The sequence below is a fragment of the Rhodococcus sp. I2R genome, from assembly GCF_020889545.1.
Lineage (GTDB): Bacteria > Actinomycetota > Actinomycetes > Mycobacteriales > Mycobacteriaceae > Rhodococcoides.
Map to the genome: position 1 here is coordinate 1 of NZ_JAHUTG010000033.1, position 43,657 is coordinate 43,657.

A 43,657-nucleotide genomic window follows, 5' to 3' on the forward strand; every position below is an offset into this window, starting at 1 on the left:
GCCGAAGGCAAAACCAAACGCGACATCATTCGCTGCCTCAAACGAGCCGTCGCCCGCGAAATGTTCCAACTCCTCACCCACAAAACCACCGCTTGACACTCATAGGAGCATCACATGCGACGACGTCGCCTTCTCCAACTCCTCGAGCGCGTTCTCGAGGTGCGTCAGGATTCGCTGCAGGTGCGGGACGCTGCGGCGGCAACCGATGAGACCGAAATTGAGTGAGTCACCGTTGCTTGCGACGGTGATGTTGAGGGCCATGCCGTCGGCCACGATGGACGCGGGATAGATGCCGTCGAGTTTGCCACCGTTCCAGTACAGGTCTTCCTTCCTGCCGGGGACGTTGGAGATGATGACGTTGAACGGCGGCGGGGTGTTGGCCACGAAGCCGGGCACGGGCGCAAAGAGCAGGGGCAACAATGCGACAGCTCCGAAGGCCAGCGATTCGAGAGTGTTGAACTCTCGCATCATCTCCTTGCCCCGCGAAGACGAGTCGGTGATGCGCTGCAGCCGGGCCAGGGGGTCGGCCTCGTCCGTGCCCAGGTTGCACAGGATCGCCGAGACGGAGTTGCCCGACTCCTTGTCCTCCCCCGGCTTGCGGAGAGAGACCGGAACCATCGCGACGAGCGGGGCGTCGGGAAGCGCTTCCTGATCGATGAGGTAGCTGCGGAGGGCACCGGCGCACATGGCGAGCACGATGTCGTTCAGTTTGACGTCATATGTCTTCGCTACCGCGGACATCCGGCTGATGGACCAGCTTTCGGCCGCGAACCGCCGCGCACCCCCGATGGGCACGTTGAACATCGTCCGAGGGGCCCGCAGCGGCAACTGCGCGCCCTCGTGGCGTAGCGCGCGCACGCTCAGTCGCGTCACGGCAGGCACGAAGTCCACGACGTCACCGGCCAGTTTACGACCGAACGACAACCCGCCGGTGATCTTCGCCAGCGTCGACGATGCCTCCGGACGTTTCTTGTCATGAAAAAGTGACGGATCCCAGGTGGCGACGCCGTTTCGATCGTCGGGATCGGTGGTGAAGGTGTTCAGCATGAGCTTGAGCGCGGAAACGCCGTCGACGAGCGAGTGATGCACCTTGGTGTAGACGGCGATGCGCCCGTCGGCGAGACCCTCGATGATCTGCAGCTCCCACATCGGCCGGTATCGGTCGAGTGGGGTGCCATGGTTGAGCGAAATGAACTGGAACAGTTCACGAATGCGTCCGGGTGCGGGCAGTACGACCCGGCGCACGTGGTACTCGAAGTCGATCTCGGGTTCACGGGACCAGGCGAGGCTGCCCATGACATTGACAGGTCGTCCCGGTCGTTTCCGGAACAGCTCGTGCACGTTCTCCGAGGTGAACTTCTTGTGGATCAGCTCCGCGAACTCGTGCGGATCGCCCGGCGGCACGAATAATTGCAGGCCGCCGACATGCATTGGGTGCTCTCTGGATTCGGCGATCAAGAACATGGATTCGGTAACGGGCATGAGCGCCATGAGCGATAAACTTTCTGCCTGGATTTGATCACAGTGTGACATCGAAGTGACATCGAACACGACCATACGTTCAAGCAACCCGAATCACGGGCTAATGTCCAGGTACTAGGAGTTCCAAGTACCAGGATTGGAGGCGAGGGCGATGAATCCCGTGCTTACCGCACTGAAGCGTCCGCAGCCAGCGCCGAGAAGCGTCTCGACCAGGCTCGACATGGCCGGAAGCAGCCTGCAGTCTCGCGCGCTGGCAACGTATCTACAGTTCACGGTCCGCCCGTTTCTGTCGGTATGGGCCAAAGCCCCCAATCTTCCCTGGCCGATGAGTGTCGTCGACTACGCCGGAATGCTCATGCCACCGCTCAAAGGCACCGATACCCGCAGTGTGATGCTGGCGGAATGCGAGGCCGAGTGGATTCGCGCGGAAGGCGTCGGCAACGAACGCGTCGTGCTCTACCTGCACGGCGGCGCTTTCGTCTGCTGCGGCCTCAACACCCACCGACGGTTGACATCGCGGGTCTCCCAGAGCGTCGACGCACCGGTCCTCTCGGTCGACTACCGGATGATGCCACGCAATCCCATCTCTCATGCGGTGGAAGACGGTGTCGACGGCTACCGGTTCCTCCTCGACTCGGGTTACCGCCCCGATCAGATCTTCATCGCCGGTGACTCGGCGGGCGGATACCTCTCGTTCATGGTGGCGCTGACGCTGCGAGATCTCGGCCTGCCCACGCCGGCCGGCATCTTCACCATGTCACCGCTGACCGATATGGACCCGACAGGCAAGATCGAGCACGCGAACGCGTCGAAGTGCGCGGTGTTCCCTTCCGGTGCCGTGCCCGCGCTGACGGTGCTCGCCGACCGCGTCGAGGCGCGAATCGTCGTCGACGGCCATCGGGGACCGCGGGTTTCGCCCGTCGACGCCGACCTCACCGGCCTTCCGCCCGTGCTCATCCAGGCCGGGTCCACCGAAATCGTCCTCGCCGACGCCGAACTGATGATCGAACGTCTCGAAGCGGCCGGGGTTCACTGCGAATTGCAGGTATGGGAAGACCAGGTCCACGTGTTCCAAGCCGCGGATTTTGTTCCCGAATCACATCGCGCACTACGGGAAATCGGTGCTTTCGTGCGTAGTCACAGCGCGTTACCGAACGTAACAGGCACTGCCTGAGATACCTTGACGAACATGGCTGTTACAGGAAACAAAGAGGTCGTCATCGAAGCCGACCCCGCCGCAGTTCTCGACGTTCTCTCCGATGTGGAAGCGCTGCCGTCATGGTCGCCCGTTCACAAAAAGGTCGAAATCGTCGACCGAACCGAGGACGGAAAACCGTACCGGGTGAAGATGGCTGTGTCGATCCTCGGCATCAACGACGATCAGGTCGTCGAATACACATGGTCCGATACCAAGGTCACCTGGGACCTCGTGGAAAGCTCGCAGCAGAAGGCCCAGCACGGCGAGTACACGCTGACCGCAACGGACAAGGGCACACACGTCGACTTCTCGTTGACCGTCGACCCGAAGATCCCGGTGCCCGGATTCCTCGTCAAGAGGGGGACCAAGACCATCCTCGAAGCCGCCACCGAGGGGCTACGTCAACAGGTCGTCGGCTGACCGGTCATTCCGCAGGCTCCACTCGGGGTTCTGCTCATTCCGCAGGCTCCACTCGTGCCGCGAGGACGGCCTCGTAGAGCTCGCGCTTGCTGACACCGCCGACAGCCAGCTGGGCACAGGCGTCCTTCAACCGCATGCCCGACGCCACCAGCTCCTCGACGTCGTCGACGAGATCCTCCGGTTCCGAGGCGACGGGCTGCGCCCCGGCGAGAACGACGGTGATCTCTCCGCGGACGCCGCCGGTGGCCCACGCGGCCAGTTCGCCGAGGGTTCCCCGCTTGACCTCCTCGTAGGTCTTGGTGAGCTCTCGGCACACTGCCGCCCTGCGGTCGCCGCCGAGCACCGTCACCGCGTCGTCGAGGCTGGCTGCGAGACGGTGCGGGGCCTCGAAGAAGACGCAGGCACGCGGCTCGGTCTTCAAGGATTCGAAGAATGTCATTCGCTGCCCCTGCTTGCGCGGCGGGAAGCCGTCGAAGCAGAACCGCTCCACCGGCAGACCGGACAGTGCCAGCGCAGTGGTCACCGCGGATGGACCGGGCAGGCACGTGACGGGGAGGTCGTGCTCGACGCAGGCTGCGACCAGCCGGTAGCCGGGATCGCTCACCGACGGCATCCCGGCGTCGGTGACGAGTAGGACGGTCTTGCCCTCGCGTACGGCGTCGACCAGGCCGGGTAGGCGCGCAGTCTCCACCTGGTCGTAGAAGCTGACGACCTTTCCCGTGATCACCACCCCGAGTCCCGACGCGAGATGCTTGGTGCGCCGGGTGTCTTCGGCGGCGACGACGTCGGCCGTGGCCAGTGCGTCGCGCAGGCGTTGGGACGCATCACCCACGTCGCCCATGGGTGTAGCGGCAAGGATCAGCATGCTCCCATCGTCTCTCACTCGGCGCCGACGCCTACGATCGGCATGTGGCCATGTTGACCGAGCGGTTTGTAGTCAGTCCCGGTCCCACGTCCCCAGCAGCCGATTACTACCGGGACCACGACCGACTCCGGGGTTGGATCGTCACCCTCGTCATCACGGTGATCGCTGCGGTCACTCGATTCGCGATGCTGCGATACCCGACGGACGCCGGTACACCCGTCTTCGACGAGAAGCATTACGCGCCGCAGGGCTGGCAGGTGCTGACCGGCGGTGGCGTCGAGGACAACCCGGGCTACGGGCTCGTGGTGCATCCGCCCGTCGGCAAGCAGTTGATCGCCGTCGGCGAGGCCCTGTTCGGCTACAACGGTTGGGGTTGGCGCTTCTCCTCTGCGTTGGCCGGAACGTTGCTGGTGCTCATCGTCGTGCGCATCGTACGGCGGCTGGCACGATCTACCCTGGTCGGCGCAATCGCGGGCATTCTGCTGATCGTCGACGGCGTTTCGTTCGTGTCCTCGCGGATCGGGATGCTCGATATCTTCCTGGCCTTCTTCGTCACCGCGGCTCTGGGCTGTCTGGTCGTCGACCGCGACGAGATGCGTCGGCGCTATGCGACGGTGCGCAGCGAGGGCCGCATGGCGGCGAGCCGCTTCGGGCCCCGAATGGGTGTGCGTTGGTGGCGCTTCGGCGCAGGTGTCCTATTGGGTCTCGCGTGCGGGACCAAATGGTCCGGCCTGTATTTCATCGCGTTCTTCGGGCTGCTGTCGGTGGCGTTCGATGTCGCGGCGCGCCGATCGAGCGGCGTCGAGCGCCCGTGGATCGGCACCGCGGTCCGCGACCTCGGTCCAGCGCTGTACGCGCTAGTTGTCATTCCGGTGATCGTCTACCTGAGCACGTACACAGGCTGGTTCGCGAGCGAGACCGGAGTGGATCGACACGCCGTCGGCAACGAGATCGGCACCGGTGGGCCGTTCTCCTTCGTGCCGGCCGCGCTGCGGTCGCTGTGGTACTACAGCGGCAATGTGCTGACGTTCCACTCGAGCCTGACCAACTCGGCCGGCAACGTCCATCCGTGGGAGTCCAAGCCGTGGACGTGGCCGATGGGGCTGCGTCCGATGCTGTACTACTTCGCCGATGGCGGAACAGTCGAGGGCTGCTCGGCGAACACGTGTGTGAAGGCGATCATGCTGATCGGCACGCCCGCGATGTGGTGGCTCGCGGTGCCGATGCTGCTGTGGTCACTGTGGATGGTGTTGGTTCGCCGCGACTGGCGATTCGCGGTGGTCCTCACCGGCTACGGCGCCGGCTTGCTGCCCTGGTTCCTCACCCTCGACCGGCAGATGTACTACTTCTATGCCGTGACGTTGGCGCCGTTCATGGTGATGGGTTTCGCGCTCGTTCTCGGCCAGATCATCGGCCGCGCGCAGGCGTCCGCCGAACGACGCGGCACCGGGCTCATGCTGGTGAGTCTCTACCTGGCACTCGTGATCGCGAATTTCGTGTATCTGTGGCCGATTCTGACGGCGATGCCGATCACGCCCGAGCTGTGGCAGCAGCAGCTGTGGCTCCCGAGTTGGCGGTAGGCGCTTCGCGCATGTGCGTGAAAATACATAGAGGGCTATGTATTTCCACGCACATGCGCCGAAGGCGTCTACATGCCGAAACTGGTCTTGCCGCCGAGGGCATTGTCGAGGCTGATGCGTCCGGCGCCGACGGCAGCCAGCACGAGCGCACCGACGCCGAGCGCGACTACCAACTCGTATCCGCCTTCGCCGACGAAGACTCCGTTTTCGTAGTGCACGAAGACGAATGCTCCGAGCATGTTGAGGAACAACAGAATCCCCACGATCGGGGTGAAAATGCCCAGGAGGAGGGCAGCTCCGCCGACCAGTTCGACGAAGGTCGCGAAGTACGCGGAGATCTCGGGGAGCGGTACCCCCATCCCCTCGAATCCGGCCTTGGTGGCATCGAGGCCGTTGGTGTCGAATTTCTGCCAACCGTGCGCGATGAATACGACGCCGAGGCCGATGCGGGCAACGAGCGTTGCGATGTCTCGGAAAATGGACGAGTTCATGTCAGATCCTTCGGGCGCGACGATGAGAACTCGCCAACCCTGACACGCCTGAGTTGAAGCGTCAACTCACCCTCGTATGGCCCTGCTCACGAAGTCGAGAATCTTGTCGTCGTCGAGGCCGAGCGCGCGGAGTTCGGCAACATACGCGGTCGCGGCTCGACCCGCGCTGTCCTCCGTCGGATCACCGCCCGAGGAGATGAACGTCCCGAGCCGTCCACGAGCCTCGATGACGCCCTGTGCCTCCAACTCCCGATACGCCTTGGCCACCGTGTGCGGCGCTATGCCCAACTCCTCGGCCAGCCCGCGAACGGTGGGGATCTTGGTCTCGGCGATGAGCGCACCCGTGCGAACCTGCTCGAGAATGCCCGCACGCAGTTGCTCGTACAGGGGTGTCTTCGACGACGGGTCGACGTGTACTCGCATGATTCGAATCTAGACCGCTTCGATTGCATCCTCGATGCGCGTCTCACCGGACGTGAGCATCAAGGTCTTTCCTGCCGTGGACGGAGACTGCAGCAGAGCCGCGATGACGGCTGCAACGTCGGCGCGCGGCACCGTGCCACGCTCGAGCGGCGGCGCCGACAGTGCGATGTGCCCCGTGGGATCGTCGTCGGTGAGTCCGCCGGGCCGAAGGATCGTCCACTCGAGGTGGCTGCGGCGTTTCAGGTCCTCCTCGGCTGCAGTTTTCGCCTCGATGTAGGCCTTCCAGGTGTCACCGGCATCATCGGGTACGGGTTCACCGGCACCGAACGAGCTGATCTGCACGAACCGCTTCACTCCGGCCTTCTCGGCAGCGTCCGCGAGAAGCACCGCGGCACCGCGGTCGACGGTGTCCTTGCGTTCGATGCCACCCGACGGACCCGCGCCAGCTGCGAACACGGCGGCATCGGCGTCGTGCATGAGCGCAGCAACGTCGTCCACCGAGGCCGTTTCCATATCGATCACCTCGGGCAGAGCGCCCAGCGCGGTGACGGCAGAGATGTGGTCGGGATTGCGTATCAGCGCCACCGCACGATCACCCCGCGCAGTGAGCACCTCGATGAGGTGCTGCGCGATCTTTCCGTGTCCTCCGGCAATTACTACTCGACGATCAGTCATGTCGATCGCCTACCCAGCGGGCATCGTCGACAAACTCGCCGCGCCAGGGCGCGTCAAGGCACCAGTGAATCTCGCGATACCGGACACGACATGCACCTCGGACCGCCGCGGCCTGATCCGAGTTCGGAACCACTGATCCGCAGCACCTCGATTCCCGACGCCTCGAGCCGGGCGTTGGTCTCGACGTTGCGCTCGTAGGCGACGACGACGCCGGGCGCCAGCGCTAGCGTGTTGTTTCCGTCGTCCCACTGCTCCCGTTCGGCGGTAACATGGTCGAGGCCGGTGTCGATGACCCGGAGTTTGCCGATACCCATCGCGTCGGCGGCGGCGGTGAGGAACGGATCGGCTCCGCGGATGGACACACCGTCGTCCTCGCTGCGAATCGTGAACGCGGACAATGTGTGTTGGATCGCCGGGTACATCACGACGGCGTCGACGTCGACCATCGTGCAGACCGTGTCGAGGTGCATCGATGCTCGCTCCTGCGCGATCGGAACCACGAGTACGGTGTGGGCGAGTTTGTCCTCGAACAGGCTGCGCGCCAGGGCCTCCGCGCCGGCCGGTGTGGTCCGCTCCCCGACCCCGACCGCAACGACTCCTGGCGAAAGCAGCAACACGTCGCCACCTTCGACCGGAGCCGTCCTCGACTCGTATGCGCGTCGCACTCCCAGAAACCTGGGGTGAAAGGCGTAGATGAGGTCGGTGAGCGTGGTTTCCCGCAGCCGAGCGGGAAGCGCCAGCGATGTGATCGCGACACGGTTTCCGATCCAGAACGACGAGTCGCGGGTGAAGAGCAGGTTCGGCAGCGGGTCGATGACGAAGTCTGCGCCGTGGTGCATTCGGCGTACCAGCGACGCGCCACTGAGTTCGGGTTCCCCGCTTTCGGCGGCGAGAAGCTCGTCGAACGTCATTCCTGCCATCAGAATCGAGGACAATGCGTCGGCAGGCACGCCGCGCAGGTGGGTCGTGAGATCGCGGGCGAGTGCCCGGCCCAGGCGACGCTCGTTGACGGCCGCCGAGATCCCCTGCATGCGAGCGGCCCCGCTCACCGTCATCGCTTCGGTGAGCAGATCGCCGAGCAGCAACACCTCGACACCGCGGCCACGCAGCAACTCGGCGAAGGTGTCGTGCTCCTCCTGCGCCCTGTCCACCCACGGCACACCGTCGAAGAGAAGTTGGTCGTTGTTGCGCGGCGTCAGACGCCGAAGCTCGTCGCCGGGGCGGTGCAACATCACCGTGCGAAGTGTGCCGACCTCCGAGTCAGCGCCGAGTTCTGCAGTCATCCCGATACGGTAACGCCCCGACCGGTCGTACTGCAGGGTCGAGGGCGATCACTCGGCGACGAACATCGGCCTGCCTGCCACCGGGTCGGTGATGATCCGAGCGCGGACCCCGAAGACGTGCTCGAGCAGGTGCGCTGTGACGACTTCTGCTGGATGGCCGTCGGCGACGATCGCGCCATCACGCAGAGCCACGATCCGATCACTGTAGCGGGCAGCCTGATTGAGGTCGTGGAGCACCATCACCACCGTCTTCCCGTGCGTCCGAACCAGGTCGACGACCAATTCCAGCAAATCGATCTGATGACGGACATCGAGATAAGTCGTCGGCTCGTCCAGCAGCAGGATCTCTGTCTCCTGCGCCAATGCCATTGCAATCCAAGCGCGTTGACGCTCGCCACCCGAGAGTGAATCGAGTTTTCTCTCCGCGAAGGTTTCGATTCCGGTCAGCGACATCGCTCGCTGCATCGCCTCGTCGTCGCACCGCCGCAGCATCGACAGGGCTCCGAGCCGAGGATAACGACCCTGCTCGACGAGTTCGCGTACCCGCAGTCCCGGCGGTGCGACGGCGGTCTGAGGGAGGATCGCGAGGCGACGAGCTATGTCGATCGACGATCGCTCACCGAGGGGGGGGTGCCGTCGAGCCGGACAACCCCGCAGCGGGGCCGCAGAACCCTGGCCAGCGCCATCAGCAGCGTCGACTTACCGGACCCGTTGGGTCCGACCAACGCGGTGACGGTTCCTCTTTCGACTGCGAAGTCGAGGTGTTCGGAGATCACCCGGTTGCGGTAGCCGAGCGACAGGTCGACGGTGTCGAGAATCGGTACAGCAATGCCCTCGGTCATCGTGCTTCCTTCCTGATCAACCAGATGAGATAGGGCGCACCGAGGAGAGCCGTCACCGCGCCCACGGGAAGTCCGGACACATTCGGACCGCTGCCCGGGAGATCGAGGGACACGCTGAACGCGAGCAGGTCGGCCGCCGACAGCAAAACGCTGCCCCCGATCATGCTGACGGGAATGAGGTCGCGATGGTCGCCGCCGACCACGGCCCGCGCAGCATGAGGTGCCATCAACCCGACGAACGCGACGGCACCGGCCGCGGTGATCGCCGTCGCCGCCGCAAGCACCGCAATGCCGAGCAGCAGCAGGCGCGTCCGATCGGGACGAATGCCCAGACCGGTCGCCGCGGTGTCGCCGAGCACGAGCACATTCGCGCGCGATGCGCAGAGCAGCCCCGCCGGGATCAGGATAATTACCCAGGGCCACAATTGATTCCAGTCAGCCTGGGTCCTGGCGTTGAGCGAGCCGATCAGCCATCTCAACACCACACCCATCGGCTGGGCATCGACGACGAGGAGCAGTGAGGTCACCGCGGCGAGAACGGCGCCGATGAGAATGCCCGCGACGGCAAGTGATCGACGCCCCAGTGCATACAGCGCGATTCCGGCGACGGCGGCACCGAGCAGAGCCGCGATATGCGCGCCGTATTGCCCGGAGAAGAGCAGGATCGACACCACTACGCCCAATGCGGCACCGGAGCCCACGCCCGTCGTGGACGGTTCGGCCAATGGGTTTCGCATGACCGCCTGCAGGAGCACCCCGGACAGTGCCAGCAACGCGCCTGCTGCAAGTCCGACGAGTACGCGCGGCAACCTGTACTTCCAGACGATGATCTCGTGCACCCGTATCTCGGAGGTGCCGGTCAGTACTCGTATCGCATCCGACGCCCCCAGCTCGCTGCGGCCCGAGACGATATGCGAGACGATCAACCCGGTGATGCACGCGAGGCCGAGCAGCACGATGAACCGCACCTTCACCGGGCATGGTCCTGCCTGCGTAGCGCGAGCAGCAGAGCGGGGACACCGATCAACGTGGTGGTGATTCCCACTGGAATCTCGATCGGGTAGAGCGCGATTCGAGACACCAGGTCCGCGCTGGCAAGGAGCAGCGCGCCGAGGATCGGCGTCAGCACGAACACCCGTCGCGAACTCGCCGTGCGCAGTATCCAGCGGGCGAGGTGCGGGGCCAGCAGCGCAACGTACGCGACCGGTCCGCAAACCGATGCCACCGCTGCCGTGAGTACGGCCGCGCACACCAGGGCCATCACCCGGGTGGGGACCACGGAGATGCCGAGACCTGCAGCGACGTCGTCGCCGAGTGCGAGTGCAGCAACTCGATGCCGCAGGATCAATGCGACCGGGATGAACACGATCAGCCACGGCGTCACGACGCCCAGATGTGGCCAGCCTCGCTCGCTGAGGCTGCCGAGGAGGTAGCGGAATAGCAGCGGGAGATTTCCTTCGGTGCCGAGGCTGACGAGAGCGATGACCATTCCGGAGGCGAGTGCGCTGACGGCTGCACCGAGCAGCACCACCCGGGTGGGATCACTGGTGGGCCCGACGGCTGTGATCACCGCGGTGCCTGCCACGGCAGCACCGAACAGGGCGAGGTACGGGAGGGCTGCGAGGGGCGCCGGGATGGCGAGCACTGCCACGGCCGTCAGCGCGACGGCTGCGCCTGCGGAAACACCGAGGATCTCCGGTCCTGCAATTCTGTTTCGCAGCACATCCTGCATCAACGCGCCGGCCAGTCCGAGCGCGGCGCCACCGAGAAGACCGAGCAACGCTCGCGGCAGCCGCACCACCGCGACGTGGGTGTGCAGGGGATTCGATGCGTCCAGGAGGGCTTGCACCGCATGTGCCGGGCCGATGGCCGGGTCGCCGAGGCACAGCGCGAGCGCAACGAGCCCAATGGCGGCGCAGATACCCAGGGCGAGCAGACCCCTATCGCTAATGGTTATCATTTCGCATCACATCATTCTGCAAGGGAGATTCCATGCGCAAGTTGCTCGCTTCACCCCGACCTAGAGCGCTGGGCTTACTCGCCGTCGCGGCGTGTGTCCTGACAGCCTGCGGTGGTGGCGGGTCCGAACCCGACGCCGCCGCTACCACCGCCGATTCGGCGATCACCGTCACCGACGATCTCGGATCCGTAGTCACATTGGATGCGCCCGCGGAGAGGATTGCGTGCCTGACACTCATCTGTGTCGATGCCCTGAAAGAGGTCGGCATCACCCCCGTTGCATATCGGGAGGATCTCGCCCTCGATCCCCGCTACGCCGGTCCTGATGCGGAGATGCGCAAGATCACCGGCGGCTTCGGGGAGGAGAACGTGGAGGACATAGCTCTGTCGGAGCCTGATCTGGTCATTGGCCTCGGTGGAGTGCAGGACGGCCTACGAGGTGCCGTGGAGGAGGTCGCCCCGATGTACCTGGTCAACCCCGCCACCTGGCAGGACTCGGTCGAGTTCTTGCGTACCGTCGGCGAATTGACGGCCAGGCAAGCCGAGGCGAATGCCGCCGCCGAGGCCTTCACCGCAGAGGTCGAGGCAGCCGCGGAGCGACGAAGCGAGGTGACGACACTGTCGATGTACGGCGAACCGGGCAGCCTCGGGGTCGACTCCGTCGCCACTCCGGTCGGATCGCTGCTCGCGGAGGTCAGCAACTACCCGTGGCAGGCCGGAACCGACGCATTCGCCACGGTCTCAGTGGAGCAAATCGCTGCTGTCGATCCGGATGTAGTTTTTGCTCAGGCATTTTCGTCAGGATCCGACAGTGAGCCGTTGTCGGATCGACTGGCCTCCAATCCGCTCTGGGCCGGCATTTCGGCGGCGCAGAACGATCGAGTGGTCGAGGTGGATGCGGGCGTGTGGGCAACGGGTCGCGGAACGGTCTCGTTGCGGATGGTCCTCGAGACGGTGATGGCGGAACTCGACTGGAACTGACTCCCTTATTGAAAATGATTGTCATGTGTCGTAGGGTTGCGTTGCTCGACTCGTTCGAGCAACACGAATCGGTTGCGCAGCAACCGGTTTCCCAACAGGAGAAGGAGCACCATGAACGACAACGATCTGTTCCGTTCGATTCAGGCACCCGTGTCACTCGCGACGCACTCCGCTGGCCACAGCAACGCCCTGGTGGAGAACCCCTTCGAGGACACCGAGAGCACCGAGGACTGATCCTGTCGGAGGCCTGCGCACGTGGTGCGCAGGCCTCCGTCCAGGGCGACATCATGCATCTCGCACCCAGAACCGAACTCTACGAATCCGATTCGAGCTTCGTACTCCGTACCGCCGACGACGAACACTTCGCACTGTCACTCGGCTGTGACGAGTTCGACGAGCTCGCAGCGGCATTGTCGAGCAACACGCCGCCGGAGTCCGACAGGCCTCGCGCCGCGCTGTCTGCCTTGATCGCCGCGGGGCATGTGTCGGTGGATGATTCGGTGGAGGCCATCTCGGTGGAAGGCAGCGGCCGATTGGCCTCGGCGCTGACCGGTCTCCTGATGCGCACCGGCTCTTCGCTACTGCCACCGGGAGAGTCCACCCGATCCATAGCCGTGAGTGATGACGAGGCCGAGACACTCACGCCTGGCGGGCACATCTCGTGCTTCCGCGACGGGAACCTGTCCGTCATCGTTCCCGACGGTGTGCAGTTGACCGATGTCCGAGCACGTCGCGCCGCATCGAGCCTGCATCGACGCCGCATCGAAGACGGCTACGCCCCGGTCCCCCATGGCCGACGGTTGTCCTCACCTGTCCATCCGATGTCCGTTGCGTCCGCTGAGTTCGTCGCTGCACAGGTGATGGTCGAGGTGTTCTTCCCGACGACGGCGCCGCATCGAGTGACGGCAATCGACTTGCGCACCCTGCGCCTGTCCTGCCATCCCGTTCTACCGATGCCGGAACCGCCGCGGTGACGCCGCAGGGGTGCACTGTCGGTGGGCTCCGCACCTTCGTGCATCGATCGAGGCGTCCACGGGCGGTGTTGTTCATTCGCACCCCCTACAACAGTGAAACCCATCTCGCCGAAGCCTCACACTGGGCGCAACTCGGTTTCACCACCGTCGTGCAGGACGTTCGCGGCCGATACGGTAGCTCCGGAGCATTTCGTCCATATGATCTGGAGGGTGCCGACGGCATGGCCTCGATCGAGTGGATGACGCAGCAGCCGTGGTGGCCGGATGCGCCGAGGTTGGTACTGTACGGCGCCTCGTACGGAGCTCACTGCGCCGTCGAGACTGCCGCGGCGGCAGAGCGATCCGGATTCGAGCAACTGATCGGCGTATCGGTCGTCGTCCCGGCTCTGGGAATGGGAGAGACTGCCAGAAACAAGGACGGGGCCTTCTATCTGGCTTCTCGGCACGGTTGGTGGGCCCAGCACGGTGACAGTGCCGTGTCGCAGCAGGAGTCGCGCGCGTCCGATGTGCTTCTGACACTTCCTGTCTCGGAGATCGGCGCAAAATCCGATCCGCCGATCACCTCGTGGCACTCTGTTTTGTCTGCCCTCAGGTCGGATGAAGAGCGATCGCGCACAGTGGCGCGAATGACGATTCCGCTGCTGGCACAGGGCGGGACCGCGGACTGGTTCGCGCAGGATACCGTCGACCTCTTCTCGTGGTGGGGCGGACCGTCGGCTCTGGCGCTTGGACCATGGGACCACGGAATGCGTGGATCCGGTCGCGGCGAGCGCATGAGCTGTTGGCTCGACGACGTACTGGAGCGCCATCCATGGACCGGCGCTCGGTTGTACGGCGCGTCCGATGGCCCCGCACATCACCTGGACGCGTGGCCGACGGCGGTGGAGAAAACAACCATGCCGGGCGGCAGCTTCGACGCAGATCCGCTGCAGCCCTTCCCTTCCTGCGATCTCGGGGCCGATGTCGGCTTCCTGCTGGGGCGTTCGGATTGCCTGGTACGGGCGGTGCCGTCGCGAGCGGGCATCGCTGTCGGATCCCCCATGGTCAGAGTGGACACCGCCGAGAGCAACCGGCATTGGGGGGCAATGCTCGTCGTCCACCGACGGGACGGCCGGGCTGAGCAGCTGGCGCAGGGCATGTCGCTGGACAACACAGTCCATCTCGGCCCGATATCCACACGCATTCACTATGGAGAGGAACTGTCGGTGATCGTCTCGGCCCACTCGTTCCCGCGTCATGCACGTGATCTACAGACCGGCGAGGACCATCTGCACGGCCGTCGCACGCAGGCCGTCCGTCGCACGGTGCGCGGCATCGTCGTGGAGATGCCCGCATGAGCGCCCCTGTTCTGACTGCCGAGGACCTCGTCGATCCGTTGACCGGGGTGATTCGAGCTCTGCATCCGGTGGAACGTGTCGACGGCATGCCGCGTCGGTACGTGGGCCTGACCGCAGAAATCGCCGACACCCGTGCTCACGGTAACTGGCCGTGCGATCTGGTCTCGCTCGGCACCACCTTCGCAGACGAGGACGGTGCGCGAATCGCAGCGATAGGCGAGGCAGTGGAACGGTACTGCGGAAACCATGTTCGAGAAGGACTTCGGTACGCCACGGCCGCGGAACTCCGGGCGACGAACGTGCGCCATTGGGGTCCGGACCATCTCGGGTTCTTCGCGCCATGGCAGCTGCAGTCCGAGGGCTTCCCCTTCGAACAGTTCACCGAGGACACACCGATCGCCTGGGTGGACGGTGTCGGCGCCGACAGGTCTCGCGTGGCGATTCCGGCGTCGTACGTGTACCTCAACTGGCGCACCGGAAGTCGAAAGCGTGATCCGTGGATTCACCATCTCAACTACGCGGGTATCGCGACCGGCCAGGGACTCGGCGATGCGGCGGCGCGCGGACTGCTCGAACTCGTCGAACGTGATTCACTGTCGCTGTGGTGGCATCTCAATCTGCCCGCGCGAGGCATCGATCCGGCGTCGGTCCCCGGTCTCATCGACGATCTGGGCGATTCACGACTGCAGTGTCACCTTCTCGAACTCCCGTCGTACTTCGGGGTTCCGGTGGTAGCAGCAGTGATACACGACCCCGAACTCGGGATTGTCGCAGGAGGGTTCTCCGCGAAACTCGACCCCGTAGCGACTGCGCGCAAAGCGGTTCTCGAAGCGATCCACAGCTGGGTCTTCACCCGGGGACTGCTCGACGCCGACGGATGGGTGTTCGGGTCGATGCGCGCCGGCGTGCTGTCCTCGGGTCTGTATCTCGAGCATCGTGCCGATCGCACCTATCTCGACGCCGCTGGTCCGCGAAGCGAACATGTCCGAGATCTGGGTGCTCAGGCGCAGGTGTGGCTGGATCCACGAGTTCAGGCGTCGTTGCTGCCACGGTTCACCGACCCGTCCGAGGTGGTGCCGATCGACGCTCTCCCGCAGGGCACCTCCGAGGGTCTGCGGGCTGCTCTCTTCGCTGCCGGCCACGAGGTCGTCGTCTGCGATATCACCACCCCCGACGTTGCACTGACGCCGCTGCGGGTGGCGCGTGTGTGCGCCTCGGGTCTGATTCCCAACGCCCCGGCAGCTTTTCCATACTTCGGGTTGCCGCGGTGGCGGGAGATCGCCCGACGGTATGCGCCCAACTGCGACCCGGCGGATCCGAGCACCTTGTTGCTGACACCACCACCGAGCCTGTGACGCCGTTTCGTCGCTTCGTTCTGGCACGCGCAATCGCCTGGATCGGCAACGCGATGTCCATCGTCGCGGTGCCGATGCTCGTCTACCAGCTCACCGGTTCACCGCTGTTGTCCGGTGTCGCGTTCGCGGTGGAAGCCCTGCCCTATCTGCTGTTCGGGCTGCTGGCCGGCGCCTTCGCCGACAGGGTCGATCGAAAACGGGTGCTGTTGGCGACTCAGCTTGCCAGCGCATGCGCGCTGGCAAGTATCCCGGCGGCACACCTGTTCGGATCGGTGACGATTGCCCACCTCCTGCTCGTCTCGTTCAGCACTTCGACACTGTTCGTGTTCTTCGACGCAGCCTCCTTCGGCGTCGTACCTGCGCTTGTCGGCCGAGATTCCATCGCCGACGCGACAGGCACCCTGGTGAGTGTCGGCACTGTCATCGGGATAGCCGGCCCGCTTCTCGGCGGAGTCGCTGCGACGACGTTGGGTCCGCCTGGTGCGATCGCAATCGACGCGTTGTGTTTTCTCATCGCAGCCATCGTGACTGCGACGGTCACCCTGCCGGCTGGAGCTGCGGCTTCGATGGCCGGCTCGACGCTTCGCACGTCGATCGTCGAGGGCCTCGACTTCATCTGGCGTCATCGCGTGGTTCGTGCGCTGACCACCGTCGGCATCGGGGTGAGCCTGGCCAACGGCGTGGTGGTGGGGCTGATGGTGGTCGTCGGCGTCCGGAAACTCGGACTGAACGAGGGCGACGCGCGACTCGGCTCACTCTATGCGGCGACGGCGCTGGGAGCGTTTCTGATCAGCCTTGTCAGCGCACGCATTCAGCGGGCGGTCGGCACCGGTGTCATCACCTGCGCAGGATTGCTCGTCGCATTCTCGGCGATGCTGGCATGGTCCACCACCGGCGTTCTGGCGGTGTCGTTGGTCGTACTCGTCGTCTATCAGGCAGCCAACACGATGATCGTCGTCAATGGCATCGTGGTGCGGCAGTCCGTAACTCCCGACGGTCTCCAGTCCAGGGTGAACACCACGGCACGAATGATCGCGATGGGCGGAACTCCATTCGGCGCGGCAGCGGGTGGAGCGGTAGCCGAAATGTTCGGTGTCACCGCGGCAATCGTGCTGGGAGCGTGCGCGCTGGCTGCCGCAGGCGCAGTGGCGTTGCGGCTCGGGGTCCCTCGGCTACCGCTGCTCGCCGACCTCACCGCGTCCGCCGAGCGCGAACGCCAATAGCGGGACCGAGTCATCAGGCAGACCAACCAGATTCGCGATGTGGTCGTCATAGAACCCGGACACCGCGCAGCCTGCCAGTTCGAGAGCGGTGGAGACCAGGTACAGGTTCTGCGCGGCGATCCCAGCATCGACGTGGAGGGTGCGATAGTGACGTTCGGTGTACTTGACGAGTGTCTTGTCCAGGCGCCCGGCGAGAACGACGAACACCGATGCACGCGCTGCGAATTGCGGTTGCACGAGGCAGGATCCGAGCGCCTCGACACAGGGTCCGGTACCTGTTCGGTGGAGCACGTGTGCGCTTGGCTCGAAAACATAGGTACCGACCGCAATGTCACCGATTCGGCGAAGGACGACAAGATGCACGTCGAGCGAATCCAGTCCACCCGCGGAGGGGTTCAGCCGTAGCGTGCGGGGAGGTCCGTTCGGCGCAGCCGTCGTACGCCCCGGGCCCAAGGCCCACCCGAGCAGCGTGGAGAGACGATCCCGGTCCAGCGGGCCGAAACGGTATCGCGAGCGCCGTTCACCCAGGACTTCCCCCAATGCGACCGAGGGCAGTGATGCCGGTGCACCGAGCGCGACGGTTCCGTGTGCAGCGGCCAGTGGCGTTCTCGCCCCGAAGCCTCCTGGATCGACGAGCAACCGGTGCACAGTAAGCGCACGGCGGATTCGCGCATGCGGTGAATCCTTCGGCATGAAGTTCTGCCCCCCACATTCGGCAACGGAAACCATTGTCGATTCTATCGCGAACGCTTCTCGGTCTACCGTGTACGCATGCCGATGCCGGATTGGAAAACCCGCGAGCTGAGCCCCGGCCAGCTTGCCGAGCGCAGCGGGGTCGCGGTGTCCGCGCTGCACTTCTACGAGAAGCAGGGCCTGATCACGAGCAGGCGCACCTCGGGCAATCAGCGCCGCTATCACCGCGACACGCTGCGGCGTGTGGCGTTCATCCGCATCTCGCAGAAGGTGGGCATTCCGCTCGCACGGATCCGCGACGCCCTGGCCGAACTACCCGAGGAGCGAACGCCGACGAAGCGTGATTGGGCCCGGCTCTCGCAGCACTGGCATGCCGACCTCGACCATCGGATCGCCCAATTGATCAGGTTGCGTGACGATCTGACCGGTTGCATCGGGTGCGGATGCCTGTCTCTGTCGAGTTGTGCGTTGGCGAACCCCGGTGATGAGTTGGCCGAGAACGGCCCCGGGGCCCGCAGGCTCGACGTCGATCTATGAGGGCTTCTTCAGGAGCTTGCTGAACTGGTCGTTGGCCTTCTGCAGTACGAACTCGTAGGGCGGTGCGAACTTGCGTGCCCACCAGTAGCCGAAACGGATGTCGTTCGACGAATACACCAGGTATCGATTCTTCTCGATGCCCTCGAGGATGGCCTTTGCCACTGTCGATGGCTCCACAGCCCGCTTCTCGAATCGATGCTGCAGCTTCTGCACTCGCGGGTCGTCTCGCTCGACGCCGGCGATCTCCAAGGTGTCGACCAACCCCGTCCTGACTCCACCGGGAACGACGAGGCTGACGCCGATACCGTGCCGCTTGAGGTCGTACCGCAGCACCTCGGACGCGCCGCGCAATCCGTACTTGCTCGCGCTGTATGCCGCGTGCCACGGCAATGGAATCAGTCCCGCCGCCGAGGACACGTTGACCAGATGCCCTCCGCGCCCAGCCCGCACCATCGGCGGTAGGAAGTTCTCCATCACATGGATGGGTCCCATCAGGTTGACGTCGATCATCGATTTCCAGTGCCGATGCTCGAGATTCTCGACGGTTCCCCACGCGGAGATTCCGGCGACGTTCATCACGATGTCGAGGCTCCCTGTGGCCTCGTGCACTTCGGCGGCGAACGCGGTGACCGCGTCGTAGTCGGACACGTCGAACGCCGAGGACATCGACACCGCGGAGCCCGCCTGCGCCACAGTCTCTGCCAAACCGACCTCGTTGATGTCGGTCAGGTAGAGCTCGGCGCCGGCCTGCGCCGCCAGGAGTGCCGTCGCACGTCCGATGCCGCTACCGGCTCCAGTGATGAACGTCTTCTTGCCTCTGAGACTTGCGATCCCCGTCGAACCCCTCAACTGCATGGACCATCCCCCGTGTCGGCTGCATCGTCTTTCCCGCACCCTACGCGTCGGTCGATTTGTCTCGGCTCGATCCGGGCGGAAGACTCGGCACTCGGGAAGCAACACGACGAGAGGAACGCGATCATGGCCATCGTTTCCAGGGGTTTCGTCGGGAAGCGTCGCGGAGACGAGACACGCACCCCGCCGGGCCAGTACCTCACCGACGATTTCCCGGTGCTGTCGGTTGGTCCGACGCCACGTGTGGACACCGACCGCTGGCAATTCGGCATCACCACCGAGATGGGCGAGAAGCATCGTTGGAGTTGGCGCGAGATGCTCGACCTGCCGGCCGAGAAACCGACCGTCGACATACATTGCGTCACCAAGTGGTCCAAACTGGACACTCTGTGGCGCGGCGTTTCCCTGGACACTCTGCTCGCAGGTATTTCGACGACCGCGACGCATGTGATGGCGCACGCATACGACGGCTACACCACCAACCTGCCTCTCGACGAGTTGCGAGGCGGAAAGGCCTGGCTGGCATACGAATACGACGGCAAGCCGCTGCACCCGGAGCACGGTGGCCCAGCTCGGCTACTGGTTCCGCACCTGTACTTCTGGAAATCAGCCAAGTGGGTGCAGAATCTGACGCTGCTGCTGGGTGACGAGCCCGGATTCTGGGAGCGCAACGGCTACCACGACTACGGAGACCCGTGGCAGGAGCAGCGGTACCAGGGAGACTGACTCGAATGAAATGGCTCGTGGCCACGCTGATCGACAAACGTACCGAGACGGCGAGCGCGAGCACGCTGGTCTTCGAGGTCGACGGCTGGCCCGGACACAAACCCGGTCAACACGTCGACGTACGTCTCACCGCCGAGGACGGCTACAGCGCGCAACGCAGCTACTCGATGGCCACTCCGGCGCACGGCAACACCGTCGTTCTGACGATTCAGACCGTGGACGACGGCGAGGTGTCACCGTATCTGACGGGCGTGCTGGAGATCGGCGAGCAGATCGAGTTGCGCGGGCCAGTCGGGGGTTGGTTCGTCTGGGATTCGTCCGATCGTGCGCCGGTACTGCTGATCGCCGGCGGGTCCGGCATCGTGCCGTTGATGGCGATGATTCGCGCACGTGCGCAAGCCGAGCGCAAGACGCCGTTTCGACTTGTGTACTCGGTGCGCTCGGAGGCCGAGTTGATGTACGCCACCGAGTTGCGCGCACTTTCCGGGGGCATCGAGGTCAGCGTGCGATACACGAGACAGGCGCCCGACGGCTATCGCGGACGACTCGGTCGTCTCACCGATACCGACATCGCCGAGGCAGGGTGGCCACCTGATTTCGCGCCGAAGTGCTTCATCTGTGGACCGACGAGGTTCGTCGAAACCGTCGCAGACATTCTCGTTTCCGCGGGGCACCTACCGCCCCGTATCAAGACGGAGCGGTTCGGACCCTAGAGCTTCGGATTCGAGAGCTTCGAACCCGTGGTTCAGTGCCGTCGGGACATCTCGTCGCGATAGTCGGCGACGGTGCGTTCGATGCGCGTCGCATCGTCCTCGTCACCTCGGCGACGTGCGTCGTCGGCACGGCTCTGCAGTGTCTTGATTGCTTTGCGTAGCTCGGAGTCGGACATTCTGTGTTGCGTAGTTGTGTGTTCCATAACACACAGTGTCCACTCGGTTCCGAGACTGAGCAAGCACCCGCTACACGGTCAGGGAGTCTGAGACCATGTCGGCTGAGGGTACGAAGCTGGACAGGCTGCGAGCTGCGAATTCGCGGAAGTACGCCAGCTTGTGCGGCGGCACGAGCGAGGGCAGCACGGTGTTCCACACCTTCTCCATGCGCGAAGGCGCACTCTCGAGCGTGGACTGCGCCTCGGACACCATCAACACACCGGCGAGCATTTCGCAGACGAGCAGCGAGGCATTGGCGGAGTCGAGATGATCGGCGACGTCACCGTGCTCGATGGCCCGATCGAAGAGATGCTCGAAGATGTTGCCCCAGGTGCCGAACACGCTTCCGCGGGCAGTGTCGGACCCGTCGACCTCCATCTGCAACCGGTACATCACGCGAACGAGCGTGTCGGACGCGGCGAGTTCGAGTACCGAATACGAGATTCCGATGACGGATTCGAGTGCGGGCGACCTGCTGTCAACGAGACCGGCGCACGCAGCGGACACGCGCTCATGCCCCTCGTCGACGATGGCGCGGGCAAGCTCCTCTTTCGAGGCGAAGTGGAAGTACAGCGCGCCCTTCGTGACGCCGGATTGAGCCGAGACCTGACTCAGGGTCGCATTGGCGTGCCCCACGTCGATAAACAGATCCGCTGCCGCTCGGAGCGCTGCTGCTCGCGTAGCTTCTGCTCTCAGTTGCCTGACCATGATCTTTCACCCCTGCCCAGTTGCCTACGATGACCCCGACGCCACCTCGGTTGGACCACGTGCTGTCTGGCTGAATCCGTTTTCTCGAATCGCTGCGCCTGCCCGGTCCGGTTGCGCAAGCTAATAGTAACCACAGGTGTCGCGCAAATGTGATTCGCCGGTGACAATTGGCAGACCGTCACATCGATTCATATAACAATCGAAATATAAAGTTCCACTCTGCCCGATTTTGTAACGACTTCAATGTCCTCTTTGTACGCCCGAAACAACTCGCCGTTGGCCGTGGCCTCATCCACCTGCGCCCACACGTCCTCGGTCGGATCCTGCAATGCACCATCGGGCTCGAACACGGCATAGACGCCGCTGGGGACATGCACGAAAACATCTCCGACAGGCACGTCGGCGGGCGAGAGATGTGGCATCCCGATCACAGCGTTGTAGTCCCCGTGCGCATCAGGGACGAACAACGTGCTCACGTCCAATGCATCGTCGTAGCGGTCACGCACACGCTCACGCAGGAACCGAAACAGGTCACTGATGCTGGTCTCGCCGCCCGGGACGACCCGAGGCGCCACGAGCCCTCCGAACACTTCGGCACTGCGCGCCGTCACACGGTGCGTCACTCCGACTGCCCTGGCCGCTCGACGGACAGATACAGGTCGATCTTGTAGGCGTGCGGGTAGCACTCGTAATCGGCAGTGAATGTTCGACGAATTTCTTGATGCTCCTCGGCGTAGTCGATTTGCTGCCACAGCCGCATCATCACGTCCGGGAAATAGCCGACGGCCGAAAACTTCGCATATCGCGCGCGCGGCACCTTCGCAACCAAATGGCCGCGCGTCACTTGACTGAGGGCCGAGCATTTATAACCGACAATTTGCGTGTTATAGGAACCGATACCCGGTGCGAAGTCCGTGTAGATGGACGCCAACGGACCTCCGATCTCCTGCTTGAGAACGGAGGACCACGCCTGATCGAGCGCTGGGTCGTTCAGCCTCCCGAGCGCCCGCTTCGGGCTCCGGACAGGCAGGCCAGCGACCCACGTTTCCTCGAGGTCGACATACTCGAAAGACATTCACACTCCACATGGCTCAGGGCCGCAGATACTCACTCACAGGCGGCCGGGGTGACGCTCCCCAGTAGACGTCGACCATCAACTCTGAATTTACGTTCGATCGGTAAGACTACCGGCCTGCTCCCCCGCGGGGGACCAACACCCACACAAAACGGGCAGACCAGTTGCCCCGAAAATTTGCGTTATCCGACAACGGGTTGTGAACTCTTCAAGACAAACGGGCTACATCTCGGGTCCCCGCCGACGTAGCGGTGGCGAAGCCGGGTTAGATGCAGTATCAATACAGACGGCTGGTGCGCCACTCGGACCACCAGCCTGTCTCGAGCACGACTTCGCCCACGCAACAAGGAGCTTTTCCGCATGGACTTCTACGCCTTCATCGAAACCCTCATCACCACCGGAAGCTCCGCTGGCAGCTCGCTGATCGACAGCATCTTCCCGCGCTGATAAGAGACTCCCAGTCTGCAGGGCCCGGTCGACACCGTCGATCGGGCCCTGTTTCGTTCGAACATCAGGCAAGCAATTGGAGAAAATCCAACCAAACGGTAGAAAAGTTGGGTTCCATGCCGTAACAATAGCTACGGCGTACCGGCATACCGTCGCATCGCTTGCCACCACCGACGAAACAAGGAGTCCCCCCAATGGACATCGCTTCCTTCATCTCGAGCTTGCTCTCCACCGGATCCACCACCGGAAGCACGATCTCCGACATCCCGATCCTCGAACTGCTCGGATCCGGCTCCGCTTCCATGTGACCGATTCCCAATGCGCATCGGGCCCGGACGACACAGTCGTCCGGGCCCGATGCGTCTGCAACAGAAGGCAGCAGGTGTCGAGCCCATCCGCGCCGCCGGTTCGCGTCGCGAAATCCTCATGCTAATCTCCATGCATGTACATGGATGTTCCTGCGAACAGCGGCGTCCCTCCCATTCGAGATGCCGGTGGCGCATGGTCTGAAGTCGCCGCAGCAGTCAAGGCAGTGGATTCCGCCCTCGACAGGTGGATGCAGAGCGCTTTCGGGGTCGGCATCACCGAGTACAGGGCCTCTCGCCACTTGATCCTGAGCCGCGACCGGGAACTCCGAATCAACGACCTCGCCGAGCGAGTCGATCTCAACCAGAGTTCAGCGACTCGCCTCGTGGGCCGAATGGAAGCAAAAGGGCTCGCGTATCGCGATACATGCCCCAACGACGGCCGCGGCATCTACGCCGTCATCACCGAACGCGGTGTGGATCTCGCAAACGATATCCACGACAAGTACGAGGCGAAGATCCAGGAACTGCTGCATGACGCGCCCAGCAGCGGTTCCGCTGACATCAGACGTGCACTGTCCACCCTGAGCGCGATCATCTCGTAGCGCTTGCAGGCGAATCCAGCACTTGACCTCCGTATCGTTTTTCATGCATGTACATGCACTTGAATCTCTCCGCCCAGCCCCTCACCTGCACGTCACATGTCGATTCAAGCACCACAACAGAAAGGCACGTCATGAGTTGGCTCCACCTCGGTATCGCAGTAGTACTCGAAGTCGCAGTCGGAATCTGCGCCAGTAAAGCGAATGGATTCACCAACCCGATCTGGACCATCGGCACTGTGGTCAGCGGCGCAGTCGCAACGTTCTTCCTGTCTCTGGCGCTACTGACTTTCGACGTCGGGGTCGGCTACGCCATCTGGACGAGCGTGGCCGGCGTCGGAATCGTCATCGTCGGCGCGTTGTTCCTCGGCCAACGACTCGACTGGAAGAAAGCACTCGGAATCGCCGTCGTCATAGGCGGAGTCATCGGCCTGCAGCTCAGCGGTGCCGCGTAATTCACCCTCCGATTCGAAAGGAAACAGTCATGCAAACAACACCGAACGTCGCAACCAGCTACACACCCTCAGCAAGCACTCCAGAAAAAACCGTGCCCTGGCTCATCCTCCTGCTCGCCGGGGTATTCGAGATCGGCTATGCGCTCAGCGTCAACGGCAGCGAAGGATTCACCGTCCTCACCTGGTCCCTCTCGGCAGCCGTCTTCTTTCTCCTTACACTGTTCGCACTCAGCGTCGCCTTGAAGTCCATCGACGTCGGAATCGGGTACGCCGTCTGGGCTGGTATCGGAGCAGTCGGGGCGGCCGTTTTCGGGCCAGTGTTCTTCGACGAAACTCTGACCCTCAGCCGCGCACTGTGGCTCACGGTCATCATCGGCGGAGTCATCTGGCTCAAGCTGGCCGACAGCCCGAAGCTTCTACAATGACCATCGAACAGTTTCGGCGGCTGCTCGCGGAACCACCACTTGAGCTGTGCCAACACCGGTCGCACCGCGACGTCGCAAGCACCACGTGAGCGCCGACGACCTCCCTGCGTTGGTCCGGACCTACGACTCTGGAACATCGTCGAACGAGCTCAGCACCCGGATAGGTCTCGCGAACGGCACCACCCTCAAGCTTCTGCGTCAGGGAGGTGCAGTGATGCGTAACCAGAGACTCTGTTCAGACGAAGGCACGGATGTCTACCGGATTGTCGGCCGCGCGGGCGTCGACGCTCACCGCCGCGCCGGTGACAATCGGAGACGGTTCCTATATCGGCTCAGGCGCAACGATCATGCCAGGGGCACCATCGGCAATGGTGTTGTAGTTGGAGCAAATTCTTGCGTGACGAAGGACTGTGAACCCGACACCGTCTACGTCGGCAATCCCGCCCGACCGCTACGGCCGATCGGCGACTGACACCGCGATCAGGCCCCTACGCCAGACCGTGAATCGACAAGCTAGAAAAGTGTCGATCGATCCGTCTGATGTATAGATGCGTCACGATCACACCGGGGACGAAACTCGACATCAATGTCAGCATGACAACCAGCGCAGCCCATTGCTCGATGACGTAGGTGGCCGAACCGGGGCGTGATGTGGTCAGCTCCGACCACGCGAGAAGTGCTCCGAACACGACGATCCACGTGACAAGAGCCCAGCAGCGAAACCCCTTTCGAGGCACCGTGTAGCCAGCGGCTGCCAAAGCTCGATATCGACGAAGCCGATCGCGGACCGTCAGGAAAGCGATCATCGCGCCGATGCCGCAGAACGAACCGCCTACCAAACACCCTGCGGCGATCACGAACCCGCTTGTATCAACGTTCAGAACCATTCCCACGCATGCGACCCCAACACCGGTGAGCATCAACGCCGTCATGACGAACCCCAGCCGATCCTTGGTCACCAGAAGAGGATTCGCGGCGCTGCGTACACAGTTGCGCACGACCCAGCCGACGACCCCAAGAAGAATGATTCCGTGCCAGTACGCGGGCCTGCTGCCGTCCATCGGTTCGAGGTGATCGACCAGCCCCATCAACGCGTTGTTCGTCCGCTGAAACGTCCCTGACACTGCAAGCGCGAATGCCGCACCGAGGGCGACCAACACACAAAGCCCTCGAACAATTCCCCGCCGCTCCCACGTCTCGGGCAGTCCGAATCTCGCGACCACCACCGCCCACCAGACGCGTCCAACTGCATACAGAACTCCGCCGATCAATCCGGCGCCGGCGAGTGACGCGACGACACCCGACATCTCGGAGTCCCCAGCCGACAATCCCCACCAGATCGCTCCGACGAGCACTGCGGAGACGCTGACGTGTTTGCCGAAGGTACCGAACGAATTTCCGACAACCTCGATGCTTCGCGGTACCATCCAAATTGCCCCTCGTACAGACACTTCTGCACTGCTGAGCAGCCTCTGGGCGAACCACAGTCGATGGACCCATTTGATGTCGTGCACGTTTCTCACTCGACGGAACTGACGTTCGAGGGCAACGCCCAGCAGCCATGATCTCCGTCGATCCAGTTCGGCGGCCATCCGAGCGCGATCTGTGCTTCCGCGGAGGATCGCGATCACCTCGTAGGTGTCACCGTTATCCTCCCGATAGCCACCGGGTGGATCATTCCCGACCATGTTCTGCCGTGCGGACAGCTCGTCAAGGGTGTTCTTGCGGGCAAAGACGCCACGCCGATACAACTCGAGTGCGCCCGCCTCCCGAAATCGTCTATCCCACTGCGGCGATTTGACGGCGTCATGACCTGATGCCAACAGCAACAGCACGTACTGCACCGCGACGAAGAACACGAGATATCTCAGAATGTCGACCCCCACAGGGCCGAATCTAGTCACTGCCACCGACAAGCTGCGGAGCCGACGTCAAAACGTGGTGGAGCTGAGGGGAATCGAACCCCTGACCTTCTCGATGCGAACGAGACGCGCTACCAACTGCGCCACAGCCCCTTCTTGCGAGCCCGTCGAACTTGTAACCAACTGAACCCGCTGGGCAACCTTAGCAAAGGCCGACGGGCTCGCCGAACGTCAGGCCCCCGAGGCTCGTCGAACGTCCTCGTGGACGGGTCCGGGCTGCTGGAAGGGCTCGGAGTAGTGGTCGAGGTGGTCGAACTCGGGATCCTCGTCGTCGATTTCGAGAACCACCGCTCCGGGGCGCCGCAGTCGCTGCGGAACCAGTTTGAGTTCCTCGTCGGTTCGGGATTCGACGCCTAGCCGGGATCGTCCCATGCGCGTCAGCCGGCGGCGGCGGATCTCCTGCTCGATCTGGACCTGACGACGCAGGTAGTACAGGTAGCAGGCGAGACCGACCACGGCGAGGCCACACACCCACCACAGCGTCGCGGTGACGATGACGGCCAGCGCAGCAGAGGTGATGGCCGCGAACACCAGCGCCAGAACCGCCCGTTGACGGAACGAGTAGCGCGCGGCCCGCGCGATGGCATCGGCCTCGGGGTCGAACCCTCCGCGTCCGCGACGGTTGGGGACGTAGTCACGCGTCGCCTCGGACTCTCGCCCGTCCTCCCCGTCCCACTCGACCTCGTCCCGGTCGATGATGTCGGTCTGTGCGTGAGTGTCCATCGGGTCCTCCGCCGTGATGTTCGATGTCTCGCGGATGTTCGGTGCTTCGCGTCCGAAGACGATGTTGGCGGGCGCCGATACACGCTCGTCGTATTCGGGTCGCCAATCGGGGTCACTGGCATGTCCGGCAGCGGGCCCGCGTTTGGGTCTCTTGACTCCACCGCGATGCAGCACTCGGGTGGCCAGGGCCGCGTCGGAGGTTTGCATGATGCGTGGACGCTTGCTCGTCATCATCGGGAGCAGCACGAACACCCAGACGGCGACCAGTCCGATCCAAATGATCGAGTTGGGCATCTCGGCGCTCTCCTTCCACGGACAAGTCGGTTACATCGGTGACGTGATCAGGCTATGTGGAAGGCGAAGCCGATCCGGGTAGACGCGCCGACCCGAATTACACACACGTCACTCGAGTCACTTCCGTCTCGAGAAGTGAGTCAGGCCCACGCAGCTCTGCCGGTGCGCACCAACCGGTCCGCAACGGTCACCTGCACCTCGTTCGACGTCATCGCGACCAGCAGGTGGTCGCGCCAGGTGCCGTTGACGTCGAGGTAGTCCTTGAGCAGGCCTTCTTCGCGAAAGCCCACGTGGCGCAGTACAGCTTGACTCGCGAGGTTTTCCGGACGCACGGTCGCCTCGACACGGTGCAGACCGACCGGACCGAAGCAATGGTCGAGACCGAGCGCCAGGGCCGCGGTCGCAACACCGCGTCCGTTGAGCTCCTTGGAGACCCAGTAACCGATCCAGGCGGACCGCAGCGCACCGCGAACGATGTTGCCCACGGTGATCTGGCCACAGAAATCGCCGTCGACCTCGATTGCCATCGGAAGCATGTGCCCCTTACGGGCCTCGGACTTCAACCCGGACAAGAGTGCGGGCCAGGCAGTGACATGGTGGCGGGCCGCCCACGATCCTTCCCCTGTCGGCTCCCACGGCTCGAGGTAGTCGCGATCGGCCAGTCGGAGCCGACTCCAGGCTGCGCCGTCGCGCAACCGAACAGGACGGACCCTGACGTTCCCTGCGGCGACGGTCAGCGGTCCAAGTTTCGCCGGCCATCCAGGGTGGCTCGACCACGTGCGCGGCATCAGTCGATATTAGGCGCTTCACGCATGTGCGTGGAAATCCATAGCGGGCTATGTATTTCCGCGCACATGCGCGGAGCGCCTACCCACGCTGGGCGAGGAATGAGACTTCTACTTCTTCGCCGGTGCGGATCTCGGTGGCCTCCGGATCGATGACGACCAGGCAGTTGGCCTCGGCGAGTGTGGCCAGCAAGTGCGAGGACGCACCGGGCGCACCGCCGAGGGCCTGCACGAGGTACTCCCCCGTGTCCTCGTCGCGCATCAACTGGCCACGAAGAAACCCCTTGCGGTCCGCGATGGAGGTGATGGGGGCGACGGTGCGCGCGGTGACCGTTCGCCGCATCGGCTGCCGGCGTCCGAGGGCGATGCGGATGAGCGGACGCACCATCACCTCGAACACCACCAACGCGCTCACGGGGTTTGCCGGCAACAGGAACGTTGGCACCTCGTCGCGGCCGAGCTGACCGAATCCCTGGACCGAACCTGGATGCATCGCCACGCGTTCGACCTCGATGTCGCCGAGGTCCGAGAGCGCCTCGCGCACTCCATCGGAGGCGCCGCCCCCGACCGCTCCGGCGATGACGACGATCTCCGATCGGATCAGCTGACCCTCGACGACCTCGCGCAGTCGCTTCGGATCGGTGCTGACAATGCCCACACGGTTGACGTCGGCTCCGGCGTCACGTGCCGCGGCAGCGAGTGAGTAAGAGTTGACGTCGTACACCTGGCCGGGGCCAGGGGTGCGGTCGGTGTCGACGAGTTCCCCACCGACCGAAATGACGGACAGGCGCGGACGCGGATGGACGAGCACCTTGTCGCGCCCGACGGCGGCGAGCAGACCGACCTGGGCGGCGCCGATGATCGTGCCCGACCGGACCGCGACGTCACCGGGCTGCACGTCGTCACCGATCTTGCGCACGTATTCGCCGGAGCGGACGGGCCGGTAGACCTTGACGCGGGCGCGACCGCCGTCGGTCCGGTCGAGCGGAAGCACGGCGTCTGCCAACGTCGGGAGCGGAGCCCCCGTGTCGACGCGCACCGCCTGCCGTGGCTGCAACCGAATCGGCTGACGCGACCCGGCGCTGACCTCGCCGACGACGGGCAACGTCAGTTCGATGCGTTCGTCGTCCTCGTTGCGCATATCCGTGCCCGCCTCGGACACGTCGACGCTGCGGACGGCGTAACCATCGATCGCGGCCTGGTCGAATCCGGGCAGTGGGCGCTCGGTGACCACCTCTTCGGCGCAGAGCAGACCCTGCGCCTCCGAGATGGCGACCCGCACAGGCCGCGGCGCGACTGCCGCGGCAGTCACCCTGGTCTGCTGATCCTCAACCGAGCGCATCTGGCCCTTCCTCTATCTGGTCACATCGGGCCTGTTTCTCCAGGGCCTATTCGTACTGGGTGAGCTGGGGAGCCCAATCGTCGCTCAGACGTTCGGTCAGCCACTCACGCAACGGCGGACCGTAATCGTCACGTTCGAGTGCAAAGTCAACCGCAGCACGGAGGTATCCCCCGGGATTTCCGAGGTCGTGTCGGGATCCACGATGCACCACCACGTGCACCGGGTGGCCCTCCTTGATGAGGAGAGCGATGGCGTCGGTGAGCTGGAGCTCGCCGCCCGCGCCCGGCTCGATGCGTCGCAACGCGTCGAAGATTGCCCGGTCGAGGAGGTAGCGGCCGGCCGCGGCGAACAGCGACGGCGCATCCTCACGCTTGGGCTTTTCGACCATCCCGGTGACCTTGAGGACGTTGGGGTTGACGGCGTCGGGGACGGTCTCCACTTCGAACACCCCGTATGCGGAGACGTCCTCCTCGGGAACCTCGAACGCACACAGGACGGATCCGCCGCGCTTGGCCCGCACCCGGGACATCACGTCGAGGACGCCACGCGGAAGCACCAGATCGTCGGGAAGAAGAACGGCGATCGCGTCCTCGTCCGCGTCGAGGACTTCCTCGGCGCAGGCCACAGCGTGGCCGAGTCCGAGCGGCTCCTTCTGGATGACCGATTGAACGTCGAGCAACGCCGGCGCGACCCGCACCTTCGCGAGCATCTTCAGCTTGCCGCTGGCCTCGAGCTTGCTTTCGAGGACGAGGTCCTCGACGAAGTGGGCGACGACGCCGTCCTTACCGGGCGAGGTGACGATGACGAGGCGTTGTGCACCCGAATCGGCCGCCTCACCCGCGACGAGCTCGATTCCCGGTGTGTCCACGACCGGAAGCAGTTCCTTCGGAACTGTCTTGGTCGCGGGCAGGAAGCGGGTCCCCATCCCTGCCGCGGGAACGATTGCCGTCCGGAATTGACGTACTGGCCCCGACGCGGGAGCGTCGACTGCGACATCTGACATATTTCCCACCCTATCCATGCTCGCTGCGGATCGACTCCGCGTGTGGTGTCTGTTTCCCGTGGTGCTTATGCTCGAAACTCATGACGCTGGTGATTCCGTGAACCCGATATCCAAGGAGGAGTGGCGGAGCCGTGTCTTGACTCGCCGTCGCGCCGTCGACGCTGTGGTGCGCGCCGAGGAATCTCTGAAACTGTGTCATGCCGCAGCCGAACTGGCGCGCGGAGCGACTGCTGTGGCGGCGTACGTCCCTGTCGGCAGCGAGCCGGGCTCGCTCGATCTACTCGACGCACTGAAGTCGGTATCCCCCACGGTCCTGGTTCCCATAGCGCGTGAACCAGGGCCTTTGCATTGGGCAGAGTACACAGGCCGCGGCAGTCTGAGGGCGGCTCCCTATGGTTTGTCCGAGCCCACGGGACCGATTCTGGGCCCTGAGTCCGTCACGCGCTGCGAGGTGGTGTTCGTCCCCGCTCTGGCGGTCGATTTCCGCGGTGTGAGACTGGGAAGGGGTGCCGGTTTCTATGATCGGACGCTGGATCTCGTTGCCCCGGGCATACCGATTGTCGCGGTGGTGCGTGACGGGGAATTGGTCGAAGAACTCCCCGAGGAACAGCACGATCGCCGCGCCTCGCACGCATTGACGCCAAACCGGGGCTCGGTGGCGTTGACTCGGGAATAGATGCCCGAATGGCTGGGTTGGCAGTCTTGTATGTAGAGTGCTAATGCTCTGTCTTGTTCGGCAAAGTACCATCTGTTTTTCGGCACACCAATCGTGGGGGAAAGCCGCTCGACCGAGCATCATCCCCCGGCGACATCTCCTTGGTGACCAGTGGACCAGCGCGGAGGAACCATCGATGCCCACCTATTCGTACGCCTGCACCGAATGCGACAACCGGTTCGACATCGTGCAGTCGTTCAGCGAAGACTCGCTGACCGTGTGCCCGCAGTGCACCGGCAAGCTGAGAAAGCTGTTCAACTCCGTTGGGATCGTATTCAAGGGCAGCGGATTCTACCGGACCGACAGCCGTAGCGGATCGAGCACGGTCAGCGAAAGCTCCGGTGAGTCCAAGAGCGATTCTGCTCCGGTCAAGACCGAAGCCACCGCCTCGAAGGACTCCTCGAGCAGCTCTTCTGCCAAGCCCAGCACCTCGACTCCGACGCCAGCGAAGGCCGCCGCCAGCTCGTAGTTCTCCCGTTCGTCCACAGGCCCCGGTTCTATCCACAGCCGGGGCCTGTTCGGCGCTTCGGCGACGCGTGTGTGCCGATAGCGTGCTCGACATGCCGCTCAGCTCGCCTGCCCCCAAGAAATCGACGCGTCTCGACGCCACCGTGCTGGACCGGATCCTCGCCCGACCCGGCTGGAGCAGGACCATCCTTGTCAGACGCGTGGCCGCAGCTTCGCTCGCGCTGACCGCCGTGGTGATGTTCGCACGGGATGCGGCCGCCACCGATCACGTCCGCGTTCTCGTCGCAGCGCACGATCTCACCCCAGGCGCCACGCTCGGGTCCGAGGACGTGCGGATCGCGGAGTTCTCCCCAACCACGGTTCCCGACGGCGCGCTGGAGTCATTGGACGACATCGGCGCACGCACCGTGGCGGGTCCAGTACGCGCGGGCGAGCCCATCACCGACGTTCGACTGTTGTCGTCCCGGTTGGCGGAGTCTGCGATCGACGCGCCCGATGCGCGCATCGTCCCGGTGCGGTTGAGCGATGCCGGGGTGACGAACCTGTTGCGGTCCGGCGACACAGTCGACGTGCTGACCGTCGGCGAAGGAGATGACGACCGCGCCGCGCGGGTGCTGGCGAGCAAGGCTGTGGTGATACTGGTTTCGTCGGAGAACTCCAGCCGACGGGGCACCGACCCTGTGGTTCTCGTAGCCATGTCGCCTGAGGACGCCACGACGGTAGCGGCCGCATCACTCACGAGCGCCCTGACGGTGACGTTCCACTGAAGTCAGTAGTTGCCTGCGAGTCAGTTGCTTGCGGCTACATCCTCGTTGGGCTGACGGGTGCCGGAATCTCCCTGAACAACCTCGGCCGGCTTTGCGGCAGCGGGGGCCTCCACTCGACCGACGAACGTGGCGAAATGGGTGAAGACCAGGGCGCCGATGGAGTCAGTGAAGACGATACGAACGCTGAAGACATCGTCGCCGTCGACGATCTCGTGCGTTTCGATGAACACGTCGCTGTGCAGGGCATCATTCGATCGCATGGGACGGTGCTCGATGATCCGCTGCTCCGAGAGCCGCAGGACATAGCAGTCGTAGTCTGCGAACACATCGCGAACTACATGCAGTGCCGCCGAGGTCCCCAGGTTTCGGTACGCCTCGTCTCGGTGGGCGTAGTCCTCCACATCGGATTTGTGTGGGTACATCCGCAGCAACGCCGACTCGCTCGCAAGCGCACCCTCGGGATCGTGGTATAGCGAGAGTCGGTGGCGCTTGCCGAGAACGCGCTCGATCCAATCGCTGGACGGCGCTGCATCCCCTGCTCTGTGACGGCCCATAAAACTGATCGTAACGTGCCTGGACGACAAGAACCTACTTTGTAGCAACTCACAATCTTGGTGTAATCGCAAAGTAACCACCTCTGGCGGTGACGCCGTCGATCGCGTCACCGCCAGAGGTGGTTAGTGCGTTGCTCAGCCGATGCTGAAGGGCTGACCCCACAGGGTCACCGTGGACGTCACGGCATCGTTTTCGATGGTGACGTTGACGTAAGAGCGCGCTTCCGCGAACCCGGCGCAACCCGAGACACCGATCGTCTCGTCGGCGTATGTGAATCCGCCACCGCTACCCGAGAAGTCGAAATCGTTCGAGGTCTCCGTAGCGACAGTGACGCCGTCGATCTTGGCGTCGGTCTCGTCGGCGACGAGCTTGATGTCGTTGAGCTGACCGGGCGCGAGATCCAGATTGACGCCGGCGCCGATGTCATACGTATTCGGCTGCGTGCGTGTGATTTCGAGCGAAGAGATGTCACCGGGGTCGACGCTGATCGTGTTGCCCTGGCCGAACGAACCTTCGACGCCACCGCTGATGCCGGCAGCGAAGTCCACCTGGCAGCCGACCAAGAAGCCCGGCTCGATGGAACCGCCACCGGGGTTGGACGTTTCGACGGTGTAGTTGCCGGTGACCCACACGTTGCGCTGCGTCGGCGTTGCGCCCATCGAAGGCGAGATGAGGCCGCTCTGGCCGAATCCCTTGACGGTGACGACGGTGCCGTCGATCAGCGTCTTGGTGATCTCGTTGTCCGCGAGCGGGACGAAGGTGTCTGCGCTCGCCGCGCCTGCGGACCAGAAGCCGAGTGCGATGGCGCCTGCTGCGCCGAGTGCAGCGATGCGTGTCGCAGCAGTCTTGTTGTTCTTCACGGTCTTTGTTCCCCTCGTAAGGTCCTGCGAAGTCAAAATGTCCAGCGAAGATCGTCGACGTACGCGCGATCAGCCGAGGCTGAAGGGCTGGCCGTAGAGGGTGCCTTTGTAGCGGTAGTCACCGGTGAGCTCGAGCGTGGTGTACGAGCGAGCCTGTGCGTATCCGCCGCAGTTCTGAACGGAGATAGCGACATCCTGGTACTGAATCGCGGTGACCGGTCCGCTGACGTCCTTGGACGCGATTTCTACCGCAGCAACCTCGCGATCCTTCAGTGGTACCTCGAAGCTGGCACCGCCGCCGATGGTGTTGGTGGTCTCGCCTTCACCGCCGATGAGGAAAGGAATGGGGAACAGCGTGATGATGTTGGTGTTGCCACCTTCGATACCGGCACCGAAGTCCAGGCCGAAGCTCAAATCGTCCATGTCGAGCTGGCAGCCGACGAGGTAGCCGGTTGTCAGGGTGCCTTCTGCGCCTTCGGGAACCTCGGACATCGCAGTTCCGGTGGCCCAGGCGTTGCGGTTGAGTCCGTTGAACGCGATCTGCGGTGCAACCTTGGCAGATTCGTCGAAGTGCGCGATCTTGTACGGCCCCGCAACCTTCTCACCGGGAGCGAGTGGGACGAAGGTTTCGGCGTTGGCCGATCCGGCCGACATCAGGCCTACCGCCATCGATGCCGCTGCACCGAGCGCAGCTATGCGACCGATTCTGCGAAGTCCGGACAGGCGAGGCAGCCCGGGAAAGCGAGACTCGTTCATGGTTCCCCTCAAAAAACAGTGAATCCGACCGCCTCGACTTACACACCGAGACTCATTCCTGGGGAAGAATACGGGACGATCTGTTCTTCGTCACCATTAATGGGTAACAACTTTCGTTCGCAACGGTCAATTTCTGTTACGCGCCATACTGCAGCGAGCTGCCGGGTGTGAGAGGTTCTGCGAAGGGCACCGAATCGGCTAGCCTCGTTCTCCTCACGACCACTAGATCCGTCGGACTCCCGGGAGGGCACATGCTCAAAGGCTTCAAGGACTTCCTCCTCCGAGGAAACGTCGTCGATCTCGCCGTCGCCGTGGTTGTCGGCGCAGCTTTCACCGCCATCGTCACCGCGTTCACCTCCAACATCGTCAACCCGATGGTCGCTGCCCTCGGTGGATCGAACGAGTACGGCTGGGGCTTTCAAATCACCTCCAGTCCCGAGACTTTCGTGAACGTCGGGGCGATCATCACCGCGATCATCAACTTCATCATCATCGCGGCAGTCGTCTACTTCGTCCTCATTCTTCCGGTCAACACCGCCAAGAAGCGATTCGTCAGTCAGCCCGAAAAGGAGCTGAGCGACGTCGACGTTCTGGTTCAGATCCGCGACATTCTCGCGGGTGGAACCGAGGTGGGACGCAAGCTCTCGACACCGGCGGACGACACCGGTGGCAGCGGTGAATCACCCACGGACCTGGGCGAGTCCGGCGGCGGGCAGCACAGCAAGTAACAGTCGGACGAACATCGAAAAGCCCGTTTGCACTGAATACTCAGCGCAAACGGGCTTTTCGCTGTCTTGGGCGATCGGCGGTATCGATCCGAGCACGACGCGACCGCGACTTGTCTAGAACCTCTGTAGCGGGAATTCTGCCAGAGTGATTGTGGTGCCGTCGCTCTCGCAAGCCGAGGCTACGGCGGCGGCGTTGTCGACGAACGCCTGGCCGGATTCGCTGTCCGCTTCGGTGAGTTCGAGCGAGTCGGCCGGGAGCGCATCGACGAGCGCTTGAATCTGCACCTGGACATCATCGGTGGCGGTGCCTGCGAGCGATTGCATCTCGGCGATGGAGGCATCCTTGTCTGCGGACCACTGCTCGACATCACCGTCCGTAGGTCCAGCTGCGGTGAGCTCGGCCAGTTGGTCGTGGGCGGCGCCGAATTGCTGGCACGCGTCGGCATTGGCGGCATCGCCGTCGGAATCGCTGCTGCACCCGGTCAGCGCGATCAACGCGGTGATCGCCACCGCGGACATCAAAGTGGAACGCATCGTCTTGAATCAGCCTTATCTCGTGGCCGGAGCCGCGGGGCTCGGCAATTCGGATCGTCAACTGTCGGTGGGACGCACAAATCGGGCCCGTCCGGAATATTCCGGACGGGCCCGATTGTGTCAGCGCGTCAGCACTGGGTGAAGCTCGAGCTCAACTGATGGAGATCAGTTGAAGGTCCACGGTGCACCGTAGGTGACAACCGAGTCACCGGTGGAGCTGATGACCGAGACGTACGGGCGAACGCGGACGTTGCCGAGGATGCCGGTCGCGGTGCCGTGCAGGTTTGCAACCTGGATGGTGCCGCTGGGGCCCTCTGCGTCACCCTCGCTGCCGGTGATGTCGGCGGACTCGTCGACGATCGCGTAAGCGCTCTCCGACTGCACGACGCCGGGGCCGGGCTCGAGGGTGATGTTGCCACCAATGGTCGGGAGAAGCTCGATTTCAGCTCCGACTCCGGCCGCAGGCTCGCCCTCGATGAGGTCGTAGCCCAGCTCAGCACCGATCGAAGGCGATGCCCAGTCGATGGAGAGCTCTCCACCGAGGCTGGCCGGGTAGCCGACCTGGTAGCCGATCTTGACGGTGCCTTCGAAGTCGTCGGCGTCAGGTCCGGTAACTTCCCAGCCTGCAACGCCGTTGGCGAACCACTCACGGGTGAGCGGGTTGCCGTCGAGCGGCGAGACGCTGTTGATGAAGGTGTCGGACAACGTCACGGTGATGAGGTTGCCATTGGCATCCACAACCGAGTTCGTGCTGTCTACAGCTGCGGACGCGGTACCCGTACCGAGCACCAGGCCGACAACCGAAGCGCCGGCAACAACTGCGGCGCCCATGGACTTCAGTCCACGGCTACGCCGCGGCTTCTGGATCTCCGTCATTTACTTCCTCATCATGTTCAGTCCCAGCGCATTTGCGCGGGAAGCTTGTGGCTTTCACCCTCGCGTCACACCGGCAGCATTGCCGAGGATCCCCGAGCAGAACCCGATCATCAGATCATGTTCGTGATAGTCCCGACACAGAAGCAGTGAGCGTGTAAATCCACGCTCTCGTGCCGGAAGCTGAGGGGAACATTAGAGGAGTTGCAGGATCGTGACAATCCCTACGATCGCCGGTCGTACATGGCCGAATCGTGATGTGTTTCATGCATGTGAACACCAGTCACACCTTACTGACAGGTAACCCGGATCACAGCTATCGCAGCCGTTTTCATTTCGTTACAAACCTCACCGAGGTGCACATGCGCCCTGAAATGCGGGGACTCTCCACAGATCCTTGTATACGGGTAGCGATACCCCCGAAGGTAGTGACCCGAATGGGCGGCAGATCGACCCTCGAAGGCAACGCGATGTCCGTCCGGATTGGCTAACAGTGCGTAAACGAAACACGAACAACTCGGCCCCATGTCGAGAAAAATGTGGGGTGGATCACATCAGGCATGATGGGGTGGGCGCTCGCTCGCGAACCAATCGTCCGACCGACCGTCGCTCTCGGTCGGCCGATCGTCACCCGTCGACTCGGGCAGAACATCGCCGAAAATACGAGCGAGCCGGGCCCGTTGCGCACGGGCCCGGCTCGCGTCGTCTGATTCTGGTGAACAGTCCTCGGACATAGCTCTATTGTTCGTCGAGACCGGAGAGCTCGGAGATGACATGACCGGCGAGCGGCGTCAGCGTCGCCATGCCGTCACGGATCGCCGACCGGGAGGACGGCAGGTTGACCACCAGCGTGCTCCCCGAGACGCCGACGAGACCACGGGAGAGCCCGGCATCCAACGATCCCGCCGCGAGTCCCGAAGACCGAAGCGCCTCGCTGATGCCCGGAATCTCACGATCGAGCACCTCGGCCGTCACATCGGGGGTGACATCGCGAGGCGACACACCGGTCCCGCCGATGGACACCACCAGGTCGACACCGCCGATCACAGCCGTGTTGAGAGCGTTACGCACGTCCACCTCGTCCGAGGTGACCGCGACGACGCCGTCGACCAAGAACCCCGCCTCCGTGAGCAGCTCTGTCACCAGCGGACCTGTCGAATCCTTCTCGTTGCTGTGCGCGGTCCGATCGTCGACGATCACTACCAATGCACGCCCAGCCAGTGCTGCCTCGTGTTCCATACCGCTAACCGTAGTAGTAGCGCCGTGCTGAGCCTCACGCTGTGCGTAAATCGTGGCGACGGTAGCCAGTCGATCAGTGAAAGACAGCATCAGCGACCTCCGGGGAAGCCGGGGATCTGCAGCTGCGAACCCGACTCGGACGGTGCCTGCACCGCACCGGTCTGCGGCTCCGCCGTTCCCAGGGTGACGTCGACCGTCTGCTCCCTACCGCCATCGGTGTAAGTGATGGTGACGGAATCGCCCGGCACATGCGAGCGCACCGCAGCGATCAACGCGTCACCGCTCTCGATCACCCGGTCGTCCACCTTGGTGATGACCGCGCCCTGCGGAATTCCGGCAGCTTCCGCGGGCCCGCCCTCGGTGACCTCGACGACGGTGGCGCCGTTCGCGTCATCCCGAGAGGGCACCTGCACGCCGATCATCGCCTGCGTCGCCTGGCCGGTGGTCGCCAACTCGTCGGCGATGCGCTTGGCTTGATCGACAGGAATGGCGAAGCCGAGCCCGATGGATCCGCTCTGCGCGCCGGAGGAACTGCCACCGAGCGAGGCGATGGCGGTATTGATACCGATCAGTTGACCATCGGTATTGACGAGCGCGCCACCGGAATTGCCCGGATTGATCGCGGCATCGGTCTGGATGGCATCGATCACGGAGTTCTGATTTCCGGCTTCACCGCTGGTCGATACCGGACGGTTGAGCGAGGACACGATGCCCGTGGTGACGGTCCCGGCCAAGCCCAGAGGCGAACCGATCGCAACGACCTGCTGGCCGACCTGCAGATTGGACGAGGACCCGAGTTCGATCGGCGTCAGGTCCGTTCGTCCCTCGGCCTTGATGACGGCGATGTCCGAGACCGCGTCGGCTCCGACGAGCGTCGCGTCCGCGGTGGTGCCGTCGGCGAACGAGACGGTGAGCTTGCCGTTGGCACCGGCCCCGGTTGCGACGTGGTTGTTGGTCAGGATGAGACCGTCCGAGGAGAGAATCACACCGGATCCCTCCCCCTCGGCCTGATTTCCGACAACCTCGATCTGCACGACACTCGGCAGCACCTTGTTCGCGACGGCTTGGATGGAGCCGTCAGGAATGTTGGCTGCCGGTTGCGCGGCCGTGATGGTGGAGTTCAGGGAGTTGGTCGCGCCTCCTGCACCGTTCCCGCCGCCGGCCGCGTAAACACCGATGGCACCGCCGATTCCGCCGCCGACAAGGACCAGCGCGAGAGCCCCGGCAACGAGCGTCGCGCGGCCCGGTCGAGCCTTCGTCGTCGCGGACCCATGCTGCGTGGGAGCAGCATGCTGCTGGGGAGTCGCGTGCTGGTTGTACCCATCGCCCCGCTGGTATGGATTGCCCTGCTGGTACGGGTTCTGGCCGTGCGCGGGACCGTACTGCCCCTGCGGACGTTGCCCGAATGCACCAGGTTGGGTGGGGAACTGCTGTGTCGGATTGTTCTGCGCGGGGTTGTTCTGCGCGGGGTTGTTCTGCGCGGGGTCGTTACGATCGTCGGTCATCTGCAGTCGCTTCTTTCACTAAAACCTCGCCCTTCGAGGTCGCCTGCCTTCTCGACGACTACCTTGCCGGGTGGTACTGAGAAGGCGCTGAGATGCGCCTATCAGTTTGCCGTGACTGTCCACAGCGCCCTCACCAGCTACGGCTCAGGGAATTTCGATGCCTGTCGCGGGTTCGCCGGGCAGGACGATACGGATGAGTGCGCCGCCACGGTCGGACACCTCGACGCCGATGGTGCCGCCGTGTTTGATCACGACCTGCCGAACGATGGCCAGGCCGAGACCCGAACCCGGCATCGAACGTGACACCGTCGAGCGATAGAACCGCTCGAACACAAGCTCGCGATCCTCCTCGGGAATGCCAGGGCCGGCATCGTCGACGGTGAGTTCCATCAGCCCGTCACCGAGCCTGCGCATCACCACGCGAACCTCTCCCCCGGTGGGACTCCACTTGGCCGCGTTGTCCAAAACGTTGAGCACCGCGCGCGAGAGGCCGGCCTGATCCCCGTAGACGAACCACGGCTCCAGCGTCGCATCGAAGTCGATCTCGTTGCGACGACGCCGAGCTCGTTCGAGGCTGCGCTCCACAGCCTCGGCCAGATCCACTCTCTCGTACACCGTTTCCGGGGCGTCCTCGCGGGCAAGATCCACCAGATCGCCCACCAACGTGGACAATTCCTGAATCTGCGCGACGACATCGGAACGGAGTTCGGCCATGTCCTCCTCCGGGATCGCCGGCGCCCCGGGCCGACCCGATGCAATGAGCAGTTCCATGTTGGTCCGCAGTGAGGTCAACGGTGTCCGCAGTTCGTGTCCGGCGTCGGCGACGAGTCGGCCCTGCCGCTCCCTCGATTCCGCCAGTGCGCGCAGCATCGTGTTGAAACTTTCGGTCAGGCGCGCCAATTCGTCGTCACCTGTCACCGGAATCGGAGTGAGATCGTCGGTGCGCGCGACTCGCTCGGCGGCGGCGGTCAAACGTGCGATCGGCCGTAAACCGGTGCGGCCGACTGCCATACCAGCACCCGCAGCCAGCACCACCCCGAAGGCGCCGACCACCAACAGCACCCACGCAAGCCGGTCCAACACCGCCCCGGTCGGCGAAAGGCGCTGTGCGATAACAACGGTACTGCCATCCTGGGTGCGCTGACTCAGCACGCGCTGATCGTCGACGGTGCGCAACGACATATCCGACAGGCCTTGGGCTACCGCGAGCTCCGGATTACCGATGGGCACCTGCGATCCGGGCGGAACGTACTTGGTCAGATCCGAGAAGATCAACGCCACGGACACATCGGTGCTGTACAGGGTGGCGCCGGCGACGTAACGAGGGTCGAATGTGACCACCCGAGAGTTGATGAGTGCGTCGGCCCGGGTGCGCAACTGCGTATCGACATCGCCGTACAACGCCCGCGAGACCACCGCGTACGCGGCGATGGCCATCACAGCGACAGCGATGGCCACCACCGACGCCGCCAGCAGCGTCACCCGCCACCGCAGCGACACGGTGCGCGTGAGCGGCATCGGCGGACGCATCACCGATTCGTCCGACACCGCCGACCGTCGCCCCGATGAATCGACCATCACGGAGGCGTCTCACGCAGGACATATCCGACGCCTCGGACGGTGTGAATCAATCGCGACTCCCCCTCCGCCTCAGTCTTGCGCCGCAGGTAGCCGACATACACCTCGAGGGCGTTGCCTGACGTCGGGAAGTCGTAGCCCCAGACTTCCTCGAGGATCCGGCTGCGCGTGAGAACCCGTCTCGGGTTCATCAGCAGCATCTCCATCAGCGAGAACTCGGTGCGAGTCAAACTGATCGAACGCTCACCGCGAGTCACCTCGCGGGTCACCGGGTCGAGCGTCAGATCGGCGAACTCGAGCGCCTCGGACTCGCCCTCCGCCTCCATGGCCGTCCGCCGAAGCAGAGCCCGCAGACGTGCGAGCAACTCCTCCAGCGCGAACGGCTTGGGCAGATAGTCGTCGGCACCGGCGTCCAGACCTGCCACCCGCTCGGAGACCGAGTCGCGCGCCGTGAGCACCAGGATGGGCAGGTCGTCGCCCGTGCTGCGCAGCCTCCGGCACACCTCCAAGCCGTCCAGACGAGGCATCATCACGTCCAACACCAGGGCGTCGGGACGCGCGGCTGCCACTTTCTCGAGGGCATCGAGCCCGTCGACCGCGAGCTCGACGGTGTAGCCGTTGAAGGTGAGCGACCTGCGGAGCGAGTCGCGAACCGCTCGATCGTCGTCGACAACCAGAATACGCATTGTCACAGTTTGTCCTGAAGGACTGAGATATGTCTGAGAAGGGTCGGTTCAGCGCCCTATTCCTCGTCCGGGACGCGTTTGGCGATGGGGAGATTCCAGCGCCTCCACAGCGCGAGTAGCCGCAGTCCCGTCGCTACGACGGTCCCGACGATCAACCCCACGTTCTCGGGCAGACCCAGGCCCTCGACCACCGCGACGATCGACGACCCCAGCAGCGCCGGAATCGCGTACAGGTCGCGGCGCAGCAGCAGCGGCACCTCGTTGACCAGGATGTCGCGGATGACGCCACCCGCCACCGCCGTCGTCGCACCGATCAGGCAGGCGGAGAGCGAACTCCCCCCGGCGGCCAGCGCGATCGAGGCACCCGTGGACGCGAACAGGCCCATCCCGAAGGCGTCGAAGAGCAACATGCCCTTCCACACCCGATTCATCGCGGGATGGGCCACGAACACGATCAACGACGCAGCCAGCCCCACCGCGAGGTTCGGCCACTGATCCAGCGAGGTCGGCGGATGGATGCCGAGCAGGACATCGCGGATGATGCCGCCGCCGATACCCGTCGTGATGCCCACAACACACACACCGAACAAGTCGAGGCGTTTGCGCACACCGATGAGGGCGCCCGACGCAGCGAACACCGCAATACCCACGTAGTTCAGGACATCGACCAACACGGAGTAAGGGTCGCACGAGAGCGGGTCCAGAAACCGGTCGACTACCTGCTCGAGCTAGTCGAGGGTGCGCTATGGGTGTGTGCGGGTTATGCCGCGTTCGATTGCGGCGATGATTTGTGGTCTGAGTTCGGCGGCGGGGACGATGTGGTGGACGGATCCGACTTGTTGGGCTCGTTGGATGTTGTGGATGGTTTCGAATTCGGATGCGACTTCGCCGAGTTTGGCGTTGCGGACCTCGGTTGTGGTGGTGGCGAGTTCGATGCGTAGGTGTGCGCGGTCGGCGTCGGTGTCGGCTGCGGCGAGTGCGGTTTCGAGTTCGGTGACTTTGGGGTCGGCGGCGGTGCGGGCGTTGACGTCTCTGGTGAAGACGACGGCGGCTGCGGGTGCGCCGCCGAGGACGGAGGCGAAGGATCCTTCGACGGCGAGGACTTCCATGTTGTCGTTGAGTGCGCCGGAGAAGACGACGAATGCGCCGCCGTGGTAGCGGGAGATGACGCAGAAGACGATCGGTCCGTCGAAGTTGACGATGGCTCGTCCGATTTCGGCGCCGTATTCGAGTTGCAGGGTGCGTAGTGATTCGGGGGAGCCGTCGAAGCCGGAGAGGTTGGCGAGGACGACGATGGGGCGGCTGCCGCTGGCGGCGTTGATGGCGCGGGCGGTTTTCTTGGAGCTGCTGGGGAACAGTGTGCCCGAGGTCCATTGGTCGGGTCCGTCGGCGGGGAACCAGCCTTTGCGGGCGATGGCGCGTGATTCGATGCCGATGACGCTGACGGGGATGCCGGCCAGGTGTGCGTCGATGACGACGGAG

Annotated in this window: 52 protein-coding genes and 1 tRNA gene; 20 read left to right on the forward strand and 33 right to left on the reverse strand. The window is 63.9% G+C overall.

What is annotated here, in order from left to right:
* Nucleotides 1–99 precede the first annotated feature (99 nt).
* The gene (locus KVY23_RS22925) at nucleotides 100–1,491 is read right to left on the reverse strand and encodes a wax ester/triacylglycerol synthase family O-acyltransferase (RefSeq protein WP_230558315.1); all 1,392 of its coding nucleotides are present in this window, start codon (nucleotides 1,489–1,491) and stop codon (nucleotides 100–102) included.
* Between the two features lie 142 nt (nucleotides 1,492–1,633).
* Between KVY23_RS22925 and KVY23_RS22930 the strand changes: the two genes are divergently transcribed.
* Both KVY23_RS22930 and KVY23_RS22935 read left to right on the forward strand, forming a co-directional pair.
* Nucleotides 1,634–2,656, forward strand: coding sequence for an alpha/beta hydrolase (locus tag KVY23_RS22930; RefSeq protein WP_230558316.1), 1,023 nt, complete (start codon nucleotides 1,634–1,636; stop codon nucleotides 2,654–2,656).
* Between the two features lie 15 nt (nucleotides 2,657–2,671).
* The gene (locus KVY23_RS22935) at nucleotides 2,672–3,100 is read left to right on the forward strand and encodes an SRPBCC family protein (protein ID WP_206510204.1); all 429 of its coding nucleotides are present in this window, start codon (nucleotides 2,672–2,674) and stop codon (nucleotides 3,098–3,100) included.
* Between the two features lie 34 nt (nucleotides 3,101–3,134).
* Here KVY23_RS22935 and rsmI read toward each other — a convergent pair whose 3' ends face one another.
* A complete protein-coding gene (rsmI, locus tag KVY23_RS22940) occupies nucleotides 3,135–3,965 on the reverse strand; it encodes a 16S rRNA (cytidine(1402)-2'-O)-methyltransferase (protein ID WP_230558317.1) in 831 nt (276 codons plus the stop codon).
* A gap of 50 nt (nucleotides 3,966–4,015) precedes the next feature.
* Between rsmI and KVY23_RS22945 the strand changes: the two genes are divergently transcribed.
* Nucleotides 4,016–5,545 carry a dolichyl-phosphate-mannose--protein mannosyltransferase gene (locus KVY23_RS22945; RefSeq protein WP_230558344.1) on the forward strand — a complete coding sequence of 510 codons (1,530 nt, stop codon included), beginning with the start codon at nucleotides 4,016–4,018 and terminating at the stop codon, nucleotides 5,543–5,545.
* A gap of 68 nt (nucleotides 5,546–5,613) precedes the next feature.
* On the opposite strand, the gene KVY23_RS22950 is transcribed toward KVY23_RS22945, so the two are convergent.
* The 8 genes from KVY23_RS22950 to KVY23_RS22980 form a co-directional block, all read right to left on the reverse strand.
* On the reverse strand, nucleotides 5,614–6,036 hold the full coding sequence (locus tag KVY23_RS22950) for a DoxX family protein (RefSeq protein WP_230558318.1): 423 nt from the start codon (nucleotides 6,034–6,036) through the stop codon (nucleotides 5,614–5,616).
* Between the two features lie 66 nt (nucleotides 6,037–6,102).
* Nucleotides 6,103–6,459, reverse strand: a complete 357-nt coding sequence (locus KVY23_RS22955) for a GntR family transcriptional regulator (RefSeq protein WP_075837228.1) — start codon at nucleotides 6,457–6,459, stop codon at nucleotides 6,103–6,105.
* A gap of 9 nt (nucleotides 6,460–6,468) precedes the next feature.
* Nucleotides 6,469–7,134, reverse strand: coding sequence for an NAD(P)-binding oxidoreductase (locus tag KVY23_RS22960; RefSeq protein WP_230558319.1), 666 nt, complete (start codon nucleotides 7,132–7,134; stop codon nucleotides 6,469–6,471).
* A 53-nt stretch (nucleotides 7,135–7,187) separates the two neighbouring features.
* The gene (arcA, locus tag KVY23_RS22965) at nucleotides 7,188–8,417 is read right to left on the reverse strand and encodes an arginine deiminase (RefSeq protein ID WP_230558320.1); all 1,230 of its coding nucleotides are present in this window, start codon (nucleotides 8,415–8,417) and stop codon (nucleotides 7,188–7,190) included.
* A gap of 48 nt (nucleotides 8,418–8,465) precedes the next feature.
* Complete coding sequence (locus KVY23_RS22970) at nucleotides 8,466–9,074, reverse strand: ABC transporter ATP-binding protein (protein WP_308071116.1); 609 nt, start codon at nucleotides 9,072–9,074, stop codon at nucleotides 8,466–8,468.
* Complete coding sequence (locus KVY23_RS25220; RefSeq protein ID WP_308071114.1) at nucleotides 9,014–9,259, reverse strand: ABC transporter ATP-binding protein; 246 nt, start codon at nucleotides 9,257–9,259, stop codon at nucleotides 9,014–9,016. The genes KVY23_RS22970 and KVY23_RS25220 overlap by 61 nt, the downstream gene beginning before the upstream one ends.
* A complete protein-coding gene (locus tag KVY23_RS22975; RefSeq protein ID WP_230558321.1) occupies nucleotides 9,256–10,233 on the reverse strand; it encodes an iron ABC transporter permease in 978 nt (325 codons plus the stop codon). The genes KVY23_RS25220 and KVY23_RS22975 overlap by 4 nt, the downstream gene beginning before the upstream one ends.
* Complete coding sequence (locus KVY23_RS22980; RefSeq protein WP_230558322.1) at nucleotides 10,230–11,219, reverse strand: iron ABC transporter permease; 990 nt, start codon at nucleotides 11,217–11,219, stop codon at nucleotides 10,230–10,232. The genes KVY23_RS22975 and KVY23_RS22980 overlap by 4 nt, the downstream gene beginning before the upstream one ends.
* 32 nt (nucleotides 11,220–11,251) lie before the next feature.
* Here KVY23_RS22980 and KVY23_RS22985 point away from each other — a divergent pair, with 32 nt between their 5' ends.
* The 6 genes from KVY23_RS22985 (at nucleotide 11,252) to KVY23_RS23005 (ending at nucleotide 17,088) form a co-directional block, all read left to right on the forward strand.
* On the forward strand, nucleotides 11,252–12,199 hold the full coding sequence (locus tag KVY23_RS22985) for an ABC transporter substrate-binding protein (RefSeq protein WP_230558323.1): 948 nt from the start codon (nucleotides 11,252–11,254) through the stop codon (nucleotides 12,197–12,199).
* A gap of 111 nt (nucleotides 12,200–12,310) precedes the next feature.
* The gene (gene amiA / locus KVY23_RS25045; protein ID WP_241260029.1) at nucleotides 12,311–12,433 is read left to right on the forward strand and encodes a streptamidine family RiPP; all 123 of its coding nucleotides are present in this window, start codon (nucleotides 12,311–12,313) and stop codon (nucleotides 12,431–12,433) included.
* A 53-nt stretch (nucleotides 12,434–12,486) separates the two neighbouring features.
* Nucleotides 12,487–13,173: a hypothetical protein gene (locus KVY23_RS22990; RefSeq protein ID WP_230558324.1), complete on the forward strand. Its 687-nt coding sequence runs from the start codon at nucleotides 12,487–12,489 to the stop codon at nucleotides 13,171–13,173.
* Nucleotides 13,174–13,238: 65 nt separating this feature from the next.
* Nucleotides 13,239–14,510, forward strand: coding sequence for a CocE/NonD family hydrolase (locus KVY23_RS22995; RefSeq protein WP_230558325.1), 1,272 nt, complete (start codon nucleotides 13,239–13,241; stop codon nucleotides 14,508–14,510).
* Nucleotides 14,507–15,865 carry a YcaO-like family protein gene (locus KVY23_RS23000; protein WP_230558326.1) on the forward strand — a complete coding sequence of 453 codons (1,359 nt, stop codon included), beginning with the start codon at nucleotides 14,507–14,509 and terminating at the stop codon, nucleotides 15,863–15,865. Before KVY23_RS22995 ends, KVY23_RS23000 begins: the two co-directional genes overlap by 4 nt.
* Nucleotides 15,862–17,088, forward strand: coding sequence for an MFS transporter (locus KVY23_RS23005; protein ID WP_230558327.1), 1,227 nt, complete (start codon nucleotides 15,862–15,864; stop codon nucleotides 17,086–17,088). Before KVY23_RS23000 ends, KVY23_RS23005 begins: the two co-directional genes overlap by 4 nt.
* Here KVY23_RS23005 and KVY23_RS23010 read toward each other — a convergent pair.
* Nucleotides 17,038–17,781 carry a SagB family peptide dehydrogenase gene (locus KVY23_RS23010; RefSeq protein ID WP_230558328.1) on the reverse strand — a complete coding sequence of 248 codons (744 nt, stop codon included), beginning with the start codon at nucleotides 17,779–17,781 and terminating at the stop codon, nucleotides 17,038–17,040. The two genes, KVY23_RS23005 and KVY23_RS23010, sit on opposite strands and share 51 nt — an antisense overlap.
* A gap of 78 nt (nucleotides 17,782–17,859) precedes the next feature.
* Here KVY23_RS23010 and soxR point away from each other — a divergent pair, with 78 nt between their 5' ends.
* A complete protein-coding gene (gene soxR / locus KVY23_RS23015; protein WP_206510193.1) occupies nucleotides 17,860–18,318 on the forward strand; it encodes a redox-sensitive transcriptional activator SoxR in 459 nt (152 codons plus the stop codon).
* Here the strand turns inward: soxR and KVY23_RS23020 are convergent.
* Nucleotides 18,313–19,173, reverse strand: a complete 861-nt coding sequence (locus KVY23_RS23020; protein WP_230558329.1) for an SDR family oxidoreductase — start codon at nucleotides 19,171–19,173, stop codon at nucleotides 18,313–18,315. The genes soxR and KVY23_RS23020 overlap by 6 nt on opposite strands.
* A 123-nt stretch (nucleotides 19,174–19,296) precedes the next feature.
* Between KVY23_RS23020 and KVY23_RS23025 the strand changes: the two genes are divergently transcribed.
* Nucleotides 19,297–19,896: a sulfite oxidase-like oxidoreductase gene (locus KVY23_RS23025; RefSeq protein WP_206510192.1), complete on the forward strand. Its 600-nt coding sequence runs from the start codon at nucleotides 19,297–19,299 to the stop codon at nucleotides 19,894–19,896.
* 5 nt (nucleotides 19,897–19,901) lie between these two features.
* Entirely contained in the window at nucleotides 19,902–20,609 is a 708-nt protein-coding gene (locus tag KVY23_RS23030) for a ferredoxin reductase (RefSeq protein WP_230558330.1), read from the forward strand.
* A gap of 32 nt (nucleotides 20,610–20,641) precedes the next feature.
* Here KVY23_RS23030 and KVY23_RS23035 read toward each other — a convergent pair whose 3' ends face one another.
* The 4 genes from KVY23_RS23035 to KVY23_RS23050 form a co-directional block, all read right to left on the reverse strand.
* Complete coding sequence (locus KVY23_RS23035; RefSeq protein ID WP_187346646.1) at nucleotides 20,642–20,785, reverse strand: hypothetical protein; 144 nt, start codon at nucleotides 20,783–20,785, stop codon at nucleotides 20,642–20,644.
* Between the two features lie 70 nt (nucleotides 20,786–20,855).
* A complete protein-coding gene (locus tag KVY23_RS23040; protein WP_230558331.1) occupies nucleotides 20,856–21,533 on the reverse strand; it encodes a ScbR family autoregulator-binding transcription factor in 678 nt (225 codons plus the stop codon).
* A gap of 188 nt (nucleotides 21,534–21,721) precedes the next feature.
* Complete coding sequence (locus tag KVY23_RS23045) at nucleotides 21,722–22,144, reverse strand: GyrI-like domain-containing protein (RefSeq protein WP_230558332.1); 423 nt, start codon at nucleotides 22,142–22,144, stop codon at nucleotides 21,722–21,724.
* A gap of 8 nt (nucleotides 22,145–22,152) precedes the next feature.
* Complete coding sequence (locus KVY23_RS23050) at nucleotides 22,153–22,608, reverse strand: effector binding domain-containing protein (protein WP_206510189.1); 456 nt, start codon at nucleotides 22,606–22,608, stop codon at nucleotides 22,153–22,155.
* Nucleotides 22,609–23,497: 889 nt separating this feature from the next.
* On the opposite strand from KVY23_RS23050, the gene KVY23_RS23055 reads away from it, so the two are divergent.
* The 4 genes from KVY23_RS23055 (at nucleotide 23,498) to KVY23_RS25050 (ending at nucleotide 25,222) form a co-directional block, all read left to right on the forward strand.
* A complete protein-coding gene (locus tag KVY23_RS23055; RefSeq protein ID WP_230558333.1) occupies nucleotides 23,498–23,965 on the forward strand; it encodes a MarR family winged helix-turn-helix transcriptional regulator in 468 nt (155 codons plus the stop codon).
* Between the two features lie 131 nt (nucleotides 23,966–24,096).
* Nucleotides 24,097–24,417, forward strand: coding sequence for a multidrug efflux SMR transporter (locus tag KVY23_RS23060; RefSeq protein WP_206510187.1), 321 nt, complete (start codon nucleotides 24,097–24,099; stop codon nucleotides 24,415–24,417).
* A gap of 29 nt (nucleotides 24,418–24,446) precedes the next feature.
* Entirely contained in the window at nucleotides 24,447–24,842 is a 396-nt protein-coding gene (locus tag KVY23_RS23065) for a multidrug efflux SMR transporter (protein ID WP_230558334.1), read from the forward strand.
* A 251-nt stretch (nucleotides 24,843–25,093) separates the two neighbouring features.
* A complete protein-coding gene (locus KVY23_RS25050) occupies nucleotides 25,094–25,222 on the forward strand; it encodes a hypothetical protein (RefSeq protein ID WP_268995365.1) in 129 nt (42 codons plus the stop codon).
* A gap of 108 nt (nucleotides 25,223–25,330) precedes the next feature.
* Here KVY23_RS25050 and KVY23_RS23070 read toward each other — a convergent pair whose 3' ends face one another.
* The 6 genes from KVY23_RS23070 to KVY23_RS23095 all read right to left on the reverse strand — a co-directional run bounded on the left by KVY23_RS23070 (nucleotide 25,331) and on the right by KVY23_RS23095 (nucleotide 30,911).
* Nucleotides 25,331–26,728 carry a hypothetical protein gene (locus KVY23_RS23070; protein ID WP_206510185.1) on the reverse strand — a complete coding sequence of 466 codons (1,398 nt, stop codon included), beginning with the start codon at nucleotides 26,726–26,728 and terminating at the stop codon, nucleotides 25,331–25,333.
* Nucleotides 26,729–26,781: 53 nt separating this feature from the next.
* Nucleotides 26,782–26,857 (reverse strand) — tRNA-Ala (locus KVY23_RS23075).
* Between the two features lie 78 nt (nucleotides 26,858–26,935).
* Nucleotides 26,936–27,781 (reverse strand): gephyrin-like molybdotransferase receptor GlpR, encoded by an 846-nt coding sequence (glpR, locus tag KVY23_RS23080; protein ID WP_230558335.1) that lies wholly within the window; start codon nucleotides 27,779–27,781, stop codon nucleotides 26,936–26,938.
* Between the two features lie 140 nt (nucleotides 27,782–27,921).
* Nucleotides 27,922–28,569, reverse strand: coding sequence for a GNAT family N-acetyltransferase (locus KVY23_RS23085; protein WP_206510183.1), 648 nt, complete (start codon nucleotides 28,567–28,569; stop codon nucleotides 27,922–27,924).
* Between the two features lie 79 nt (nucleotides 28,570–28,648).
* Entirely contained in the window at nucleotides 28,649–29,908 is a 1,260-nt protein-coding gene (glp, locus tag KVY23_RS23090) for a gephyrin-like molybdotransferase Glp (protein WP_206510182.1), read from the reverse strand.
* 46 nt (nucleotides 29,909–29,954) lie between these two features.
* Entirely contained in the window at nucleotides 29,955–30,911 is a 957-nt protein-coding gene (locus KVY23_RS23095; RefSeq protein WP_206510181.1) for a UTP--glucose-1-phosphate uridylyltransferase, read from the reverse strand.
* Between the two features lie 67 nt (nucleotides 30,912–30,978).
* Here KVY23_RS23095 and KVY23_RS23100 point away from each other — a divergent pair, with 67 nt between their 5' ends.
* From KVY23_RS23100 to KVY23_RS23110, 3 genes are all read left to right on the forward strand, one after another.
* Complete coding sequence (locus KVY23_RS23100; protein WP_268995366.1) at nucleotides 30,979–31,587, forward strand: 5-formyltetrahydrofolate cyclo-ligase; 609 nt, start codon at nucleotides 30,979–30,981, stop codon at nucleotides 31,585–31,587.
* Between the two features lie 175 nt (nucleotides 31,588–31,762).
* A complete protein-coding gene (locus KVY23_RS23105) occupies nucleotides 31,763–32,095 on the forward strand; it encodes an FmdB family zinc ribbon protein (protein WP_206510179.1) in 333 nt (110 codons plus the stop codon).
* Between the two features lie 91 nt (nucleotides 32,096–32,186).
* Entirely contained in the window at nucleotides 32,187–32,861 is a 675-nt protein-coding gene (locus tag KVY23_RS23110; RefSeq protein ID WP_075837369.1) for an SAF domain-containing protein, read from the forward strand.
* Nucleotides 32,862–32,881: 20 nt separating this feature from the next.
* Here KVY23_RS23110 and KVY23_RS23115 read toward each other — a convergent pair whose 3' ends face one another.
* The 3 genes from KVY23_RS23115 to KVY23_RS23125 form a co-directional block, all read right to left on the reverse strand.
* On the reverse strand, nucleotides 32,882–33,415 hold the full coding sequence (locus KVY23_RS23115) for a hypothetical protein (RefSeq protein WP_230558337.1): 534 nt from the start codon (nucleotides 33,413–33,415) through the stop codon (nucleotides 32,882–32,884).
* A gap of 135 nt (nucleotides 33,416–33,550) precedes the next feature.
* Complete coding sequence (locus tag KVY23_RS23120) at nucleotides 33,551–34,276, reverse strand: MspA family porin (RefSeq protein WP_075837249.1); 726 nt, start codon at nucleotides 34,274–34,276, stop codon at nucleotides 33,551–33,553.
* Between the two features lie 69 nt (nucleotides 34,277–34,345).
* Nucleotides 34,346–35,032, reverse strand: coding sequence for an MspA family porin (locus tag KVY23_RS23125; protein ID WP_206510177.1), 687 nt, complete (start codon nucleotides 35,030–35,032; stop codon nucleotides 34,346–34,348).
* 251 nt (nucleotides 35,033–35,283) lie between these two features.
* Between KVY23_RS23125 and mscL the strand changes: the two genes are divergently transcribed.
* Nucleotides 35,284–35,760 (forward strand): large conductance mechanosensitive channel protein MscL, encoded by a 477-nt coding sequence (gene mscL, locus KVY23_RS23130; RefSeq protein WP_075837250.1) that lies wholly within the window; start codon nucleotides 35,284–35,286, stop codon nucleotides 35,758–35,760.
* Between the two features lie 114 nt (nucleotides 35,761–35,874).
* Here mscL and KVY23_RS23135 read toward each other — a convergent pair whose 3' ends face one another.
* The 8 genes from KVY23_RS23135 to KVY23_RS23175 all read right to left on the reverse strand — a co-directional run.
* Entirely contained in the window at nucleotides 35,875–36,294 is a 420-nt protein-coding gene (locus KVY23_RS23135; protein WP_230558338.1) for a hypothetical protein, read from the reverse strand.
* Nucleotides 36,295–36,459: 165 nt separating this feature from the next.
* Nucleotides 36,460–37,170, reverse strand: coding sequence for an MspA family porin (locus tag KVY23_RS23140; RefSeq protein ID WP_230558339.1), 711 nt, complete (start codon nucleotides 37,168–37,170; stop codon nucleotides 36,460–36,462).
* Nucleotides 37,171–37,905: 735 nt separating this feature from the next.
* Nucleotides 37,906–38,406 carry a molybdenum cofactor biosynthesis protein B gene (locus KVY23_RS23150; RefSeq protein WP_187346655.1) on the reverse strand — a complete coding sequence of 167 codons (501 nt, stop codon included), beginning with the start codon at nucleotides 38,404–38,406 and terminating at the stop codon, nucleotides 37,906–37,908.
* Between the two features lie 89 nt (nucleotides 38,407–38,495).
* Nucleotides 38,496–39,911, reverse strand: coding sequence for a S1C family serine protease (locus KVY23_RS23155; protein WP_230558341.1), 1,416 nt, complete (start codon nucleotides 39,909–39,911; stop codon nucleotides 38,496–38,498).
* A gap of 144 nt (nucleotides 39,912–40,055) precedes the next feature.
* On the reverse strand, nucleotides 40,056–41,489 hold the full coding sequence (locus KVY23_RS23160) for a HAMP domain-containing sensor histidine kinase (RefSeq protein WP_230558342.1): 1,434 nt from the start codon (nucleotides 41,487–41,489) through the stop codon (nucleotides 40,056–40,058).
* Nucleotides 41,489–42,175 (reverse strand): response regulator transcription factor, encoded by a 687-nt coding sequence (locus KVY23_RS23165; RefSeq protein ID WP_075837254.1) that lies wholly within the window; start codon nucleotides 42,173–42,175, stop codon nucleotides 41,489–41,491. The genes KVY23_RS23160 and KVY23_RS23165 overlap by 1 nt, the downstream gene beginning before the upstream one ends.
* Nucleotides 42,176–42,231: 56 nt before the next feature.
* Nucleotides 42,232–42,849, reverse strand: coding sequence for a trimeric intracellular cation channel family protein (locus KVY23_RS23170; RefSeq protein WP_230558343.1), 618 nt, complete (start codon nucleotides 42,847–42,849; stop codon nucleotides 42,232–42,234).
* A 69-nt stretch (nucleotides 42,850–42,918) separates the two neighbouring features.
* Nucleotides 42,919–43,657, reverse strand: a 739-nt coding sequence (locus KVY23_RS23175; protein ID WP_308071115.1) for a carboxyl transferase domain-containing protein, incomplete at its 5' end; no start/stop codon positions are given.

What these genes read in the sequence shown, in the direction of transcription:
- KVY23_RS23150 (WP_187346655.1), bottom strand. Translation starts at nt 38,406, where the DNA reads ATGGAACACGAGGCAGCACTGGCTGGGCGTGCATTGGTAGTGATCGTC.
- KVY23_RS22935 (WP_206510204.1), top strand. Translation starts at nt 2,672, where the DNA reads ATGGCTGTTACAGGAAACAAAGAGGTCGTCATCGAAGCCGACCCCGCC.
- KVY23_RS23085 (WP_206510183.1), bottom strand. Translation starts at nt 28,569, where the DNA reads ATGCCGCGCACGTGGTCGAGCCACCCTGGATGGCCGGCGAAACTTGGA.
- KVY23_RS23000 (WP_230558326.1), top strand. Translation starts at nt 14,507, where the DNA reads ATGAGCGCCCCTGTTCTGACTGCCGAGGACCTCGTCGATCCGTTGACC.
- KVY23_RS23105 (WP_206510179.1), top strand. Translation starts at nt 31,763, where the DNA reads ATGCCCACCTATTCGTACGCCTGCACCGAATGCGACAACCGGTTCGAC.
- glpR (WP_230558335.1), bottom strand. Translation starts at nt 27,781, where the DNA reads ATGCCCAACTCGATCATTTGGATCGGACTGGTCGCCGTCTGGGTGTTC.
- mscL (WP_075837250.1), top strand. Translation starts at nt 35,284, where the DNA reads ATGCTCAAAGGCTTCAAGGACTTCCTCCTCCGAGGAAACGTCGTCGAT.
- KVY23_RS23100 (WP_268995366.1), top strand. Translation starts at nt 30,979, where the DNA reads ATGCTCGAAACTCATGACGCTGGTGATTCCGTGAACCCGATATCCAAG.
- KVY23_RS23060 (WP_206510187.1), top strand. Translation starts at nt 24,097, where the DNA reads ATGAGTTGGCTCCACCTCGGTATCGCAGTAGTACTCGAAGTCGCAGTC.
- KVY23_RS22945 (WP_230558344.1), top strand. Translation starts at nt 4,016, where the DNA reads ATGTTGACCGAGCGGTTTGTAGTCAGTCCCGGTCCCACGTCCCCAGCA.
- KVY23_RS23095 (WP_206510181.1), bottom strand. Translation starts at nt 30,911, where the DNA reads ATGTCAGATGTCGCAGTCGACGCTCCCGCGTCGGGGCCAGTACGTCAA.
- amiA (WP_241260029.1), top strand. Translation starts at nt 12,311, where the DNA reads ATGAACGACAACGATCTGTTCCGTTCGATTCAGGCACCCGTGTCACTC.
- KVY23_RS25220 (WP_308071114.1), bottom strand. Translation starts at nt 9,259, where the DNA reads ATGACCGAGGGCATTGCTGTACCGATTCTCGACACCGTCGACCTGTCG.
- rsmI (WP_230558317.1), bottom strand. Translation starts at nt 3,965, where the DNA reads ATGCTGATCCTTGCCGCTACACCCATGGGCGACGTGGGTGATGCGTCC.
- KVY23_RS23160 (WP_230558342.1), bottom strand. Translation starts at nt 41,489, where the DNA reads ATGGTCGATTCATCGGGGCGACGGTCGGCGGTGTCGGACGAATCGGTG.
- KVY23_RS23050 (WP_206510189.1), bottom strand. Translation starts at nt 22,608, where the DNA reads ATGTCTTTCGAGTATGTCGACCTCGAGGAAACGTGGGTCGCTGGCCTG.
- KVY23_RS22925 (WP_230558315.1), bottom strand. Translation starts at nt 1,491, where the DNA reads ATGGCGCTCATGCCCGTTACCGAATCCATGTTCTTGATCGCCGAATCC.
- KVY23_RS22960 (WP_230558319.1), bottom strand. Translation starts at nt 7,134, where the DNA reads ATGACTGATCGTCGAGTAGTAATTGCCGGAGGACACGGAAAGATCGCG.
- arcA (WP_230558320.1), bottom strand. Translation starts at nt 8,417, where the DNA reads ATGACTGCAGAACTCGGCGCTGACTCGGAGGTCGGCACACTTCGCACG.
- glp (WP_206510182.1), bottom strand. Translation starts at nt 29,908, where the DNA reads ATGCGCTCGGTTGAGGATCAGCAGACCAGGGTGACTGCCGCGGCAGTC.
- KVY23_RS23040 (WP_230558331.1), bottom strand. Translation starts at nt 21,533, where the DNA reads ATGGTCAGGCAACTGAGAGCAGAAGCTACGCGAGCAGCAGCGCTCCGA.
- KVY23_RS23055 (WP_230558333.1), top strand. Translation starts at nt 23,498, where the DNA reads ATGTACATGGATGTTCCTGCGAACAGCGGCGTCCCTCCCATTCGAGAT.
- KVY23_RS22950 (WP_230558318.1), bottom strand. Translation starts at nt 6,036, where the DNA reads ATGAACTCGTCCATTTTCCGAGACATCGCAACGCTCGTTGCCCGCATC.
- KVY23_RS23110 (WP_075837369.1), top strand. Translation starts at nt 32,187, where the DNA reads ATGCCGCTCAGCTCGCCTGCCCCCAAGAAATCGACGCGTCTCGACGCC.
- KVY23_RS23140 (WP_230558339.1), bottom strand. Translation starts at nt 37,170, where the DNA reads ATGACGGAGATCCAGAAGCCGCGGCGTAGCCGTGGACTGAAGTCCATG.
- KVY23_RS25050 (WP_268995365.1), top strand. Translation starts at nt 25,094, where the DNA reads ATGTCTACCGGATTGTCGGCCGCGCGGGCGTCGACGCTCACCGCCGCG.
- KVY23_RS23155 (WP_230558341.1), bottom strand. Translation starts at nt 39,911, where the DNA reads ATGACCGACGATCGTAACGACCCCGCGCAGAACAACCCCGCGCAGAAC.
- KVY23_RS23135 (WP_230558338.1), bottom strand. Translation starts at nt 36,294, where the DNA reads ATGCGTTCCACTTTGATGTCCGCGGTGGCGATCACCGCGTTGATCGCG.
- KVY23_RS23115 (WP_230558337.1), bottom strand. Translation starts at nt 33,415, where the DNA reads ATGGGCCGTCACAGAGCAGGGGATGCAGCGCCGTCCAGCGATTGGATC.
- KVY23_RS22930 (WP_230558316.1), top strand. Translation starts at nt 1,634, where the DNA reads ATGAATCCCGTGCTTACCGCACTGAAGCGTCCGCAGCCAGCGCCGAGA.
- KVY23_RS22980 (WP_230558322.1), bottom strand. Translation starts at nt 11,219, where the DNA reads ATGATAACCATTAGCGATAGGGGTCTGCTCGCCCTGGGTATCTGCGCC.
- KVY23_RS23020 (WP_230558329.1), bottom strand. Translation starts at nt 19,173, where the DNA reads ATGCAGTTGAGGGGTTCGACGGGGATCGCAAGTCTCAGAGGCAAGAAG.
- KVY23_RS23010 (WP_230558328.1), bottom strand. Translation starts at nt 17,781, where the DNA reads ATGCCGAAGGATTCACCGCATGCGCGAATCCGCCGTGCGCTTACTGTG.
- KVY23_RS22955 (WP_075837228.1), bottom strand. Translation starts at nt 6,459, where the DNA reads ATGCGAGTACACGTCGACCCGTCGTCGAAGACACCCCTGTACGAGCAA.
- KVY23_RS23125 (WP_206510177.1), bottom strand. Translation starts at nt 35,032, where the DNA reads ATGAACGAGTCTCGCTTTCCCGGGCTGCCTCGCCTGTCCGGACTTCGC.
- KVY23_RS23035 (WP_187346646.1), bottom strand. Translation starts at nt 20,785, where the DNA reads ATGTCCGACTCCGAGCTACGCAAAGCAATCAAGACACTGCAGAGCCGT.
- KVY23_RS23065 (WP_230558334.1), top strand. Translation starts at nt 24,447, where the DNA reads ATGCAAACAACACCGAACGTCGCAACCAGCTACACACCCTCAGCAAGC.
- soxR (WP_206510193.1), top strand. Translation starts at nt 17,860, where the DNA reads ATGCCGATGCCGGATTGGAAAACCCGCGAGCTGAGCCCCGGCCAGCTT.
- KVY23_RS22985 (WP_230558323.1), top strand. Translation starts at nt 11,252, where the DNA reads ATGCGCAAGTTGCTCGCTTCACCCCGACCTAGAGCGCTGGGCTTACTC.
- KVY23_RS23030 (WP_230558330.1), top strand. Translation starts at nt 19,902, where the DNA reads ATGAAATGGCTCGTGGCCACGCTGATCGACAAACGTACCGAGACGGCG.
- KVY23_RS23165 (WP_075837254.1), bottom strand. Translation starts at nt 42,175, where the DNA reads ATGCGTATTCTGGTTGTCGACGACGATCGAGCGGTTCGCGACTCGCTC.
- KVY23_RS22990 (WP_230558324.1), top strand. Translation starts at nt 12,487, where the DNA reads ATGCATCTCGCACCCAGAACCGAACTCTACGAATCCGATTCGAGCTTC.
- KVY23_RS23025 (WP_206510192.1), top strand. Translation starts at nt 19,297, where the DNA reads ATGGCCATCGTTTCCAGGGGTTTCGTCGGGAAGCGTCGCGGAGACGAG.